Source organism: Imperialibacter sp. EC-SDR9 (assembly GCF_902498805.1).
Taxonomy (GTDB): domain Bacteria; phylum Bacteroidota; class Bacteroidia; order Cytophagales; family Cyclobacteriaceae; genus Imperialibacter.
Map to the genome: position 1 here is coordinate 57672 of NZ_LR701589.1, position 57671 is coordinate 115342.

The 57671-nt window shown below is 48.7% G+C and carries 49 protein-coding genes (2 of these 49 cut by a window edge); 32 read left to right on the forward strand and 17 right to left on the reverse strand.

Annotated features, from left to right (window positions below):
• Positions 1–1550: the 3' portion of a FlgD immunoglobulin-like domain containing protein gene (locus GC130_RS16620; RefSeq protein ID WP_151999466.1), read on the forward strand. 1282 nt of this gene lie to the left of the window's left edge; 1550 of the gene's 2832 nt are visible here — the last part of the coding sequence; its start codon lies off the left edge, out of view; the stop codon is at positions 1548–1550.
• Positions 1551–1919: 369 nt separating this feature from the next.
• Here GC130_RS16620 and GC130_RS28635 read toward each other — a convergent pair whose 3' ends face one another.
• Complete coding sequence (locus tag GC130_RS28635; RefSeq protein ID WP_193217886.1) at positions 1920–2081, reverse strand: hypothetical protein; 162 nt, start codon at positions 2079–2081, stop codon at positions 1920–1922.
• 85 nt (positions 2082–2166) lie between these two features.
• Here GC130_RS28635 and GC130_RS16625 point away from each other — a divergent pair, with 85 nt between their 5' ends.
• The 3 genes from GC130_RS16625 to GC130_RS16635 all read left to right on the forward strand — a co-directional run bounded on the left by GC130_RS16625 (position 2167) and on the right by GC130_RS16635 (position 6635).
• On the forward strand, positions 2167–3120 hold the full coding sequence (locus GC130_RS16625; protein WP_151999467.1) for an L-threonylcarbamoyladenylate synthase: 954 nt from the start codon (positions 2167–2169) through the stop codon (positions 3118–3120).
• Positions 3121–3243: 123 nt separating this feature from the next.
• Complete coding sequence (pgk, locus tag GC130_RS16630) at positions 3244–4428, forward strand: phosphoglycerate kinase (protein WP_151999468.1); 1185 nt, start codon at positions 3244–3246, stop codon at positions 4426–4428.
• Between the two features lie 125 nt (positions 4429–4553).
• Positions 4554–6635 (forward strand): ATP-binding protein, encoded by a 2082-nt coding sequence (locus GC130_RS16635; RefSeq protein WP_151999469.1) that lies wholly within the window; start codon positions 4554–4556, stop codon positions 6633–6635.
• On the opposite strand, the gene GC130_RS16640 is transcribed toward GC130_RS16635, so the two are convergent.
• From GC130_RS16640 to GC130_RS16650, 3 genes are all read right to left on the reverse strand, one after another.
• Positions 6628–8535 (reverse strand): ATP-dependent DNA helicase RecQ, encoded by a 1908-nt coding sequence (locus GC130_RS16640; RefSeq protein WP_151999470.1) that lies wholly within the window; start codon positions 8533–8535, stop codon positions 6628–6630. The two genes, GC130_RS16635 and GC130_RS16640, sit on opposite strands and share 8 nt — an antisense overlap.
• 13 nt (positions 8536–8548) lie before the next feature.
• A complete protein-coding gene (locus GC130_RS16645; RefSeq protein WP_151999471.1) occupies positions 8549–9745 on the reverse strand; it encodes a S41 family peptidase in 1197 nt (398 codons plus the stop codon).
• 235 nt (positions 9746–9980) lie between these two features.
• Positions 9981–10754, reverse strand: a complete 774-nt coding sequence (locus GC130_RS16650) for an enoyl-CoA hydratase/isomerase family protein (RefSeq protein WP_151999472.1) — start codon at positions 10752–10754, stop codon at positions 9981–9983.
• 183 nt (positions 10755–10937) lie between these two features.
• On the opposite strand from GC130_RS16650, the gene GC130_RS16655 reads away from it, so the two are divergent.
• The 12 genes from GC130_RS16655 (at position 10938) to GC130_RS16710 (ending at position 24677) form a co-directional block, all read left to right on the forward strand.
• A complete protein-coding gene (locus GC130_RS16655) occupies positions 10938–11261 on the forward strand; it encodes a PadR family transcriptional regulator (protein ID WP_350128439.1) in 324 nt (107 codons plus the stop codon).
• Positions 11258–13882 carry an ABC transporter permease gene (locus tag GC130_RS16660; protein WP_151999474.1) on the forward strand — a complete coding sequence of 875 codons (2625 nt, stop codon included), beginning with the start codon at positions 11258–11260 and terminating at the stop codon, positions 13880–13882. The genes GC130_RS16655 and GC130_RS16660 overlap by 4 nt, the downstream gene beginning before the upstream one ends.
• A 303-nt stretch (positions 13883–14185) precedes the next feature.
• Positions 14186–15793 (forward strand): DUF1593 domain-containing protein, encoded by a 1608-nt coding sequence (locus GC130_RS16665; RefSeq protein WP_226940527.1) that lies wholly within the window; start codon positions 14186–14188, stop codon positions 15791–15793.
• A 61-nt stretch (positions 15794–15854) separates the two neighbouring features.
• Positions 15855–16409, forward strand: a complete 555-nt coding sequence (locus GC130_RS16670; protein ID WP_151999475.1) for a dihydrofolate reductase family protein — start codon at positions 15855–15857, stop codon at positions 16407–16409.
• Between the two features lie 208 nt (positions 16410–16617).
• The gene (locus GC130_RS16675; protein WP_151999476.1) at positions 16618–17403 is read left to right on the forward strand and encodes a hypothetical protein; all 786 of its coding nucleotides are present in this window, start codon (positions 16618–16620) and stop codon (positions 17401–17403) included.
• On the forward strand, positions 17403–18836 hold the full coding sequence (locus GC130_RS16680) for a TrkH family potassium uptake protein (RefSeq protein WP_151999477.1): 1434 nt from the start codon (positions 17403–17405) through the stop codon (positions 18834–18836). The genes GC130_RS16675 and GC130_RS16680 overlap by 1 nt, the downstream gene beginning before the upstream one ends.
• Before the next feature lie 95 nt (positions 18837–18931).
• A complete protein-coding gene (locus GC130_RS16685; protein WP_151999478.1) occupies positions 18932–19666 on the forward strand; it encodes a hypothetical protein in 735 nt (244 codons plus the stop codon).
• A gap of 213 nt (positions 19667–19879) precedes the next feature.
• Positions 19880–20290: a DUF983 domain-containing protein gene (locus tag GC130_RS16690; protein WP_226940528.1), complete on the forward strand. Its 411-nt coding sequence runs from the start codon at positions 19880–19882 to the stop codon at positions 20288–20290.
• A gap of 99 nt (positions 20291–20389) precedes the next feature.
• Positions 20390–21274 carry an AraC family transcriptional regulator gene (locus GC130_RS16695; RefSeq protein ID WP_151999479.1) on the forward strand — a complete coding sequence of 295 codons (885 nt, stop codon included), beginning with the start codon at positions 20390–20392 and terminating at the stop codon, positions 21272–21274.
• Positions 21275–21497: 223 nt separating this feature from the next.
• Positions 21498–22382 (forward strand): SDR family NAD(P)-dependent oxidoreductase, encoded by an 885-nt coding sequence (locus GC130_RS16700; protein WP_151999480.1) that lies wholly within the window; start codon positions 21498–21500, stop codon positions 22380–22382.
• Between the two features lie 62 nt (positions 22383–22444).
• A complete protein-coding gene (locus tag GC130_RS16705) occupies positions 22445–23368 on the forward strand; it encodes an AraC family transcriptional regulator (RefSeq protein ID WP_151999481.1) in 924 nt (307 codons plus the stop codon).
• A 208-nt stretch (positions 23369–23576) separates the two neighbouring features.
• Complete coding sequence (locus GC130_RS16710; protein WP_151999482.1) at positions 23577–24677, forward strand: two-component regulator propeller domain-containing protein; 1101 nt, start codon at positions 23577–23579, stop codon at positions 24675–24677.
• A gap of 404 nt (positions 24678–25081) precedes the next feature.
• On the opposite strand, the gene GC130_RS16715 is transcribed toward GC130_RS16710, so the two are convergent.
• A complete protein-coding gene (locus GC130_RS16715) occupies positions 25082–26755 on the reverse strand; it encodes a sulfatase (protein WP_151999483.1) in 1674 nt (557 codons plus the stop codon).
• A 1144-nt stretch (positions 26756–27899) separates the two neighbouring features.
• On the opposite strand from GC130_RS16715, the gene GC130_RS16720 reads away from it, so the two are divergent.
• Both GC130_RS16720 and GC130_RS16725 read left to right on the forward strand, forming a co-directional pair.
• On the forward strand, positions 27900–28319 hold the full coding sequence (locus GC130_RS16720; protein WP_151999484.1) for a hypothetical protein: 420 nt from the start codon (positions 27900–27902) through the stop codon (positions 28317–28319).
• Positions 28320–28706: 387 nt separating this feature from the next.
• Positions 28707–29135 carry an EthD family reductase gene (locus GC130_RS16725; protein ID WP_151999485.1) on the forward strand — a complete coding sequence of 143 codons (429 nt, stop codon included), beginning with the start codon at positions 28707–28709 and terminating at the stop codon, positions 29133–29135.
• 285 nt (positions 29136–29420) lie between these two features.
• Here GC130_RS16725 and GC130_RS16730 read toward each other — a convergent pair whose 3' ends face one another.
• The 5 genes from GC130_RS16730 to GC130_RS16750 form a co-directional block, all read right to left on the reverse strand.
• Entirely contained in the window at positions 29421–30806 is a 1386-nt protein-coding gene (locus GC130_RS16730) for an aminotransferase class V-fold PLP-dependent enzyme (protein WP_151999486.1), read from the reverse strand.
• 173 nt (positions 30807–30979) lie between these two features.
• Positions 30980–31582 carry a rhodanese-like domain-containing protein gene (locus tag GC130_RS16735; RefSeq protein ID WP_151999487.1) on the reverse strand — a complete coding sequence of 201 codons (603 nt, stop codon included), beginning with the start codon at positions 31580–31582 and terminating at the stop codon, positions 30980–30982.
• The gene (locus GC130_RS16740; protein ID WP_151999488.1) at positions 31579–32166 is read right to left on the reverse strand and encodes a YeeE/YedE thiosulfate transporter family protein; all 588 of its coding nucleotides are present in this window, start codon (positions 32164–32166) and stop codon (positions 31579–31581) included. Before GC130_RS16740 ends, GC130_RS16735 begins: the two co-directional genes overlap by 4 nt.
• On the reverse strand, positions 32163–32693 hold the full coding sequence (locus GC130_RS16745) for a YeeE/YedE thiosulfate transporter family protein (RefSeq protein WP_151999489.1): 531 nt from the start codon (positions 32691–32693) through the stop codon (positions 32163–32165). Before GC130_RS16745 ends, GC130_RS16740 begins: the two co-directional genes overlap by 4 nt.
• Before the next feature lies 1 nt (position 32694).
• A complete protein-coding gene (locus tag GC130_RS16750; RefSeq protein WP_151999490.1) occupies positions 32695–33582 on the reverse strand; it encodes a sulfurtransferase in 888 nt (295 codons plus the stop codon).
• Positions 33583–34136: 554 nt separating this feature from the next.
• Between GC130_RS16750 and GC130_RS16755 the strand changes: the two genes are divergently transcribed.
• The 12 genes from GC130_RS16755 (at position 34137) to GC130_RS16810 (ending at position 44205) form a co-directional block, all read left to right on the forward strand.
• Positions 34137–35432: a sensor histidine kinase KdpD gene (locus GC130_RS16755; protein ID WP_151999491.1), complete on the forward strand. Its 1296-nt coding sequence runs from the start codon at positions 34137–34139 to the stop codon at positions 35430–35432.
• On the forward strand, positions 35429–36112 hold the full coding sequence (locus GC130_RS16760) for a response regulator transcription factor (RefSeq protein WP_151999492.1): 684 nt from the start codon (positions 35429–35431) through the stop codon (positions 36110–36112). The genes GC130_RS16755 and GC130_RS16760 overlap by 4 nt, the downstream gene beginning before the upstream one ends.
• A 233-nt stretch (positions 36113–36345) precedes the next feature.
• Positions 36346–37608 carry an MFS transporter gene (locus GC130_RS16765; protein ID WP_151999493.1) on the forward strand — a complete coding sequence of 421 codons (1263 nt, stop codon included), beginning with the start codon at positions 36346–36348 and terminating at the stop codon, positions 37606–37608.
• 62 nt (positions 37609–37670) lie between these two features.
• Entirely contained in the window at positions 37671–38630 is a 960-nt protein-coding gene (locus GC130_RS16770) for an alpha/beta hydrolase (RefSeq protein ID WP_151999494.1), read from the forward strand.
• 255 nt (positions 38631–38885) lie between these two features.
• Complete coding sequence (locus GC130_RS16775) at positions 38886–39566, forward strand: cupin domain-containing protein (protein ID WP_151999495.1); 681 nt, start codon at positions 38886–38888, stop codon at positions 39564–39566.
• Between the two features lie 244 nt (positions 39567–39810).
• Positions 39811–40395 carry a Crp/Fnr family transcriptional regulator gene (locus GC130_RS16780; protein WP_151999496.1) on the forward strand — a complete coding sequence of 195 codons (585 nt, stop codon included), beginning with the start codon at positions 39811–39813 and terminating at the stop codon, positions 40393–40395.
• A gap of 103 nt (positions 40396–40498) precedes the next feature.
• Positions 40499–40852 carry a SnoaL-like domain-containing protein gene (locus tag GC130_RS16785; RefSeq protein ID WP_151999497.1) on the forward strand — a complete coding sequence of 118 codons (354 nt, stop codon included), beginning with the start codon at positions 40499–40501 and terminating at the stop codon, positions 40850–40852.
• Positions 40853–40864: 12 nt separating this feature from the next.
• Complete coding sequence (locus tag GC130_RS16790) at positions 40865–41227, forward strand: hypothetical protein (protein ID WP_151999498.1); 363 nt, start codon at positions 40865–40867, stop codon at positions 41225–41227.
• A gap of 48 nt (positions 41228–41275) precedes the next feature.
• The gene (locus tag GC130_RS16795; RefSeq protein WP_151999499.1) at positions 41276–41734 is read left to right on the forward strand and encodes a YHS domain-containing (seleno)protein; all 459 of its coding nucleotides are present in this window, start codon (positions 41276–41278) and stop codon (positions 41732–41734) included.
• 69 nt (positions 41735–41803) lie between these two features.
• Positions 41804–42388, forward strand: coding sequence for a uracil-DNA glycosylase family protein (locus tag GC130_RS16800; RefSeq protein WP_151999500.1), 585 nt, complete (start codon positions 41804–41806; stop codon positions 42386–42388).
• Positions 42378–42848 (forward strand): GNAT family N-acetyltransferase, encoded by a 471-nt coding sequence (locus GC130_RS16805; RefSeq protein ID WP_151999501.1) that lies wholly within the window; start codon positions 42378–42380, stop codon positions 42846–42848. The genes GC130_RS16800 and GC130_RS16805 overlap by 11 nt, the downstream gene beginning before the upstream one ends.
• 88 nt (positions 42849–42936) lie before the next feature.
• Positions 42937–44205, forward strand: coding sequence for a mandelate racemase/muconate lactonizing enzyme family protein (locus GC130_RS16810; RefSeq protein WP_193217887.1), 1269 nt, complete (start codon positions 42937–42939; stop codon positions 44203–44205).
• A gap of 214 nt (positions 44206–44419) precedes the next feature.
• Here GC130_RS16810 and GC130_RS16815 read toward each other — a convergent pair whose 3' ends face one another.
• The 6 genes from GC130_RS16815 to GC130_RS16840 all read right to left on the reverse strand — a co-directional run bounded on the left by GC130_RS16815 (position 44420) and on the right by GC130_RS16840 (position 52168).
• Positions 44420–46060, reverse strand: coding sequence for an N-6 DNA methylase (locus tag GC130_RS16815; protein WP_151999503.1), 1641 nt, complete (start codon positions 46058–46060; stop codon positions 44420–44422).
• Positions 46057–46704, reverse strand: a complete 648-nt coding sequence (locus GC130_RS16820; protein ID WP_151999504.1) for an HNH endonuclease — start codon at positions 46702–46704, stop codon at positions 46057–46059. Before GC130_RS16820 ends, GC130_RS16815 begins: the two co-directional genes overlap by 4 nt.
• Positions 46701–47342, reverse strand: coding sequence for a hypothetical protein (locus GC130_RS16825; RefSeq protein WP_151999505.1), 642 nt, complete (start codon positions 47340–47342; stop codon positions 46701–46703). Before GC130_RS16825 ends, GC130_RS16820 begins: the two co-directional genes overlap by 4 nt.
• A complete protein-coding gene (locus tag GC130_RS16830; protein ID WP_151999506.1) occupies positions 47339–49540 on the reverse strand; it encodes an ATP-binding protein in 2202 nt (733 codons plus the stop codon). Before GC130_RS16830 ends, GC130_RS16825 begins: the two co-directional genes overlap by 4 nt.
• A 221-nt stretch (positions 49541–49761) precedes the next feature.
• Positions 49762–50157 (reverse strand): type II toxin-antitoxin system HigA family antitoxin, encoded by a 396-nt coding sequence (locus tag GC130_RS16835; RefSeq protein WP_151999507.1) that lies wholly within the window; start codon positions 50155–50157, stop codon positions 49762–49764.
• Between the two features lie 526 nt (positions 50158–50683).
• A complete protein-coding gene (locus GC130_RS16840) occupies positions 50684–52168 on the reverse strand; it encodes a GAF domain-containing protein (protein ID WP_151999508.1) in 1485 nt (494 codons plus the stop codon).
• A 271-nt stretch (positions 52169–52439) separates the two neighbouring features.
• On the opposite strand from GC130_RS16840, the gene GC130_RS16845 reads away from it, so the two are divergent.
• Positions 52440–54803, forward strand: a complete 2364-nt coding sequence (locus GC130_RS16845; protein WP_151999509.1) for an ABC transporter permease — start codon at positions 52440–52442, stop codon at positions 54801–54803.
• Here GC130_RS16845 and GC130_RS16850 read toward each other — a convergent pair.
• Positions 54800–56884 (reverse strand): helix-turn-helix domain-containing protein, encoded by a 2085-nt coding sequence (locus GC130_RS16850; protein ID WP_151999510.1) that lies wholly within the window; start codon positions 56882–56884, stop codon positions 54800–54802. The genes GC130_RS16845 and GC130_RS16850 overlap by 4 nt on opposite strands.
• A gap of 250 nt (positions 56885–57134) precedes the next feature.
• Here GC130_RS16850 and GC130_RS16855 point away from each other — a divergent pair, with 250 nt between their 5' ends.
• Positions 57135–57671, forward strand: partial view of an ankyrin repeat domain-containing protein gene (locus GC130_RS16855; protein ID WP_151999511.1) — the 5' portion only. It continues 51 nt past the right edge of the window; the window shows 537 of its 588 coding nt (coding positions 1–537); its start codon is at positions 57135–57137; its stop codon lies beyond the right edge, outside the window.

The following is a 57671-nucleotide window of genomic DNA, read 5'->3' on the forward strand; positions in this document are numbered from 1 at the left end:
TTCGTTCGTCCGACGGCTTTAAAAGCAAGGACAACACCGAGTGGATTGGAGGATACGACCCGGAAAACAATGCCAGCCAGTACCCAAACCACCACGCCGACCAGCATGTACTCGCCTTCTACAGCGCTGATCCGGCAAAAATGCTTTCTGGTCACGACGCCGGCGTGTCGATTACCTGGAGTGGACTGTCGAAAGAAGTCAACTGGCTAAGCCTCAACAATGGCTACCTGACTTCCCAGTTTTTCACCATCGACATCCCCAAATATGAGTACAGCGACCTGATGGTGGGCGGCATGCAGGACAATGGCACTTACCTGAGAAGTGCCCCCGGCGAAAACCCGCCATGGGACCAGGTTTTTTCCGGAGATGGCAGCTATTGCCAAACCACATCAGATGGCACATTTTGGTATGTGTCGGCACAAATGGCGCAAATCTACCGGCTTACGTTCAATACTAAATTCGAACTCACCGGCTATGCCAGGGTAGACCCAACAAATGGGGGGCTTGACAGCGACAATGGCTACCTGTTCGTGAACCCTTTCAGGCTTGACCCGGGCAATAACAATATCATGTTCCTGGCCGGTGGAAACATCATTTGGAGGAACTCAAACCTAAGCCAGATCACTAACGGCTCGCAGGAAAAAACGAGCACTAACTGGCAGCGAATCGAGTCGTCGGTTATCCCCGAAGGGCAAATTACAGCCATGGAGATAAGCACCACGGGAGAAAAATGGCTACTGTATGGTAACAGTACCGGCAGGCTTTTCAAGCTGACTTCAGCAGGAGACACAGCCTTTGATATGGAAGAAATTACAGGTGCTGATTTCCCGCAAGCGTTCATCAGCTCCATTTCCATTGACCCTTCCGATCACCACAATATCATGGTGGTCTTTTCCAACTACGGCATTCCCAGTATCTTCTTTTCAGACGATGGTGGCCTTTCATTCACCGACATAAGTGGTAACCTGGAAGAGCATCCGGATGGAACGGGAAATGGCCCCAGTGTCCGTTGGGGGCAGTTGATCCCCATGCAAGGTGGTGAGCTAATGGCTGCTGTTGGCACCGGGTCGGGGCTTTACGCAACCGAAGCGCTATCGGGAACCGCCACCACCTGGGCCAGAGAAGGCTCCGACGTGGTTGGCTACAGCGTAGTACCTATGCTGAGCTACAATCCGCTTGACGGGCGACTGGCGATTGCCACCCATGGAAATGGCATATTTGAAACTTTTATATCCGATCATTTGGTGATCGAAAGACCGTCGTCTTCTGAGAAATTTATTGTCGGTGCCCCCTACCCCAACCCTTTCACTGATTTGATTAGCATTCCCTTCGAAATACCAAAAAAACAAATTGTGAAATCCATCATTTATAATGCCGCCGGCCAGCAGATCAAAACGCTTGTTTGGGGCACACAGTTTGAAGGGGCCACTACTATGACATGGGATGGAACGAACGTGACGGGCACGGCAGTGGTGGATGGAGTTTACTTTTGCCGGATACAATTGGCCTCTGGTGAACAAAAAACTGTCAGGCTGATACTCAACCACTAAAAAAAAGAAACCCCGGCAGACAAAATCTGCTCGGGGCCCACCATCAACCTTAATTAAACCTTAAAGAACCTAATCAATTGGATCGTTTTCCATTTGATTAATTAACTCAAAGATAGAGCGCAGCAATGATACTATTCAGGCATTAAACCTGGCGATATTATACATGTAAGTTTTGGTACAAAAAACAATACTTGCATGCCTTTCAGGAAGATAACGCATCAGAATAGTGCTATGAAAGCAAAGAACTGATGTAAGTATTTCCTTATTTTCTACAAAATATTGGGCGATTAATCGTAGGTAGCGCTAATTCATACCTTTGAATAGTCAAAAGTCCATCAGGGGTATCTGCAAGATATTCTTTTTTTTATCCTATTTGGAGCTAATCAGCACCAACATAAAGGCGATGACCATAAGCCAAAACTTGTAGGCAGCGATAGCAGGGATAATAACAATACTCAATTCACCCAAAACAAGTAGCAGCACAACGAGTACGGCGATTAGTTTTATGATAGATCTGGTTCTTTGACTCATAGCTTTAAAATATTTTTTGCGTGTAATTTAATACATCACGAAATAAACAGAATAATTGTAGATTCGCAGTATCTGATGAAATTTCATGGCAGAAATAGGGATCGATATAGACAAAGCAAAGTCCTTTCTGGACCAGGGGCAACTGATAGGGCTGCCCACTGAGACCGTCTATGGCCTTGCTGGCAACGCATATAATGAGGCCTCGGTGCTTAAAATATTTCAGGTAAAAAACAGGCCCTCCTTCGATCCCCTTATCGCACACACCGACAGCCTCGAAAAAGTTAAGACGTTTGTTAAGGACATCCCGGATGTAGCGCTTGACCTCGCTGAGGCATTTTGGCCCGGCCCACTTACGCTGCTGCTTCCAAAGAAAAAAAGGATTCCGCTGCTGCTTACCTCCGGATTAAAAACTGTGGCGGTGCGAATCCCCGATCACCCGCTCACTACAGAATTGCTGGAGAAGCTTGATTATCCGCTGGCAGCACCCAGCGCCAATCCATTTGGCTACGTAAGCCCCACCACGGCACACCATGTGCAGGACCAACTTGGGGAAGCCATTCCATACATCCTCGACGGGGGGCCTTGCCGTGTCGGTATTGAGTCAACCATTATCGGGTTCGAAAACAATAAGCCGGTTGTTTATCGCCTGGGTGGTAAGCGAATTGACGAAATAGAAAAGCTCATTGGCACAGTGCGCATAAGAACCAATATGAGTTCCGACCCTGCCGCACCAGGCATGTTAAAAAGCCACTATGCGCCGACAAAAAGGGTAGTTGTTGGCAACCTGGAAGAGCTGATCCCCAAATTAAACCCGCTGAAAGTGGCGGTTATTTCATTTCAGAAAGACTTTCCTGAAGTGCCCGAAAACAACAAGTTTATCCTGTCGAAGGCGGGAAACATTGATGAGGCAGCTGCCAACCTATTTTCAGCCATGCGAAAAATGGATAAAACTGCTGCGAACTGCATTATAGCTGAATACGTGCCGGAAATCGGTTTGGGGAAGGCCATCAATGATCGTTTGAAGCGTGCCCAGGCATAGGGCAAAACGAAAGACCCGGCGAACCTCTTTCAAACTCGCCTAAAAAAAGTAATTTTACAGCTATCATTAGCCCACATTCTCGAGCCAATTTATTTCCCTGGTTTTAAAAATTAAAAACCTTTTATGATAACACTAGATAAGTACAATTTTAAAGGAAAAAGAGCGCTAATACGGGTCGATTTTAATGTGCCCCTCGACAAGTCAAACAATATAACGGACGACAATCGACTAAAGGCAGCCATTCCAACAATCAATAAAATAATAAAGGATGGTGGGTCTGTTGTGCTCATGAGCCATTTGGGTCGCCCAAAGGAAGGCCCTGAAGAAAAATTCTCGTTGAAGCATGTGGTAGCCTACCTGACTGAAGCCCTAGGAACGAAGGTTCAGTTTGCAGATGACTGCATTGGCGAAGCGGCTTTCAAAATGAGTGCCGCTCTGCAACCAGGAGGTGTTTTGTTACTTGAAAACCTGAGGTTTTACAAGCAGGAAGAAAAAGGTGATGCGGAGTTTTCACAAAAGCTGGCTAAGCATGGCGACGTTTATGTAAACGACGCTTTCGGAACTGCTCACCGGGCGCACGCCTCCACTACCATCGTGGCCAACTACATGAAGGACAAGGTGTGTGGCTACGTGATGCAAGCAGAGCTTGATAACGCACAGAAGGTGCTTGAAAATGCCACCAAGCCATTTACGGCCATTATGGGTGGTGCTAAAATTTCCGATAAAATACTGATCATCGAAAGACTGCTCGATACAGTTGATCACCTCATTATTGGCGGTGGCATGTCCTACACGTTCTTCAAGGCCATGGGTGGGCATATTGGCAAGTCACTGGTGGAGGAAGACAAGCTTTCGCTGGCCAAGGAGCTGATTCAGAAAGCCAAAGAAAAAGGTGTTGAGCTTCACTTGCCTATCGATTCGATAATAGCTGATAACTTCAGCAACGACGCCAATACAAAAGTGGCCAACAACCACTCTATACCCGACGGCTGGATGGGTCTTGACATCGGGCCTGAGGCAACGGCCATCTTCTCGAAAGTGGTAGAATCGAGCAAAACTATTCTCTGGAACGGGCCTATGGGCGTATTTGAGATGGAAAAGTTTGCGAACGGAACAAAGAAAATTGCCGATGCCGTTGTAAAAGCAACAGGCAATGGCGCTTTTTCTCTGATTGGCGGAGGCGACTCCGCTGCTGCCGTTAACACATTGGGCTATGGGGACAAGGTAAGTTATGTTTCAACAGGTGGAGGAGCCCTTCTTGAGTTCATGGAAGGCAAAGAACTTCCGGGCGTAAAGGCCCTTCAATAGTGCCACACCCTGAAAATAAATGAAAAAAAGGCGGCTTTAAAGCCGCCTTTTTGTATTTTCGTTTACCACAGACCTTAATTATTTCCTTAAAGTGCTTTAACCTACAAAAAGACTGCTTTATAAAGGTGAAATCACTTGTCCTCTTCTTTATCACTTTCATTGTTTCGGCCAATCTTTGGGCTGACTCTGTTTATTTTCCCTCCGACAAAAGTCGAGACAGCTTGATCAACCTGCTCCAAACCAGTGAAAAAGAGCAGCTTGTGGACGTGCTCAACAAACTTTCACTGTATTACAATATATCCGACCCCTCAAAAGCCAGCGCTTATATACAGCAAGCAAAAAGCTTGGCCGGGGAGCTTGACTACAAAGCAGGTCTGGCCTTCGCAACAAAGGAGGAAGGCATGATGAAGTTAAATAATGGAGAAATCATTCCAGCCCTGACGTTGCTTGAGCAGGCCAGAAATATTAGCGTTGAGATCAATGACTATCGGCTCATTGGCGAATCGTTGCATTGCATTGGTCTTGTCTACTCTGCCTTTGGCTTCCATGAGTACGCTTTGAAATACCTCAATGAGGCCATGGATGTCTACCGCAAGGGAAATGAAAATCAGCTAATAGCCTATTGCTACTACGATGAGGCAGCTGTTCATGTAAAAAACAAAGAGTTCCAAAAGGCGCTCGACAAGGTGCAGGAATGTGATCAATTCAGCCTTAGCAATGGCGTCAAAATTGAGGGCGGTCTCTCCCACATTCTATTGGCCGACATATACGCTGGCCTGCACAAAGACACGCTGGCCCTCGAGAACTACAAGTTGGGGCTGGTGCTGATAGGAAAAGAGAACTTATCACCAAGAATCAACGCAGCCGGACTCAGGGCTTTGGGGAAATTCTATCTGGAAAAAGGTCTTTACAAAGAGGCTAAGAAATCCTTTTTTGAAGCAAAAACCGTCATTGACGAGGGCACCAACGATATTGAAAAGGGAGAAATAATGCTGGACCTGTCCAGTGTTTGCCTGAAACAAAACTACCTGAGAAGTGCGCTTGAGATGATCGACTCTGCGCTCATACAGAGCGAGAAGACCAAGGCCATTGCCCTGCTGACCAGGGTACTCTTCACCAAAGCCGAAATCCTTAAAAAAATGGGGTTGGAAGGGCCTGCCCTAAGGGATATTTCAAGGGCTTACACCCTTCAGGATTCAATTAACTCGGAAGGCTACAAGAATTACATCGCCGATATGGTGGCCTCTTTCGAAATTCAAAAATCCAACCTTAAAATCAAGGCCCTCAACAATCAACTTGAAGCTACACAGGGGGAGTTGGCAAGCACCAGCACCTTGTCACGGTATTACCTTGCCGCTACACTTTTTTTTGTGGCCCTGCTCGCATTCATTGCTTTTGACCAGCTAAAGCTAAAAAAGATCACAAAGAAGCTCTATGCTGTTAACGAACAAGTGAACAACCAAAATATCGAGTTGAAGAGGCTTGATGACGAAAAAAGTGACCTTATTAAGCTGGTGGCACATGATATGCGCAGCCCCGTAAATAATATTGTTTCCATTGCCGGACTGCTGGAGCATGAAGCTACTACTGCCGAAGAGAGAAAAGAATATGTACAGCTGATAGAATCCATCTGTCAGCGAATCAATAGCAGCATTTCAAAATTCCTGGGCAGAAATGAGCACGCTTCGCCAGCCAGCAGGATACCAGAGCTTGAGATGGTGAGCATCAATGATTTGATAGTTGAAACAATGAGCGAGTTTAGCCCAAAAGCTGCGTCGAAGGATATCGAGTTGTTATTTACGCCATCAGACAATAAAAATGAGGTATTAACTGACGGCGACTACATCTCGCAGATACTTTCCAACCTTTTATCCAATGCCATAAAATACTGCCAGTCGGGTGCCACGGTAAGTCTGGAGTTTGCCATGCAGCTAAAGCATTGCGCCATCATCGTGAGAGACAATGGGCCGGGCATTTCTAAAGAGGAACAATTGACTTTGTTTGACAAATACACCACCACCAGCAATAGGGCAACTGGGAACGAGTCGTCCACAGGCCTTGGTTTGTCCATCGCAAAAAAGCTAACGCTGGCACTGGGAGGGGATATTCAGTTGGAAAGTGATATTGGCAGAGGCTGCGAATTTATTGTTAGTATTCCAACAATGGAAAATAGCCACGTGCCTCAGGCAACGGTGTTGGCTAAGTGAGCATCAGCTTGCCTACTTCGTTGTATCGCACCTTTTCTTCATCCAGCAAATGCCTGATCCCGTACATTCTCGCCTCCTTTGTCTTGCCAGAATGCCCCTTCATTAGTTGTTCCAGCGACACCTGATTCTTTCCAATTTCATCCATCAGCTGTGTCAGTAGTTTATTGAAGTCATTTTCCGACTGAAGAATCTTCTTTTGCCTGATGCAATAGTCGCACATCCCGCAGGGGATGTCATTTTCTTCACCAAAGTATTCCTGAATCACCTGTGTTCTGCACCTCACTTCCTGCTGTAGGTATTTTACCATCGCCTCCACCTTACCAATCAACTCTTCTCTTCGCTGCGCCAGGCGTTGTTTGTCGATGGAAAGCTTGGCGGCATCCTGGCGGGGCGTAAGGAACTGCACCTGTGGCGAGTCTTTCATTTTCTCGTACACAAAGGCCCCCTGTGTGTCCAAATACGTCAGCTGCTTTACCACTTCAGCCCTCGTGCAATTGGCAAGTCTGGCAATGTCACTTTCGGAAATTGTCGTCAAATGAGCGAACACCTCACCACCAAAAAGGCGGAGTGCAGCCTTGATCACGGGATCCAAATTGGCATTGGCCACCTGTATTTTATAAAGCTCCTGCTTGTCGACCTGAGCAAACAGCCTCGATGGCTGGTAAAAGCTCTCTGTCAGCTGGATCAGCCCTTCCTCCTCCAGTTTTTTCAGCGCAGCAAAGGCTTCAAACGCATTCAGCTGGTACGTTTTGATGAACTGTTCATAGTCAAAGTCGAACGATACAAACTGTGAACTGCCCACCGCCAGCTTGAAGTAGTTGGCCAGTGCCTGGTATACCTTTTTGAGGTACTCTACCTCCGGCAATGAGCGAAGGGTGCGTTCCTTCAGTTCCCTGACGTCCGCTGCCAGGTAAATCACGACTGCGTAAGCAAGCTTCTCGTCACGGCCTCCCCTGCCCGCTTCCTGATAGTAAGCCTCGAGGCTGTCAGGAATATCGACGTGGATCACCACCCGCACATCGGGCTTGTCGATGCCCATGCCAAAGGCATTGGTAGCCACCATCACCCGCACTTTGTTGTCGATCCAGTGGGTTTGCCGGTTGGCCCGCTCCATGGCGTTCAGCCCCGCATGATAGTAGGAGGCAGATATGCGGTTCGACATGAGCCATTTGGCAAGCTCCTCCGTGCGCTTCCGGCTTCTTACGTACACCACGGCCGACCCCTGCACATTGGTGAGTACCTCCAGCAGCTTCCTGCCTTTGTCTTCTACCTTAAACACCGAGTAGGACAGGTTCTTTCTGGCATAGCTCTTCATAAAAACAGCCGTCGCTTTCATCCTCAGCTTGTCCTGTATGTCCTGCTGCACTTTCAGTGTGGCTGAGGCGGTGAGAGCGATGAGTTTGGCGTCGGATATTTTCTCCCTGAAATCGGCTATTTGCAGGTAGGGAGGCCTAAAGTCGTAGCCCCATTGCGAAATGCAATGCGCCTCATCAATGGCCAATAGCGACACCTTCATTTTGGCTGCCCGCTCAATGAAAATCTCCGTCAGCAGACGCTCCGGCGACACATACAAGAACTTGATGTTACCGTAAATGCAGTTGTCGAGAATGATGTCGATCTCTCTTTTGCTCATGCCTGAGTAGATGGCCTCGGCTTCAATTTCCCGCTTTTGGAGTTGAAACACCTGATCCTTCATCAGGGCAATGAGCGGTGATACCACGATACAGATGCCTTCCATGCACATGGCCGGCACCTGAAAGCAGATAGACTTACCACCGCCTGTGGGCAGGAGCGCCAGTGTGTCCTTGCCGTCGAGCACACTTTGGATGATGTCTTCCTGCAAAGGCCGGAAGGCATCGTATCCCCAGTATTGCTTTAATATGTCGGCTGGCGCTTTCACTTTTCGAAGATACCTATTGCAAAAGCTTAATGGCAGTGAGGATATAAATATCGTTGCTCACCCGCTGGTCGATGGGCAGCTTCGCCATCGACTCACTCACGGACGGCTCCTGCTGCACCAGAAAATCGGGTAACACACCGCTGGCCTGCCACGACCGCCCTACAGGTGAGTACATAGCGCTGCTGATGAACTTGACCCTGTACTGGTTTTCGAGCGTGTAGGTGGTTTCAATTACCCCTTTGCCAAATGTTTTGGTGCCAATGATGGTGGCTCGCTTGTGATCCTGCAAAGCAGAAGCGATGATTTCGGCCGCAGAGGCCGTATTTTTATTGACCAGTACCACCACTTCAAAGTCGAACGGTGCCTCCCGGTCGGCCACAATCGGTGTGGCCTTGTCGCTGCGGGCCACTGTGCGCACAATAATATTATTCTTATTTAAAAATAGATTGGCAATGTTCACCCCTTCGTTCAGCACCCCGCCCGGGTTGTTACGCAAGTCGAGCAGTATTTTCTTTACCCCCTGCTCTTTCAGTTTTTGCAAGTCGGCAGCCAGCTGTTGCGTAAGCCCCTGCGACACATTTTTAATTTCTACAAGGGCCGCTGGCCTCCCCGGAAGTACAGTCACTTTCAGGTCGTTGGAAGGAAAGACGGCTCTTTTCAGCTTTACCTCCATCACGCTGACATCCCGGATGACTTTCAAGGTAGCGTCCGAGTTGGCCGGCCCGTCGAGCAGATCGTTGACGAAGGCCAATGTTTTGCCCTTCAGTGCCTCGCCATTGATGCGCACGATGCGGTCGTACACTTGCAGCTTGCCCACGGCAGGCGAGTCTTCCAGCACCTCTGTTACCGTGAGGCTGCCGTCGTTGGTGTTGAATGTGCTGTTGAAGCCAAGCGACACCTTTACACCCTTGAGTGAGTTCAGAATGTTTTCGTACTCCTCCGGTGTCCAAATCTTCGCCAAGTCGGGGTTCTCTGGCGGAGAGATGTGACGCAGCATCCCCTCAATGGCGGCCCAGTAGAGCGCCTGGTCTGTAACTTCAGCGGAGTAGTAGTTGCCAAGAATCAACTTCCTTACCTCATTGAAAGTCTTTTCCGGGTCAGCAAAGTCGTGAGTGATTGTTACCGGAAAAAGCGGAGCAATGGCGTTTTGGGCCAAACTAACGGAAAAGCTGATGAGAAAGGTAAACAACAGGACTAAAGGACTTTTCATGATGATGCGCTTGAATCTTGAGTAAGAACAAACCTAAAGCTAAGGACGGGAAGGTAGAAGAACCAGCACTAGCCGCTGCAAATAATCAAATAGCAAGCATCAAAAGACAAAACTCAAAGAACAAATAAGCACCAAATACAAAGATGAAAGCCTCAAACGCAGATCAGATTTTGAATATTGCGCTTTGAAGATTGGAATTTATTTGTCTTTTGGCATTTGAGTTTTGGGTATTGCGCTACCAGGTGATCTTCTCTTTGTTCAAAAACGCTGCCATACCTCTCTTGCAGTCTTTGGTCGAGCGGGCAACAGCGTTTTGCTCGGCGGCATACTGCAGGGCGTCAACAATCGACATCTGTTGCACTTCTGCCATCATTTGTTTGGTCATGCCCATCGACTGCTCTGAGTTATTGGCAATCAGTCTGGCCGCCATTTCCTCCACCCTGCCTGCAAGCTTATCGGCGGCGACTACTTCATTTACAATACCCAGCTCCCACGCCTTTTTGGCATCGATCAGCTGGCCAGTGAGCAGTAGCTCCCTTGCCTTTGCATCTCCCAGCTTCCGCACCAGAAACACCATCACAATGGCTGGGATGAAGCCGATCCTGACCTCTGTGTAGCCAAACTGGGCCTCGGGCACAGCGTACACCATATCGCACACTGTTGCCAGCCCACAGCCACCGGCAATCGCAGGGCCCTGCACCTGAGCAATTACTACTTTGGGGATGGTGTAGATCATTTCAAACAACTCCTTCAGGTGGATGCTGTCCTCCAGGTTTTCTTCGTAGGTATTGCTTTGCAATTGTTGGAGGTAGGCGATGTCGGCGCCGGCACAAAAAGAAGTGCCTTCTGCTCTCAGAATGATCACCTTCACTTTGGGATCGTAGGCGGCTTTTTGAAAAGCTTCCTTCAGCTCGGCCACCAATTCATAACTCAGCGCATTTCTCTTCTCAGGTCGATTGAGAGTGATCCACGCCAGGCGCTCACCAGTCTCATATTTTATCAGGTCCATGTTGTTGCTCTTTGCCGTGAATTTAAAGAGTGGATGGAAGGACGCAAGGTATGAGGGGAAAAAATTACCGCTGGCAGCCCGGAAATCGCCTAAATATGGGTTCCTCAATTTTTTTATCTCAAAAACAGAAACATATAATCAAAAGACCCGTATCATATATCATCTCACAAATAGAAAGATATAATGAAAGGCTACTTAGGAGAGTTTGAAGAGCTGGTATTGCTAACCATTGCCAACCTGGGCAAAGAGGCCTATGGGCTGGGCCTTATCAGGGATATTAACGAAAGAACCAGCAGAAACCTCAGCATGGGTGCGATGCATTCGACCCTCACCAGGCTTGAGGAAAAGGGCTATATCACTTCATTTCTTGGGGAACCTACCAACGAGCGGGGTGGCCGCAGAAAGCGATACTTCGAGCTAACCAGCGCCGGCATAACGGCCTTGAGTGAAATGAAAGCGCTGCGGGATGAACTGTGGGCCAACACAAAAGTGAAATTGTCGCTATGAAGAACTCCCAGCACCCCTCCCCTCCCGGTTTTGCCAAAAAAGCTTTTGCATGGTGGGCCAAAACGGCCGACACAGAAGACCTGCTTGGCGATTTGGATGAAGACTTTCTCTACAATGTAACCGAAAAGGGAAAGCTTCATGCCCAACTCATTTACTTCAAACAGGCAGCCTCCCTTGCCTTTTCTTACACACTAAGGAAAAGAAAAGATGCTGCCGCCTATTCTCATTATTACTCAGGAAACTCCCTTGCTATGATCAGGAACTACTTCAAAATCGCCATCAGAAACTTTTCCAAGCAAAAACTTTTCACCAGTATCAACATCATTGGCTTAGCACTTGGCATGTCCATCTGCGTGCTGGCCTTGTCCATTGGCGTGTCCATTTTCAGGTTCGATGAATTTCAAGAAAACAAGGACCGCATCTATCAGGTCAACACCTCGATAGCCGACAAAGAGGATACCAGGCTGTATGCGTCTACCTTCAATGCCACCGCTGATTTTATGAGCGAAAAATACCCGTTCGTTGAAAAGGTGGTAAAAGTCAAAGAGGGATTCAGCCCCGAGGTGCAGCACAAGGGCAACTCTATGCACTTCAATGGCTACTTCGCTGATGCAACATTTTTTGATGTATTTACCTTTCCACTGCTTAGCGGCGATGCGAAAACTGCTTTGACAGAGCCCTTTAGCGTGGTACTGACCAGGTCGACGGCCGAAACGTTGTTCAAAAACGAAAACCCTGTCGGGCAGGTGCTTGAGTCCGACTACGGGCAGCTACACGTAACCGGCGTAATAGACGACCTGAAAGAAACGCATTTTTACTTCCAGTTGCTCACTTCCCACCAAACATTTGAGCAAATAAACAGCCAGGCTCGCCTGAATACTGACTGGGTAAATTTCAGAGACAACTATCTGTACTTACTGCTAAAGCCCGGAACCAACGAAGCCACTTTGAACGAAGCCCTGGCCCAGGCATCTGCGCAAGCCGCCTCCTTTCACCCAAACCAGCAAATAAATCTCCAGGCTACACGGTTGAGCAACGTTATCCCCACGTGGGACATCAGCAATGGCCTGGGTGTGGGCTGGGATTTGCCCAGTTTGCTCTTTTTTATGGCTATTGGCTGCCTCATCCTCTTGCCGGCTATCTTCAACTATACCAATCTGTCTATTGCCCGGGCGCTGAAAAGAGCCAAAGAAATTGGCATAAGAAAGGTGGTAGGTGCAGGTCAGCGGCAGATAAAGATGCAGTTCATCGTTGAAACCATTCTACTGACCTTCCTGGCACTGCTCGGGTCGTTGTTTGTTTTCTACTTCATCAAACCAGAGTTTCTCGACATGGTAATGGCCGCTGAGTCTTTGGACACGTCATTCGGCTTGATGCTGGTGATATCCATAACCGTGCTTGCCTTGGTCATTGGCTTATTGGCTGGAATCTTTCCGGCCCTGTACTTCTCAAGGCTCAATCCGGTGGATACCCTAAAAGGAGAGGTCAGAAACAGGTCGGCCAACGTTTCGGGGATCAAAAAGGGGTTGTTTGTCTTTCAATTCTTCCTGTCGCTGGTCTTCATCATCGGCGTGGCCGCCATCGGCAAGCAGTATGCCTATGTGTTTAGCTATCAACATGGCTTCAGTTCGGACAATGTGCTCGCTGTCCCTTTTCAGGGAATCGACAAGCAAGTGCTGCTCAACGAATTCAAAGCGCACCCCGATGTGAAGTCGGTGACAGCAGCTTCCAACCTGCCCGGCGTTTTTCTGCCAACACAACTCGGGGTGACCCCCAACAAAGTGGACACCCTGCCTGTGAAACAGGTCTTTGTTGGCGACGATTTTGTGGAGCATCTGCATATGAAACTCGCCTGGGGAGAAGGGAGGCTCACTGCCTCCAATCAAAATGAAGAGCAGGTGCTGGTCAATCAGGCATTCATTCAGGCGATGGGCGTTTTCGAAACGAAGAGTGACTCCCTGGCCTTTACATTGGCAGATGGCACCCAGTGTCGGGTGGTTGGTGTTTTGGAAGACTTCAACTTTGAGCCGCTGAACGAGTATATCAGCCCTCTCGTGTTCAGGTACTCACTGGACAACAGCAACTATGCGCTGCTCACTGTCAATTCCGCAGATATCACACGCACGATTGATGGCCTGGATGCCATCTGGATGAGCATCGACCAAAAGTCCTCTTTTGAAGCTACTTTTCTGAACGATGAAATTGAAAAAGCGTACTACTTTATGACGGCGCAGATCAAGATTTTCAGCTACCTGAGCGCCATGGCCATTACCATCTCCTGCCTCGGCTTGTTGGGAATGGTGGCCTACACTACCGAAAACAGAACGAAGGAAATTGCCATCAGAAAAATTATGGGTGCCACCAACAAAAGCCTTTACTACGCCCTGACCAAAGATTTTGTGAGACTGATTGTGATCTCCGCCATGCTGGCCATCCCGTTCTCTTACTTTTTCTACGACTACATCTTCCTTCGCATGCTGCTCAGGTACAGCAGCGGTGTGGGCGTCATTGAAATTGTGGCAAGCGTGCTGTTTCTCTTTTTAATTGGCTTTGCATCGATCTACTGGCAAACCTCGAAGGTTGCAAATACCAATCCCGCAGATAGTTTGCGATATGAATAGGAGTCGCCTTTAAGGCAGGTTTAAGACAAACCCGGTGTGGCGTGGTAGCCAGGTGGTCACGCCACACCGCCAATGCAGTGTTTCTCCAACAGGGCAAGCCTCTGCCTTTACTTTTCAAAGATTGGCTGCCGCCTAAACCATTCAGCTTTAAGATTCAGGCCGTGGGCCCGGGCAAGACAGAAGCTGAATCATTTAGTCAATACCGAATGAAACAATGCCTGCTGCCAGAAACAGATTTGTTAGTATCTTAGGCAAAAGAACGGCTGCGAGGTGCAGTCGGCAACGAAACACCCTTTGCTAACCATGTGCTCAACAACTCAGGCACCAAAAGGCCATTGCCTCCTCCTTTTCATCTTTCTGGGGATTATTATAATGCCGTCCAACCGGCTGGCCGCACAAGTTACCGCAGTGCAGACCAAACCCCGCATCATCATCACCGCCGACCCTGAGCTCGACGACAACAACTCCCTCATCCGCCTGCTGCTCTACAGCAGCGACCTGAAAATTGAAGGCCTTATCTATGCCAGCAGCCAGTTTCACTGGAAGGGCGACGGCAAGGGCACCAAATGGTTTGTGCCCGGCAGGGAATATGATCGCTTCGGCCTCAGCCTGTGCCCCTGCGAGTCGTGGCGCTGGGCAGAGGGAGAGCGCTTCATCCACGACATTGTGGAAGCCTACGAAAAAGCCTACCCCAACCTCAAAATCCATAACAAGCAGTATCCTGCTCCTGATGAGCTGAAATCGAAAATCCGATACGGCAACATCGAGTTTGACGGCGACATTTCCAACGACACGCCCGGCTCCGACCTCATCAGGTCGCTGATCATGGACAATGAGCCTGGGCAGCTCTACATCACCGCCTGGGGCGGGCACAGCACCATTGCCCGTGCACTCAAGTCTATCAAAGAACAATACGAGTTCACGACCGAATGGGGCGCTATTAAACAAAAAATAAGCCGAAAGGTGGTGTTGCTGCCCTCCGGCGACCAGGACGACACCTATGCCACTTACATCAAGCCCAACTGGCCGGAGATAGAGTACCGGCAGTTCAGAGGCGGACCCAACTATGGCTACGGGGCCCAGATCAGGGCATCGGAGGAAAACGCTCCCTACCTCACCCCTGCCTGGATGAAAGAAAATGTATCGGACCGGGGACCGCTCGGAGCGCTTTACAGGGTGTGGGGCGATGGCAAGCAGATGGTGAAGGGCGACGTGGTCGACTATTTCGGCATAGCTGGCCACACCACCGAAGAGCTGAAAAAGATGGGTTATGTGGTGTGGATGCCGGTGCAAGCCAAGGGATCGTGGCTGGGTGAAGGCGACAACCACACCTTTATGAACATGCTGGGCAACGGACTGCGGGCCTATGAAAAAGGCACCTGGGGTGGCTGGGGCGGCCGCTCTCTGGTCAATGCCAATGTGCCGAACGTTTTCGGCATGTCAGCCGATTTAAGCGCCGACGACATGGCGAAGCGACTGAGTGAGCAAAACAATCAGCAGGCCACGGAAGAAATGCCCTATCCCAATTTCTTCCCCCAGGCCCAGCACGACTTTGCCGCCCGTATGAAATGGTCTGTTACTCCGAGCTATGCCAGCGCCAACCATGCGCCGGTGGCATCGATTGAAGGGCCTCTAACGGTGATGGCCGCTCCCGGCCAAAAGGTGCGCCTCCGCGGCACTGCCTTTGACCCTGATGGCAACAAGGTGACTCTGAAATGGTCGCAGCTGCCCGTGGGCACCTACCACGGCAAGGCAGACATTGCGCAGGCCGACTCCCCGAAAGCCGAAGTACTGGTACCCGCTGATGCCCGACCGGGGCAAACCATCCACGTGATTTTTGAAGCGACCGACGATGGCAAGCCAGCCCTCACCCACTACCGGCGGGTGGTGATTACGGTGAGAGGTTCATAAATGAGGACACGAAATGTGCGACCGGGACGCAGCTACAGAAAAGCATTTGAAACATAACAGCATGAGAAAAATAATTGCCGCCATTAATATGACCCTCGACGGGTATTGCGACCACACGGCCATGATAGCCGACGACGAAATACACGAGCACTACAACGACCTGATGCGCCAGGTAGGCGTGATGGTTTACGGCCGCACTACCTACCAGCTAATGGAAAGCTACTGGCCCACCCTGGTGAAAAACCCCAGCGGCAACCAACCCAGCGATGACTTTGCCGTGCTGATGGAGAACGTGCCGAAGCTCCTTTTTTCCCGCACACTCAAAAGCACCACCTGGACCAACACCACGTTGGCAAAGGGAAGCCTCAAAGAAGAACTCCTGGCGCTCAGGCAACAACCCGGCAGGGACATTTATGTGGGCAGCCCCAGCCTGATCGCTGCCTGCACCGAACTTCGCCTTGCTGATGAATACCAGCTGTGTGTGAACCCCGTGATCGCCGGCAAAGGCTTGCACCTTTTCAAAAATATCAGCGACATGGCTAAGCTGACGCTCATCAAAACAAAAACCTTTAAAGCCGGCCCGATAGTGCTTTACTACACGGCGGTGAGGAAATGAAATCCGCTGGCCCGGGTTGTAAACACAACCTCAAGTCACCCTGGCGTAGCTGTCTGTCCGTGCCCGGTTGCCCTAAGTCTCAAGGAGCAAGGGCACAAATCTGCCATGTAAATAAGACAAAAAAGTGAGGTCTTTAGCGTGAAGGATGACTAACTTCGCATGCATTCACATAGTTGCTCGTCAGATTCTATCACTTTAATGGGACACAATGATCAGTAAACTCAGGCACAAGATTTTTATTGGCATACTGCTACTGGCCGTGCTGCTGGCCGCATCAGGCACGATCGTTCTACATCAATTTCTGCTTTTAAACCGATCGGTAACCGCCCTTATCGAAGACAACTATAAAACCATTCAGGCCTGCCAGAACATGCTCGAAGCCCTCGAGCGTGAAGACAGCGGCATACTTTTGCTCTCGCTTGGCAACTGGGAAAAAGGCCGCTACATTATCGATGCTGCCGACAGTGTGTTCGAAGCGTCAATGGCGGTGGCAGCCGGCAATGTCACCGAGCTTCATGAGGACGAACGGGTGGCAGCAGTGAGAGCCGCCTACAATGAATACAAAACCAAGTGGCAAAAGCCTATCGTTGACACCGATAAGGAGGGGAATCTCAACTGGTACGTCACCGATATCAACCCCGATTTTTTGCATGCCAAGGAAGCTGTGTATGCATTGATGAAGCTCAATCAGAACAGCATGTACGACGAGGCTTCGGTGCTCAAGGAACGGTCGTACAGGGCTATCATGCCCGGTATTGTTGCCATCGTGGCCGTGATCGTATTCGCTTTTCTCTTCAACTATTTTTTGAGGCAGTCGTTAATGGCTCCTTTGTATGAGCTCATAGCCGCCACCGAAAAGTACCGGGCCAACATGTCTTCATTCTCGTTTTCTACCAAGAAGACCGACGACGAATTCAGGGAGCTGGAGCAGGGCATTCAGAAGGTGATCAGCAAAGTGCACAAATTTTACGATCAAAAAGCCAAAGTCAACTAATGAGAGGGGAGTCAGTACTTCGCTACCTGGGCTTTATCCTGCTGTTTCAGGGATTTTTCCTGCTGCTATCCTTTATTATTTCGGCGGTGCAGCTGGAAACCTCCACGGTTCCGCTACTATTCAGCCTGATTTCGGCGGTGGTGTTTGGTGCCATGTTCGTGCTGTTTACCCACCCCACCGAGGAAGTAAATTTCTCTGAAGGAATACTCACGGTGGTGCTGGGCTGGGTGGTTACCTGCCTGGTGGGGGCCCTGCCCTATTTGTTGTGGGGGGTAGAGTTTGACCTGGTAAACGCCTGGTTTGAGAGCGTTTCGGGTTTCACCACCACGGGGTCCACCATTCTCAACGATGTTGAGCGCCTGCCCTCCGGACTGCTCTTCTTCAGGTCGTCCACACACTGGATGGGTGGGGTTGGTATCATCATGTTCGTGCTGCTGATACTGCCACAGTCAAGCTCCAAGCTTGTGCTGCTCAACACGGAGCTTTCTTCCCTGTCGCAAACAAACTTCAAACAAAGCAAGCGGCAGGTGCTGCTCGTGCTGGGCTATGTGTATCTGGGCCTTACCGTGTTGCAAACCTTCCTCTTATGGGTAGCCGGCATGAGTCTTTTTGATGCCGTTAATCACGCCTTTGCCACTATTGCTACGGGAGGCTTCTCTACCAAAAATCTCAGCATCGCCCACTTCAACAGCCTGCCCATAGAAGTGATAACCGAAGTTTTCATGGTATTATCGGCGATTCATTTTGGGTTGCTTTTCACCACCATTATGGGGCACAAGCGCAATATTTTTACCTCCGAGATAACCCGGGCCTTCCTGCTGGTGGTGGCAATCGGCATCACCATCGTGGCGCTTAAGCTATACGCCGACGGCCTCTACCCTTTGGGTACGTCCTTTCGCCACGCCGCCTTTCAGGTGATCTCCCTGGGCACTACTACAGGGTTTGCCACAGTTGATACCGCTCACTGGCCCCCGCTGGCAATGATGGTGCTGATGTATTTCACCATTCAGTGCGGCATGGTGGGGTCCACATCGGGAGGGCTTAAGTTCGACAGGGTTTACATATTTTTTAAGGCGCTGAAGACGCAGATATTGCAGATTCTTCACCCCAGACTGGTAAGGGTGGCTAAGGTTGACGGTCAGAGGATACCGGTGGAGATTATTGAGCACACACAGGTTTTTATTGTGATGTATATCCTTATTTTCTTTGTAACAACCGTGGTGCTGAGTGCCTACAACATCGATTTACTCACTGCCTTCTCCGCCTCCATCGCCACTATCGGCAACGTGGGGCCCGGGTTTGAGGGAGTGAGCTCCCTGGGCAACTTTTCGGGCCTCCCCGATGGCGCAAAGGTGCTGCTGTCGGTAAACATGCTTTTCGGCCGCCTTGAGATATTCAATATTCTTGCCCTGATCTATTTCACAAGGTATTAACCCCGTGAGTCGGGTAAGTGGCGGCGTCGGCATTTATGCGACAATCGTCTTCGTTTGAGTGTCGGCAGAAAGGCAGAACCTAACGCTGAACATAAATGAAAAAGTCAATCATCTCCAAAGTTGTTGCTGCCATATTATTGCTGGCCATCGACTTCCCCGACCAGGCATTTTGCCAGGACGCCACCATTGACAATTACTTTTTGGCGATTGGAGGAAGGGATGCCTGGGCACAGGTCAGGTCAGTGCAAAAGAAAGAAAGCGGGGCTTATTTCAGGAATTCGGCCTGGGTCGACGTTGTATCTAACACCTATTTTCAGGAGCCGGATTTGTATTGCTACGTGTCAAGGTATGCATCATTCAATAAAGGCTACGTGTTTGACAGCAAAGCTGGTTATGAGCTGATGCTTGATAAAACCATACAAAAAATGCCTGAAAACGAAGTCGAATCCCGAAAGCAAAGGACGATGTTCGCCTCCTATCCAAACCTGATTCTCGAGGCGCTGGAGGTTAAATTTTTGGAGGAGAGAGATCACGGCGGCGGTAAGTACCTGGTGTATCAGATAACCTCAAAGGAAGGCTGGGAGGCAGAGTACTACTTTGATCCGAAGTCTTATCTGTTGAAGTTCATCAGAGTAGCTCCCACTGACAATTTCATTTGCTTCTATGACTACAAAGAAATTGATGGCCTGTTGTGGCCTACAAGAATCATTGGCACTGAGCAAATAGACAACCCCGTCAGCGAAAGGAATCTTTTAGAAGTGAAAATCAATGAAAAAATAGACCCGACTTCTTTTTCAAAGAAATACCTGGAATTGCTTAAAATCAACTAGCACCCATCGTTGCTAACGGGAGTGGATCGTGAGGCACGAACTACTGCACCAGACCGGGAGTGAGCGGCAACAGCCCTCCCGTACACCATCAGACTCCAACCCCGCACCGCAACATCCCTGGGTGAGAATCCTCAATTAGTACCACACAATAGATAAATCGTGTTATCAGGCGTGTCGGCTAAAGCAGTTCCTTTGTTGAAACAAAACGCCGTTATGAAACCCGATAGCTCATTATTCAAAAGCATTGTAGCTGCCAAATGTCCCCGGTGCCGGGAGGGAAGAATGTTCCCGGCGGGCACCCTGTATCACCCCACAAAGTTTGCTAAAATGAACGAAAGCTGCTCGTGTTGCGGGCAGTCGTTTGAGCCCGAACCAGGCTACTACTTTGGAGCCATGTTTGTCAGCTACGGCTTAAATACCATCTACTTCGTTGCAGCCTGGCTGATCCTCGATGGTTTGCTCGACGAAGTCACTACACCCATTATGTTTGCCACACTGGCTGGGGTCACCCTGGCGCTACTGCCCCTTACGTTCAGGTGGTCGAGGTCGATGTGGATCAGCATTTTTGTGCGGTACCAGGGGAACAAAGCTGCGAGCTCTCCTTCCACAGCCACTCATCCGTAACGAAGTAGTGGCGGCAAATGGCAAGCTTGATCGCATCGTTTCTTCTTGTGCCAATAAGTGATAAATTCAGGCACAGGATCAGGAGAAACGCTGTTGTTGATGACGAAAAAAAGTGAAACGTTGCGGGTACTGCTGGAGGCCTTCAGCCAAAAAGCGAAGGATCACTCATTTTATATCGAAAGATTGGTGACCCACACGGCCAATCACAAGTTCTTAACCCAGCCGCATAACCACGATTTTTACCTGCTGCTTTATGTGGACGAAGGCGGGGGTGAGCATACCATTGATTTCAAAACTTACCCCATATCACCGGGAAGCTTTTTCCTGATGACGCCCGGCCAGGTGCATTCCTGGAACATGAAAGAAGGTACCAATGGGTATATCATCTTCTTCCTGCCCTCCTTCTATCAAATGCAGGCGCAGGAAAGCAACCTGCTCACGTTTCCTTTTTTTCATTCCCTCAATGCCAATCCCCTTGTTATCCTTAACCACAGTCAGAAAGTAGTGGTGGACTTTGTGCTCAATCAGATGGCCGAAGAATTTATAGCTAATCCAGAAACAGACCTGCGCATTCTCAGGAGCTACCTGGAAATTGTGCTGTTAAAGATCAGCACCAACTTTCCCACGCAGGGAGAAGAGGACTTCGCCAATAACGTTACCTTCAGGCTCCGAAAGCTGGAACAACTTATCGAAACGCATTTTGTTGACCTCAAACAGCCCCGGCAGTATGCCGATTTGATGAACCTGTCACCCTCCTACCTCAATGCCATTTGCAAACAACAGTTGGGCAAGACCCTGACCGACATGATTTCTGAGAGGATTATTCTCGAAGCGAAACGACTTTTTTCATTCTCTGATCTGAATGTTGGTGAAGTTTCTGATAAACTCAATTTCTCCGATTCCTCTTATTTTATCCGGTTCTTCCGCAAGCACGCCGGGCTCACACCCGAGCAGTTCAAAGATGCCGTAGCCGGAGCGAACTGATTGAAGCCACAACGCCGCTTGCTCATTGTGGCCATGAGGAATTGTGAGCAAATATCATGGCACGGCTGCACCGTAGCGCCGGGCTAAAAACGTCCAGTACTTACACAGCAATTATTATCTCTTACCGCTTTATCCTCAATTTCACTACAAACTCCCGCAATGTGGCTACATGCGACAAGTTGTAGTGCCTGACATTTGCTGGTGTATTCTAAACACCAAAAAAATGACACAAGCAAATGAAAAATCAGGTGCCAACACAGCACCTGCCAGCGAAAGCAATAAAGTTTGGTTCATCACCGGCACCTCCCGGGGTTTCGGCCGTGTATGGACTGAGGCAGCGCTCAAGCGTGGCGACAAGGTGGCTGCGACAGCACGTAACCTGGCCAGTGTCGCCGATTTCAAAGAAAAGTATGGAGAAAATGTGCTCACGCTGGAGCTCGACGTCACCAAACCGGAGCAGGTGACCACTGCCCTGGAAAAGGCCCATGCACACTTTGGAAGGTTGGACATTGTTTTCAATAATGCCGGGTATCCGTTGATTGGCACCATTGAAGAGGCCAGCGCCGAAGATATCCGGGCACTCTACGAAACCAATGTGCTGGGCCCTGTTGCTGTTATCCAGGCCGCCTTGCCCTTGTTGCGTAAGCAAGGCCACGGACACATACTGGGAACCTCCAGCAACCTCGGTCATGTTACTTATCCGGTTATTGGCTACTACTGCTCTTCCAAATGGGCGTTTGAAGCCATATACGAAAGCTTGGCGCAGGAAGTCAGGGCATTTGGCATCAAAGTGACGATCATTGAACCCGGTGCTTATGCCACTGAGTTTGGCGGCCCAGAGTCATCAAAGGTCGCCGCTGGGCTTGACATATATGCTGATTTCAAGGCAAAATTTGTGGAAGGCCTGCAAACCATAGAAAGAGGTGATCCGGAGGCCACGCCGGAAGCACTTTTCAAAGCGGTAGATGCAGCAAATCCGCCACTGCGCTTCCATCTTGGCAGTCACAATTTGCCCGAGGTACGTGCGGCCTATGAAGAGCGTTTGAAAACGTGGGAAGAATGGGATGCTGTTTCCAGTGCTGCCCAGGGAGCGCCAGTAGAAAACTAGTAAGTATATGCTGGCCGACGTTAAAGAGCGTCGGTCGGCATAACCATTAATTATCTGTAAGTATGAAAAATGAAACGGTGGGTCATCAGCAATTTAAATCAATCTCCGACACTCACAGGGCTTTTGGCCTGCCGAAGCCTTCACACCCGTTGATCAGCCTGATCAACGGCGCCAATACACCCGGAGGCATTCACCCTCCTTCCGGCTCCCATGTGCTGAGCTTATACAAGATATCATATAAGCCCAGGCTTGGAGGCAAAATAAAATACGGTCAGCACCATTATGATTTTGACGAAGGGGGGCTGCTGTTCGCTTCTCCCAACCAGGTAATCGGCGCCAGCGACGATGGAAGTACCGCCGACTGCTCGTTGTACACACTACTGATACACCCTGACTTTTTCCTGGGCCATCCAATTGCTAAGAAGATCAGGCAATATGGTTTCTTTTCCTATACAACAAACGAAACGCTGCACCTTTCCGAGGAGGAAAAAGAAACGATCCTTTCCCTTTTCAGGATGATAGAAATGGAGCTGAGCAGCCGCATTGATGATTTCAGCCAGGACGTGGTGATTTCCCAAATAGAACTTTTGTTGAGTTTCGCCAACCGCTTTTACCGGCGCCAGTTCATTACCAGGAAAGCAGCCAATCACGACCTGCTCGAGAAACTGGAAGAGCTGTTGGACCATTATTTCGACAACCAGGATTCCCCCACTCAGGGACTGCCATCCGTCCAGTTCTTAGCAGATCAGCTGAATCTTTCTCCCAGCTACCTGAGCGACATGCTAAGGGCCCTTACGGGGCAAAATGCACGGCAGCATATCCACTTCAAGCTCATGGAGAAAGCGAAGGAGCTACTATCAACCACCAGTCTCACTGTTTCCGAGGTCGCCTACCAGCTTGGCTTTGAGCATTCGCAGTCCTTCAGCAAATTCTTCAAGACCAAAGCAAAGCTGTCGCCGCTGGAGTTCAGACAGTCGTTTAATTAATTCAATGTGAGTTCGATATAAAAATGTGGCAAAACATCACCAAAGGGCGTCATCGACATGACGTCGTTGTGGCGACGTTGGCTGAAACTCTACCCATTTGTCACCAAAACTTTTACATTCTTTTTACAATCCGTTTATAGCGCCCGGGGTTCACTTCCCGTAGTTTAGTCAATATCCATTCAAGAGGGCTGACGATAAGAGACAAAAAATGAAAACACCCACTCCTATTTACCTGGTGCTCCTGGCATTTGTTTTTTGCAGCTCCTGTAAAGAACAAACCAAAACAGACCTACCCAAAGAAACGCCCCCAGTGGTCGAAGCCAAATCTGTAGCCGCCTACGCCGGACCTAACAGCATCACCCGGGCGGTCATTCAAGACCAAAAGGGCGATATCTGGATGGCTACCTGGGAGGGCGTGTTCCGCTACGACGCCAGCCTGCCGGACAGGCAGGGCACCGCTTTCACCAACATGACCACCGGCATCAGCGATGCCCGCTTCTTTTCCGCTTTGGAAGACAGCAAAGGCCACCTATGGTTCGGTACGATTGGCTCGGGTGTTTATCGGTATGATGGCGTCAACTTTCGAAATTTCACCACCAAAGACGGCCTGCCTAACAATGAAGTAACCTGGATATATGAAGACAAAGCCGGTCATATCTGGTTCGGTGTCAACGGAGGCGCCAGCCGCTACGACGCCCGCCTGCCGAACGGGCAGGGCACGTCGTTTCGGAATTACCTGATCGAAGGCGACATGATGGTGGAAGACACCACAGGCAAAACCGTTCCGGATTTTACCCGCCCGCCCATGGAGGTAAACGCCATTATTGAAGACCGCTCAGGCAAGCTGTGGTTCGCCACCCGGGGCCGCACGTTCATGTACGACGGAAAAACGTTCACTGCTCTCCTGCATGCAGACCAGCCTTTTACCAATGTGCGTACGGTCATCGAAGACAGCAAGGGGCAACTCTGGTTCGGAGGGAACGATGGTATGTGGCGGTACAGCAACAACACACTGACACAAATCTCGAAGGATTTTTGTGGTTACATCTACGAAGACAGCAGGGGCAATATCTGGACCAGCTCCGAAACAGGTAAGGGTTGGGCCCTGTCCCGCTACGATGCCATGACATTGGCTGGACTAAACCCAACGCCCGTGGTGATCGACCCATGGAAGGGGGGAAACCCAGGCTTGGTCTTTGGAATTTTGGAGGCCAACGACGGAAGCATTTGGTTTGGCAGCACGGATGGCGTGTATCGCTACGATGGAGCGAACCTCACAGATTTTAAGGGGAAAGAGGGGCAGAAATAAAGAGTTGGGCGGATGCGAGCCACTCCTCCCCGGCGTCTCTGCGTCTCTGCGAGAAAAAAGGCTTCACGCAAAGACCTCAAAGATTGGAAACGCAATGGGCGCAAAGTATTCCGCCGCCCTGGGTCGTGTCTCACGAACCAGCGTGCCGCGGCATAGTGCTTAACTACTTAGTGAGAAAAATTGCACGCCAAGCCGCAGATCGGGCAAACCCGATCCCGATGGCTGCTGATCTTTGTGAGGCTGTTAAAGACAGTTGATCTTTGTAAAGCTGGAGCCAGCTCTTCTTTCTTTGCGCCTCTGCGTCTCTGCGAGAAAAAAGGCTTCACGCAGAGATCGCTAAGCACTCGTCCTTGACCAGTATATGAGGAAAGGTCTGGCGCCGGATGCAAATGTCCCTTCAACAACTATTTCGATTCCGCCTCTTTCGCCCGCATCTCCTGAAGCATTTTCCCAATCTCTTCCCTTGAATATTTCCAGTATTCAATCACAGGATTCTCCTTTACTTTCTCATGATACTCTTCGATGAACATCTGATTGAGGGAATCACTGTCCTGATACTGGGAGCGAAGTTGATCCAGTTGCTGATGCAGCTCGGTCTTTACTTCAGCATAAGCCGGATCGTTGTACACATTCTGCATTTCCTGGGGGTCCTTTTCCAGGTCGAACAATTCCCACTTATCTATATCGTAATAATAATGGATCAGCTTGTACTTGCTGGTGGTGATGCCGTAGTGGCGCATCACATTGTGCTCCGACGGATGCTCGTAATAGTGGTAGTAGTGCGCTTGCCTCCAGTCGCTGGGCGTTTCCCCCTTCAGAATCGGCAGCAGGCTCGCTCCCTGCATATCGGCTGGTATCTGTGCCTCGGCAATATCGATCAGCGTTTCTCCAAAATCGAGATTAGACACTAGCTGATTACTCACCGAACCCGCCTTCACCACGTCGGGCCAGCTAATCAGCAATGGCGTGCGCAGCGACTCCCTGTACATCCATCGCTTGTCAAACCAACCATGCTCGCCCAGGTAGAATCCCTGGTCCGATGTATAAATCACGATGGTGTTCTCCTCCAGTCCGTTGGTTTTCAGGTAATCCAGCAACCGGCCCACACTTTTGTCCACAGCGGAAACACAAGCCAGATAGTCACGCATATACCGCTGGTATTTGAACCTCACCAGGTCATCGCCCGTCGGGTTCTTTTGCTTAAAGTCTTCGTAGATAGGTCCATACACCGCATTCCATTTTTCCTTTTGCGCCTCGGTCATGGCCGCCGGGGCATTTTCCATCATCTTCAGGTCTGTTTCCATCTTCATGGTTTTGGCGATCGTCATGTTGTTGAGCGATGCCGCCTCCCGGTCGCCGGAGTAATCGTCGAACAGGCTTTCCGGCTCAGGAAATGTCACATCTTCGTACATGCCTAGTTCGTTGGGGCCAGGCTCCCAGTTGCGGTGAGGGGCCTTGTGCCACATCATGACCATAAAAGGATCTTCCTCTTCCCTGGCAGAGTCAAGCCACTGTAATGTTTTGTCGGTGATGATGTCCGTCGCATACCCTTCCACCTCGTATTGCCCGTCCTTGTTAATGAACTGCGGATTGTAGTAGCGCCCCTGATCGGGCAGGATATCGTAGTAATCAAACCCAGTGGGTACGCCGCCCAGGTGTAGCTTACCAATCGTGGCCGTTTTATAACCGGCCTGCTGCAGCACCTTGGCGAAGCTTTCCTGACTAAAATCAAATTTGGAACCAATGGTATTGTCGATAAACCCGTTGAGGTGGCTGTACTTTCCGGTAAGAATGGTCGCCCTGGAGGGCCCGCAAATGGAGTTGGTGACCAGGCAATTATTGAACAACATACCTTGCCGGGCTATCCTGTCAATATTTGGCGTGGGTGCCAGCTCAGCCAATGCGCCCCCATAAGCGCTAATGGCCTGATAGGCGTGGTCATCGCTCATAATGAAAATGATATTAGGCCTTTTTTTAACCGCCTCGGCTTGTTTGGTCTCCGGCTGGCAACCAATGAGCATAGGGAGAAATGCCAGTAAGAGATAGGCAAGGTGGGCAAATAGTCGTTTTGATTTCATAGGTGTATCAATGGTTGGTTCAATAATGCCGAAAGTCACTGCGACCCGGTAGTGACTGTTACGCAACTCAAGGTAATGAAAAAATGGCATTGTTCATTTCCTTAGATAGTTGGCAGACGGAGCGGCGCAGCACCCGCCTGCTGCCGCAAACGTAGCTTTGGACGTGCGCCAGAGGTAGATGGAAGTGAATCTTGCCGTAGATCGAAATGCATCTTGCTGTAGTTGGAGATGCATCTTGCTGTAGTTCGAAATGGATCTTGCTGTCGATGGACCTCTATCTAGCCGAAGACCGACATGCAACTAGCGGGAGATGGAGTTCAATCTAGCCGTAGATGGAGTTGAATCTAGCGCTGGATCGGGAGCAATCTAGCGCTAGATGGGGATGGATCTAGCGCTAGATTTGGAACGGTCTTGCGCTAGATTAACCTGCCCCGTGCGCAAGCAGTATCTGGAAGCAGGGCAAGAGTTAATTGACACCAGCGCAACATGCAGGGTTGGCCTGCCGCAACATGTAGCCAGCCGTTGCGCCACACCCACCTGCCTTAGGCGCAGAAACTTCTAACTTTCATTCGTGAAACCGGGAGGATTCACGTGTGAAACTGGCAAGTTTCACGCACATCGGTCAAAACTTTTGGCGGCAAAGGTGGCTTCTTCCACCGCAACAGCTTCCTTCCCGTAGCGCAACAATTGGGTTCGCTCTTGCGCCAAAGCAGCCAAATTGTAGCGCAAGAAGTGGCATGGCGCATAGGCTACACTGTACCCATAATGACTCAAGCATTCCCCGCTAGTCCGAGCAGCAAAACCAATCAATAGCAGCGAACGCTGGTGCGAGCGTTTGGCTCGTATCCCACCAAACTTCTCCATATGGAAACAAACAATTTAAAACGTTGCGAATGACAAAGCATCAATTGCTGGTTTCATTATTGTGGGATACTGGTCTAAATAAAGTTTGATTAAACAGGGTTTTATCATTCAGGCCACTTGGGTGCCGCTTGGAAAGTCCATCCCAATTAAATTTATAATAAACCGTAGCTATGAGGAACTGGGGTGATAGCACTTTCTACTCCCTGCTCACCATAATCTGGTCGATGTGCGAAAGGGAACTTAACAACAGAATGAGTTAAACAACTTTAACTATTACCCTATGAGAGAGTTGATGTTAATCCTCCACTTTATTGGGCTTACAATGGGTTTGGGAACAAGTTTTGCCCATGCTTTTTTAAGCATTGCCACTGCAAAGATGTCGGCAGATGAAGCAACAAAATTTCGCATGCATTCGATGGTCTTGGGTAGAATGGGCCATATCGGACTAGGGCTGCTCATTATTTCAGGTTTGTATTTAATCACCCCCTATTGGGCAATATTACCTTCATCTCCATTATTGATTCTCAAATTGGTGCTGGTAGTTATCCTTCTAGTGTTGCTAACACTGATTAGTTCGTTAACTAAGAAGGCAATGAAAGGTGACGCAGAACTTCAATTAAAGAAAATGGAGCTATTTGGTAAAATGACTTTACTGTGCGGTCTGGCTATCGTCATTCTGGCTGTATATATTTTTCACTAACAAGCATTGCTCGTCCAACATCTGCTTCCTTGGTTCGTGTCCCACTTACCATCATCAGCAATTACCAGGAGTGGCCCGTGAGACACGAGCCACTGCAATGGTTATGATATTTTTCACGTAAATTTCACTCCTCATGCCGCAAGCGTCCGCTTATGGCTTGGCTCTTTTCGGCGTCTCGCCGGGGATGAGCGAAAGAGCGGGAGCGGGACGCTCAGATTGGACAAGTCCAAGCGGACGCTTGAACCAGAGAGGGGAGGTAGTGTTTTGGCTTGTGCCCCCTGGCTAGTGTCTCACGAATTAATATCAGCATTTACCAGATGTGGCACGTGAGCCACGGCGGTAGTTATGGTATTTTTCACGTAAATTTCACTACTAAAAAACTCACCTATGAAAATTAAACTCGTCCTGTCGGTATTGCTTCTGTTCGCATGTGTGGCCGCATTTAGTCAGGAAAAGCAGCCTGGTAAAGCCAAAAAAGAAAAACAGACTGTTGTAGAAAAAGGGCTCATCAAGGTGTCGATCATGTACCCATTTGAAGAAGGAAAGACCTTTGACATCGACTACTACGAAACCAAACACATGCCCATGGTAGCGGGGTATTTGGGGTCAAATTTGGTGAAATACACCATCGAAAAAGGCATGGCCAGCGGCATTCCCAACACACCCTTGCCGTACATGGCCATCGGCACGTTCTATGTAAAAGACCTGAGCGAATACCAGGCGGCCATCGGCCCAAACATAGCCACCATAAGGGCAGATTTCTCTAACTACACGAACGTTGCGCCTGTTATTCTGGTGAGTGAGGTGGTGAGGTAAGGCCATCACGTCAGTGATTTGCTTCAGACACGCTTCCCTGTTCCCTCTGCGGAAAATATTACTTCTCAATTGAGTTGCTGTGGATTTCGAGGCTTTCTGCGACGGAAGCCGTAGATTCCTCTGGTCGCTGAACGTTGGATCACGCCCCTGGCAATTCGCTGCCTCCCGACGGTATGGCTTCGTCGAGAGGTCAGTGCAAGGCAGCCCCCTTCTCCTTAAAGGAGAGGGGAAAGAAATGCGCAGCATTTCAAGGGGCGCCCGGCTTAGGGATGAGGTTCAGCCCCATCAACAGGAAATCCCACTCACCGCCTCCACTCCTTCCACAATCAGCCTCACCTCCTCGTCCGTCATCGTGGGATGCAGAGAAATCCGCACCCAACCCGGTTTGGCAGAGGTATCGCCCTGGTCGATCTGGTCGGTGATTTGTTTTGATTGGCTTTGATCGATGCCCAGCAGATAGTGCCCATAGGTGCCAGCACAGGAGCAGCCACCCCTGCACTGGATGCCAAAGTGGTCGTTGAGCAGCTGCACGGTGGTGTTGAAGTGCTGGCCTTCCACATAAAATGAAACGATGGGCATGCGTTTGCTATGCTGCTGTGCCAAAATGCGCACGCCGGGAATGCCGGACAAACCCTCCCACAAAATAGCCAGCAGTTCCTCCTCCCGGAGTGCCATGCGGTCGACCCCCATCTGCTCCTTTAGCTCAATACAAAGCGCTGCCTTGATCGTTTGCAAAATAGGCGGCGTGCCACCGTCCTCCCTGGCCTCAATGTCTTCCACATACTTCCTGCCACCCCAGGGGTTCGTCCAGTCGACCGTGCCACCACCGCTGTTGTCGGGCACCTCGTTCTGGTAGAGGTTTTTGTTAAACACCAGCACCCCCGATGAGCCGGGCCCTCCCAGGAACTTGTGCGGAGAAAAGTAAACAGCATCCAGATCGCTACCATCACCCGGGTGCATGTCGATAGCTACGTACGGCGCCGAGCAGGCAAAGTCGACAAAGCAATAGCCTTGGTGCCGGTGCATCACCCTGGCAATATCGTGGTACGGTGTGCTGATGCCCGTCACGTTGGAGCAGGCTGTAATGGCGGCAATCTTCAGTGGCCGGGCATCGTAGCGGGCCACTGCTTCTTCAAACAAGGAGGCCTCTACCTCTCCCCTGTCGTTGGGTGGCACCACTACCACATCGGCAATAGTTTCGAGCCAGCTAGTCTGGTTGGAGTGATGCTCCATATGGGTGATAAAAACAACAGGCCTTTCTTCCTCTGTCAGGTGGACATACTTTTTGAACTGCTCAGGCACCCGCAGGCCCAGGATGCGCTGGAGCTTGTTCACCACGTCGGTCATGCCTGACCCCGAAGCAATGAGTACATCGTCGACCGAAGCGTTCACGTGGCTTTTGATGGTCTGCCTGGCCTGGTGGTAAGCCCGGGAGATAAACGCCCCGGAGTGGCTGGTGTCGGTGTGGGTATTGGCCATCAGCGGCATGATCTCCTGGAGTAGCTTGCCTTCAATGGGCCAGTAGCAGCGCCCGCTGGCCGTCCAGTCGGCATACAGCATACGGATGGAGGCATGCCTGGCCGTGGCTATTTGCTGGTCAATGCCGATAATATTCTTCCTGTAGGAAGCGAAGTAGGCTTCCAGGTCGAGTGTTTGTTGATGTTTTTCCATGATTAACTTTTATCCCGCAAGCGGCCGCTAGGCCGCAGGCTTATGGGTGCACTCTTTTCGGCGTCTAGCCGGTTGCCTGATAATACCATTTGACTGCTGAAAAAGAGGGACGCTCAAGTAAGATAGGTTCAAGCCTACCCGGCCGGGTGCACCCTTGAACCATTGAGCAATAGTCAGCAGCCTTTTCTCATCAGCTTGCCTTCCCTTTTCACTACGGGCCAGGAAGCTTTGCTTAAATCCTTGCTGTAGTAAGCAAGCCCGGTACTGTCCTTTTCAAACTCTGCCTGCCCGCCGTAAAAACGGGTAAGGGCCTCTACTTTCTCAGCCATCACCGAGTCTTCGTCACGAATGTCCAATGGAAGCGTTGGATAGAGCAAATGATTGTACCAGTCGTGCACGCCGCCATATAGAATGGATGATCGCTTTTTAACAGCCGGAGGTAGCGAGATCCAGAGATGGCGGGTGAGCAGGTCGTCTGCAGAATAAAACACATAGCTAACACCGGGTTCCAGCCCATTCGTCTGCATTTCATTCAACGACATGTTTACCGCCGTTGGCAGGTGAAATTCTTCGTACAGGTCGGGCTCTCTGAGGTCGATGAGCACCAAAGGCTCCCTGTCTTTGATCTGCTCTGCCAGCGTCAGCACCGACACAAACCTCGGCTCCTGGCTCACGCTCTTCGGACCATTGGGAAAGGCCAGCGCCACCACTAAAGACGCCACCGCCAGCAAAAGAGCCATGGCCGCCAGCTTCTGATTGAATGTTAGTTTCGTCATTGGGCTGAGTACTTCTTTTCAAGTTTCTCCGATGCCCAAAAGCCTGCCAACGCCATGGTTACGAGCAAAAAGACCATGACACCTTCCGGGATGCCAAAGTAGCCGTCCATGGTCACCTGGCCCAGTGGCCCGGCGGTATAGAAACCTTCCAGCCAGGGGTACAGCTCGCCAAACAAAAAGATGCCAAACAGTAGCCCGGCTACGTTGACCAACCCGTCCAGGCTGCCGGTAGAAGACGCCACGCAGGAGGTGCCCGGGCAGTAGCCGCCAACAATAAAGCCCACACCAAACACCAGTCCGCCGATAAGCTGCGGCCAGACAAAGGTCGGCGTCAGGTAGATCATATCGGCTTGCAGCAGCCCGGCCCAGCTAAGCCAGAACACGCCCAGCATGGCCGTGATGATAGCAGTGAACATCATTTTGAAGACGGTCATGTCACGGAAGTAAAACTGCCCTGCCAGCTTTTTGGCGCTGCCGAGCCCGGCACGTTCCAGAAAAAAACCGAAGGCCACGCCAGTGATGAGCGCAAAAGCCAGACTGGCCTCCTCTCCTATCCATCCAAATTCGTAAAAGGGTCCGTTCATGCCCAAAGTCGTTTAACGGCGCCCGCCATGGCATAGGCACCTGCGAATAATGCAATCATAAAAATCCAGCTCCCCACGTTCATCAGGGCACCACCGGTGAGGGCCTGTCCGCTGGTGCAGCCCCTGGCCAGTTTGGTACCAAAGGCCATGATGATGCCACCCAGGAAGGCATAAAAGAACCGGCTGTTATTCGACAGCAACGCCCCTTTTTCTACCTTAAACTTGAACCGATGGGCCAGCTTGCCAGAAATAAACCCGCCGATGAGCACACCCAGCACTTCAAATACCAGCCAGTCTTTCAAGGGGCTCACGGTGCCGTCGCCGAGGTAGCCCATATAAAAAGTGCTGGCTTCGGCATGGGAGGCCGACACGGATTTTACGCCAGTGGCTACTACCGACGTCATGGCGCCGGAGGCGCCAATACCACGCCCCATGACGACAAACGCTGCCAATAGCACCAGGCCGAGGCCTATCCCGCAGACGTAAGGATTCCAATACGGCTGCGGCACCTTTGGTTGTTTTGACATATCAGTCGATTTCTATCGGGAGTTTTTCATCGGGACCCCACTCATGAAAGGAGCCGTCGTAGATTTTGATATCAGTGTACCCAAGCAGTTTGGCCGACGTGTAAACGACCGTCAGCTGCATACCAATGTGGCAGTAGAGCACCAGCTGCTTGTCTTTGGACAGCCCCTGTGCCGCAAAAATGCCGCCCAGGTCTTCCAGCGACTTGAACTCGTAGGCACCTGTGCTGGTCTTTTCATAAAGGCTTGTATAGGGGATGGTTTTGGCACCGGGTATCCTGCCCTTTCTGGCCCCGTGGGTAGGCTCGATGCCATTGTAAAACACGGCCGCCCGACAGTCGACGATATTGGTATTGGCATCTTTGATACTTTTCAGCACGTAGGCCTGGTCGGCCACAAGCCCCGGGTTGGGCTTAATGCTAAAAGCTCCTTTAGCGGGGGATGGTGTTTCGGCAGACAGAGCTCCTCCACCGTCTTTCCAGGCCTTTAAGCCTCCATTCAGTATATAGGTTTTGCTGGCATGGCCGAGGTAATCGAAGGTGAAGTAGAGCCGGGTCACCATCGGAATCCAGTTTTCACCTGTGTAAATCACCACGTCTGTTGACGAGCTAACTCCTTTGCCTTCCAGGGTGTTTTTTAGTGTGGCGTCCGGCGGAAGGTCAAAAACATGGGGGTCGTTATCGACGGTGTACTCATCCCCCGCAATGAAAACAGCGCCGGGGATATGCTCTTGCTTGTAGTTGTTTTCTTGCCCTATGTGCAGAATCACGAGGTTGTCTTGTTTCATTCTGTTTTTCAGCCAATTGGCATCCACAAGGATATTAGCCCTCTGGGCAAACAATTGACCCGATAGCAGTAAAAGGGGAAGTCCGATTAATTTGAGTTTATGCATGACTTTGAGTTTTTCATGCAGTTTAGGGCTTCACCTATTCTGTTTGGGTTAACGAAGCGTTAAACTCACTTAAGCAAAAGTTAAAAGTGTTAAAGAAAGGTTAAAAAGGGGCCCCGGTGATTAAAATTAACTAAATTTTGAGGGTAAATGTGTGAAATTTGGGCACGGACAACAGTACCACACAAGCTGATGGGCTCAAGCCTAAACATCAATATTAACTACGCAACTTTAACCAATGTGAGCGCCCACCGGGAGGGTTGGAGGGAAAATGGCGGGAAGCCTGAGCGCCTTTGGCCTGAGCGCTTATTTTCCCAAAGATTTTTCGGTCGCTGCGGCGAACCGACGCCGAAGCGGGTTACTTTTGATCGTTTGGAAAAGTAACAAAAAGAAAAGCTGGCGAAGCCAGCCTTTCGATGAATGACTTTGCAACCAACAGATGATCTTCTTTTTATTTCGGAACGTCATCCTAACGACCAAGATTGCTTCAGTCGTCTGCCATTTTTGATACAATTAGTAATTACAACGCTCCGTCGCAATGACGACACAATAATAAAATGAAACTATCAAAGTACACCTTCATCCTCCTCTTCCTCGTGGTCGTCACCTCGCTGGGGATGCTGCTGTACAACCAATACCGCATTCTTGAGCAGGACATCGAAACCAACAAGAACGTTATGAGCATGGCGGTGCCCGATATCCTCTCCGACCTCTACGACAACTCCATGTACAACGACGAGTTGAGAAATTTGGTCGCTCAAATCAGAGGCACCGACTCCTTTGTATTTACCAACACCTCTGCGCTCACCGATCCTCTCCAGCTAAAGCTGAAAACAGAGATCGACAAGGTGCTGGCGCTTAATTATCCCAACTTCGAATACAGGGTAGACGGCTACACATCAAGCGAATATGGCTGCATGATCCACCGTGGCAACTGGCCCGAGCAGCCTCAAGCGAAAATTGTGATGGCAGCCCAAAATCACCTTTGCTTTTGTATGATTTATCCCAAAAAGCTCGACATCGCCATGACCTACACCAACAAAGGAGCGGCCGTGCTGGGAGAGTCGGCCGATATCATCCGTACAAGTCTCGTTCTCATTGTCGTCGTACTGGGTGCCTTTGGCTACACCATTTACACCATCAACAAGCAAAAGAAGCTGTCCGACCTCAAGCGGGACTTCATCAATAACCTTACCCACGAATTCAAAACGCCTATCTTCTCCATCTCCCTCGCTGCAAAATCACTGAAAGAAAAGGAGGAAGTAAAGACCTCAGAAAAGATGACCTCTTATGTGAACCTCATCGGCGCAGAGAGCAAGCGGCTGCAAACCCAGGTCGACAAAATCCTCCAAATGGCCCTGCTCGACTCAGGCAACCTGCATCTCGAAAAGAAGACGCTTGACCTGCACGAGCTGATCCGCCAGGTGGCCGACAGCTTTGCCATGATCATTGCAGAAAACAAGGGAGAGATCAGGCTGCACCTGCATGCCACCCGCCACCTGATCACCGCCGACGAAACACATATCAAGAACGTGTTGTACAACCTGATCGACAATGCGCAAAAGTACACCAGCGGAGCCCCGGAGATTGAGATCACTACATCCGACACCCAGGAAAATGGGATCCTGCTGGTGGTAAAAGACCATGGCATCGGCATAGACGAGCCCGTGCAGAAGTACATCTTCGACCAGTTTTACCGGGCCCAGCAGGGCGACATTCACACTGTGAAGGGTTTTGGGCTAGGCCTGAGTTATGCCAAGCGCATCGTGGAATTCCATAAAGGCACGATCAGCCTCAAGAGCCAGCCGGGCGCTGGCAGCGAATTCAGCATCTTTTTACCCCAGGTATCATGAGCAGCATCTTACTGGTAGAGGACGACAACAGCCTGGGGTATATCCTGAAAGAGTACCTTCAGATGCACGACTTTGAAGTGGAGTGGACAAAAGACGGCGAAGAAGGATTGCAAGCATTCCAGCCGGGTAAGTTCGACATCTGCATCCTGGACGTGATGATGCCCAAAATGGACGGCTTTGCCCTGGCAGATAAACTAAAGGCGCTTGATGCCACCATCCCCCTGATCTTTCTTACTGCCAAGTCGATGAAGATCGACAAAATGAAAGGCTTCAAAGCCGGTGCCGACGACTATATTGTGAAGCCAGTAGACGAAGAGGAGCTGATCATGCGCATACAAGCCGTGCTGCGCCGCAGCGGCAAGGGCAGCTCAGGCACCACCACCGACAGCTACCAGATTGGCAGCTACACCTATCACCTGAAAAACCGGCAGCTACTCCGCAACGGAGAAACCATTCACCTCACCAAAAAGGAGGCCCGGGTGCTACAGTTACTTTGCGAATCCATGGGCGAGCTGGTGGAAAGCGATAAAATCCTCCGGGAGGTATGGGGCGAAAACACCTACTTCACCCGCCGCAGCATGGACGTATACATTTCCAAACTCCGCAAATACCTCAGCACCGACGACACTGTAAAGATTCAGAATATGCACGGGAGCGGGTATATTTTGGAGGAGGAGTGAATACTGCTCAACAACTACCCTATCCACCACCACGTCATGTCGATGGCGAGGAACGAGCGAGCCGACGTGGAACGACATCCCCGTGATGTTGGCACTGACTCCGCTTGTGCCAGAAACAGACGCTGTGCCGTAACCGCCATTTTATTTCTATATTTAAGTACGGGCAAGGTGCCTGCTCACAGAATACAGACCACCCACCCTAGCCCTGGATTGAATTTTACCTACTTATTTTTATGCCTAAAGAAACCCAGAACAAGTGGTTTGTACTCGCCGTACTGACCGCCGTTTACACCTTTAGCTTTATCGATCGGCAAATCCTGGTGATCCTGGCAGAACCCATCAAGGCGGATTTGAACCTGAGCGACACGCAGCTGGGCCTCCTCACAGGCCTGGCATTTGCAGCTTTGTATATTACCCTGGGCCTGCCCATTGCCCGGTTGGCCGACAAGGGGAACCGAAAGAATGTAGTAGCAGTGAGCCTGACCGTTTGGTCGTTCATGACGGCCATATCAGGGTCGGCCACCAGCTTCATTCACCTGTTTTTGGCCCGGATTGGTGTTGGCGTTGGCGAGGCGGGAGGAAGCCCTCCTTCTCACTCGATGATATCAGATATATTTCCTCCGAAAAAACGAGCTACCGCCCTTTCCATTTACTCATCAGGCATCTACATAGGTATGTTCCTCGGATTTGCCATCGGTGGCGTATTAGCCAAAAGCTTTGGTTGGCGGGTCGTGTTTTACTCGATTGGCATACCGGGTATCCTCCTTGCTGTTTTTCTGTACTTTTTTATAAAAGAACCGATAAAGGGCCAGTTTGACACTGCCGGAGCGAAAAACGAAGCCTCGACACTTCCCGAGGTGCTCAAGGTTTTATTCAGCAGCAAAGCCTTTATTCTTACTTCTTTGGGAACTGGCTTTCTGGTATTCGGACAATATGGAATGGGCAATTTCATGCCGTCCTTTCTGCAAAGAGTACACGGCATGGACATACGTGCCGCAGGGTACGTGCTGGGCATCACCTATGGCTTAGCTGGTGGAATTGGCTCGCTGGCTGGTGGTTACCTCTCCGACAGGATGGGTGCAAAAGATAAACGGTGGTATATCTGGGTGCCTATGACATGCCTTCTTATCAGTATCCTTCCTTTTAGCCTTACCGTGTTTTCAGACAATGTTCAATTGGTGGTAGTCATGTTTTTTCTAAACGTTGCTCTGGGTTCAACCTTCCTGGGCCCGGCCATTGCCGTCACCCATAGCCTGGTGGACGCCCGCATGCGTGCTTTCGCTTCTTCTGTTTTATTCCTGATCATGAACTTTATTGGCCTGGGCCTTGGCCCTCTGGTTGTTGGCTATTTGAGCGACGTATTGACTCCTGCATTTGGGGACTTAAGCTTAAGGTGGGCATTTTGTGCTATATTCATTTCCGCATCCATAGCGGTGGTTTTCTATGGCTTAGGAGCGAAAAACTATATCAAAGACCTCCAAAGGATGCAAGAGTAGCAAATCGTTAACAATGAAATTACTCCCAGCTTCTGGCCTGAAACAAACCCGACCGCTTCAGTATGAAAAAAGTGCTTAAAAGAGTCCTCTACATTGTTCTTTCCCTGATAGTTGTCGTTTTTATGGCAGCCTTGATTCTGGCTTACATTCCACTGAAGCCGAAGAGCAGCCACAAAGCAATTACACCAGAAGAGGCTGCTGAGCTGCGGCAGAGTTTTTCCGAGCCACACCATGAGTTCACTACCACCGATGGGGAAACGCTCTTCATGCGCCGTTGGAACCCGGACAGCGGAGAAACTACGAAAAAGGACATGGCGGTGCTGATATTTCATGGCGTTACTGCTCACAGTGGTGCCTACAAAATGGCCGGAGTGCCACTGGCAACGGCGGGCTACACTACTTTTGGTCTGGACTACCGTGGACACGGCCTGTCGGGCGGAAACCGGGCCGACTACCCGAGCAAAGAGCGCCGAATTGCCGACTTAGTTGAAGCAGTTGACTACGTCAAAAGTCTGGGCTATTCCAAAGTAGTCGTTTTTGGCCATAGCCTTGGTGTGGCGTCTGCCATCATGGTGGCCAAAGCCGTGCCTGAGGAGATTGCCGGATTGATATTGCTCTCTGGTGCTTATGAAGGCAAAAAGGGCGTAACCGCACCACCGTCACTTTATGAGAAAGCTAAAATTTTTTCGAGTGCTTTGTTCCGCCCTTCGCTGCAGGTGGTGGAATATTACCGGGAGGGGATGACGGGACTGGACGACCCCCTGTTCAATTTTAAGTATACCCTTCGGTTTTTGAGCATGCTCGACGTGACAGAACTCCGGCTTCCAAAAGATCTGAATATCCCTGTGCTGGTGGGCGTGGGTGATCAAGATGAGCTGTTTGAGGTGGCGCAGGTAAAGGCATTGTACGACGAAGTGCCGGGTGACAAAAAGGAGTTTGTGGTCTTGAAAGACACCTACCACGCCCGGTTTCCCGATGAAAGCTGGCAGGAGTTGATTGGCTGGCTGAATAAGAGTTTTTGAGGTGTATTGCCGCAGCGGCATTTGCAGACTGAGCGCTATCAGCAATCCAATTAGGTACACTCAATAATATACGCAAACAGGCGATTGCTCAGAGGTGAATAAAACATAAGCTCCTTACTGTGACCAAATTAGAGCCATGCTCTTTTGAATTTATTCGAGTCAATAATTATATTCATAGGCTGTTAAAGAGTTCAGGCCCAGCTCCATTCACCACAAAATCCTGAAAACAATTTCTCGAACCTGACCAAAAACAAAATGAAAAAACAAACCACAATCAGCTGCCTGTTTTGTTTGGCATTATTGTTCGATTCGTGCACCAGCACCAACAAAGAGGGTAATGCTCCCGAGCAGAAGAAAGAAACCTTTTCCTTAAATAAACTAGTGCCGGAAGAGAAAACTGCTCCCGATTCAATTATTAAAGCTTTGAATGCGATGCACCACCAGCTCAAAGTGCTTGAACGCAGGACAGTACCCGGGCCATTTACTGCCCCCGCAATGAAACACTATGCTGAATACGCTATAGATGTTAATGACTTACCAGTTATCAATCCAGGGCCGGGCGAATATGTGCATGTGATGGAAGGTCAGCGGGCTGGCTATCAAAATCTTACCATCGGAATAACGGAGACGTTTCCTGGTGGAGCGCCTCCGATGCACTCACATGAGGGCGAAGAATCCCATGTGTTGCTAGAGGGCGAAATTTTGTATGCTTTAGGAGACACTGTTTTTACTATGAAAGCGCCATACATGGTCAATATCCAGGCCGGCGTACCTCATGCTTTCAAAAATATCGGGGATAAAACAGCCAACCTTGTAGTGATATTTCCAACTAATATCTGGAAGTACGACGTGCTCGACTACTTTCCGTTTGACTCCGACACAGTGAATGTGAGTGCGAGATTCACCGATTTCAAAAATAAACTGGCCGGTAACTAACTCAGAAAGTCGTTTAATATTCCGACGGAGCACCTATTCTCAGCCATGTGACTCCGTTGGCGGCCTAGCCGATGGAATCAGTTGACATTCCAAAAATTGCCTGCCAGCAGACATATTGTGAATTAGAAGCAAAGACTTTGCTCCAATCCAGCTGAGATCAAATAAATTGTTGGCCAAATCGTGGTTATGCGCAAGCCAATGTGGGGGGCATACCACCGTCACATTTGATGAATCACCCTGAATAATGAGCAACACACAACTTCTGCAGTATGTTCGCAGCTTTGTTTCCCTCACCGACGAGGAGGCCGAGCAGTTTGCAGCTCCTTTTGAAGAGGTTCATGTAAAAAAACGGCAATTCGTTGTTCAGCCGAATTTCACCAACAAGCACCGGGCTTTTGTAGTAAAGGGCGCCTTCAGAAGCTATGCCATCCACGACGGGCAGGAACACACCCTTCAGTTTGCCATCGAAAACTGGTGGGTGTCGGATTTCAACAGTTACATCTACCAGCATCCGGCAACTCTTTTCATCGTGGCCCTGGAAGACAGTGTCCTTCTTCAAATTGAACACGCTAAAGAGCAGGAATTGAAAAAGGCCAATCATAAATTTGAGACCTTCTTCAGAATAATGGCCGAGAAGGGGCTGGCGTTTGAGCACAGGAGGATCATCTTCAACCTTTGCCACTCTGCCGAAGCCCGTTACGAAAATTTCATCCTGAACTTCCCCAATTTCATTCAGCGGGTGCCGCAATACGCCCTCGCTTCTTATCTGGGTATGACCACCGAATTTCTGTCACGAATCCGCAACAAAAAAGCGCACAGGAGAAGTTGAACTACATCAACCTTTTTTCTTGATCTGCTTCATTTTTACTGCCTTTTGATCGCCGCACTTTTGTGCTGTCAATTTTGACAAATGATCTAAAAAAGGAAAGAAAATGGAACAATCGCTGAACGAAATCTTCTCGGCTAAAAACGAGATGGTGAAGAAAGGGCAGATCGTGGAGGCAACCGAAAAGTACTTTGCCCCCAATGCCAAAACCATCGACTTCGATGGGACTGTAACAAACGAAAAATCAGAAATGCTTGCCAAAATGAAGGGGTTTGCCGACGCCATTGCCAGGGTAAATGGCATTCAGCTGCACAATGCCTCTCTCAATGGCGACACCTCTTTTGCCGAATTCACTTTCGACTTCGACATGAAAGACGGAAGCAAAATCCTATGGCATGAAATCCTCAAAACTTCCTGGAAAAATGGCCAGATCGTGGAGGAACAGTATTTCAAAGCTTAAACGACGCTAACGATGAAATTTGTAACCAAAAGAATCCACGCTTACCTGGACTATCCTGTGGCGGTGGCATTGATGGCTCTGCCTTTTGTACTTGGGCTGGGTAGGTCGCATACGTTCGCTCTACAGCTCTCCGTGGCCACAGGGGTCGCTGCCTTTGTTCTCACGCTGCTTACTGACCACCACCTCGGCGTGATGCGGGTGATTCCCTACCGGGTTCACCTCATCGTAGACGCCCTGGTTGGAGCGACGTTCGTGCTGGCTCCCTTTGTCCTCTCCTTCAAAGGACTAGACACCTATTACTACCTGATCAACGGCGTGGCTGTGTTAGCAGTAGTAAGTATGCACAAACCCGAAGCGGTCAGTTCAAAGTCATAATCAGGAACTATCATTTAAACATTTTAAAACCATACAAACAGACAAACAATGAAAACATTTTCATTCATACTAGCAGCATTGCTTATTTCAACCATCGGCTTTTCACAGGACATCAAAGCCAGTTACAATATTGACGACAGCAAAATCGCTTTGCAAGGCTACAGCCCCGTGTCGTACCTTGATTTAGGGATTGCCCAAAAGGGCCAGAAGGAGTTCAAGGCTACCCACGACGGTGTGGCTTTCTACTTCACTGACGCTAAACAGAAAAAGGCCTTTGACGCCAACCCTGAGAGGTATTTGCCACAATACGGAGGCTACTGTGCCTTTGGTGTGTCCGTTGGAGCAAAATTCAGGGTTGATCCTAATAAATTTGTTGTGAAAGACGGAAAATACTACTTATTTCTTTACAACATGGAAGTAGATGCCCAGCAACTGTGGCTGGAAGGCAATCACCACCAGTTGACCTCGAAAGCCGACGCTAACTGGAAAAAGCTGAGTAAAGAATAGTTGCCAACAAGCAGTCAACTTCACGCCACCTGTAGCACAGTGCCTCAGGTGGCTTTATACCATTAGGAGATGGACAAGCTTCTCAACGAGATCAGACATTGCAGTGTGTGCAAAGAGCATTTGCCGTATGCACCCAGGCCCATCATTCAGGCCAGCCGGGCAGCCAAAGTGGTGGTGATAGGGCAGGCCCCGGGACTCAAAGTGCAGCAAAGTGGCATTCCGTGGGACGATGCCAGCGGCGACAACCTGAGAAGCTGGCTGGGAATAGACCGGGAAACTTTCTACAATGACAAGCTGCTGACACTTATGCCCATGGGTTTTTGCTATCCTGGCACCGGAAAAAGTGGCGACCTGCCTCCAAGGCCGGAATGTGCGCCGTTGTGGCATCAACCAGTGATCGCCTCAATGCCGGAAGTACAACTCACACTGCTGATCGGGCAATATGCCCAGCCCCACTATTTGAAAGAAAGATGCATGAGCACTTTAACTGAGACAGTGAAGAACTATCAAGCCTATCTGCCGGAATACTTACCCCTTCCCCATCCATCGCCCCGCAACAATATATGGCAAAAGAAAAACAGCTGGTTTCGGGAAGAGGTGCTCCCCACCCTTCAATCCATCATATTACCCTTGTTAGAAAAAGATGACTATTGAGTTCAGGCAGCTTTCTGAGGTAAGCACCTCAGCCATTTTGGCGTTGATGAACAACCCCCTTGTGCGGCGTCAGATGCCCCTGCTGACCGACTACTTTGACGAAGCCGCCTGCGCTGCCTTCGTAGCAGCCAAAACCCGGCTATGGAACGAACATGGCTACGGTCCGTGGGCATTTGTGATAGACAATGAATTTGCCGGCTGGGGTGGCTTGCAGCCTGAGGGCGGCGAAGCCGACCTGGCCCTGGTGTTGCACCCCGACTACTGGGGCCTTGGAAAAAAGCTTCACCAGAAAATCATTGGCCGGGCCTTTACAGAAATGGGGCTGGAGTCCGTCACCGTGCTGTTTCCCCCCAGTCGAACCAGGGTGAAAGGCCTGCTGCGTCTCGGCTTCACAGAAGACAGCGAGGTGTATATAGGCCAGCATCGCTTCATCAGGTACCGGCTCCGAAGGTCTGACTAAGGGAATGATAGACATCGTTTCGTCAGGTAGTTTGTCGATAAGTGAGATAATTCCCTATTTTTATCAAACGCCCAAACACTACCTACTCATGAAGAGAAGAACCTTTGTCCGAAACGTAGCACTGGCCACGCCCGCACTGGCCTTTATGCCCTACCTCGATCTGTTTTCCAACCCACTAAAGGGGAAAGTAAAAATAACCGACGTGCAATGTGTGCTCGTTAAAATCGGCTTTCGGGTAAGTCCGCTCGTCAAGATCAGCACCAACGTGGGGCTGGTGGGTATTGGCGAATGCCACCACGACGAAACCGGGTATGGCGCCAAAGACATCATCCAAAATGTTTGCAAGCCTATCCTGATGGATCAGGATCCGCTGGACCTTGAATACCTCGTGTTCAAAATGAGCACCCGCACCTCGTACTATGGCGGCAACCATGGCCTGGCCACCCACGCCATCACTGGGGTGGAATTCGCTATGTGGGATCTGATCGGCAAGATCACCGAACAGCCGGTGCACAAAATACTTGGTGGCGGCAGTCATGTGAAGGAAGTGAGGGCCTATGCCTCATCGGGTCCTCAGGACATGCTGAGCAAGGAGTCCTGCGCAGAATTTGCTGAACTAATGAAAAGCCAGGGATGGACCGCTTGCAAAACCAATATTTTGAGAGACCAGGAGTGGAACAAGCTTGACAACCGCCGGCTGTCCAACGTGGAGGCCGACCGGAATGGAACAGGCTACGCCAACATGAGAGAAGCTCTCGGGCTCGAATTTGATATTGCCGTTCACTGCCACTGGGAGTTTGATTTCGACAGCGCACTAAGGCTGGCCAATGCAGTAGCACCTATACGTCCCATCTGGATGGAAGACCCTCTTCCCATTGCCTACAACGAACAGTGGGTCAAGCTGACGGAAAAGTCGCCCGTTCCCATCCTCACCGGCGAAAACCTGTATACCCGGGACGACTTCAGGCCCTTTATTGTCAACCAGGGAGTCAACCTGATTGAGATCGACGTGTCCATGGCGGGAGGCCTGCTGGAAGCCAAGAAAATCGCTGACATGGCAGAGACGTACTATATCCCAGTATGTACCCACAATGTAGCCGGCCCTATTGCCACCATTGCGTCAGCCAATTTTGCTGCTTCAGTGCGGGAGTTTGTGGCCCACGAAGCGTTTATCTTCCATCCGAAGAACAAGGCAGGCAATGGCATCAACGGTGACCCTGATGTGCTTGGTTACGATAAGGACGTCATTAAAAACGGCCACATCCAGCTCAGCGAGCGGCCTGGTTTTGGGTTTGAGCTTAACGAGAAGCTTGTTAAAGAGAAGTATTTGGTAGAAGGCGAAAATTGGTGGAAATAGGCGGGCAGGCAAAGCTTCGGTCTTACAGCCTCTTCCTTCATATGGCTCGTGGACAGTTCGAAACAACGGGTGATGGGTGCAACGATGTGGGCATGGAGGGCGATGGTGAGGATGTGGATAGGCGATATCTCTGGTTACCGACGGGGATCGCAGTCAGCATTTCTGCTACTGGCTGCTTAGCTGCTTTGACAAGCGAGGCTCCGACTAGGTCGTTCTATACTGCCTCAACTGTTGCTCCTATTTCCAGCCCTTGAAACTTGGTTCGCCTATTAAAAAGGGCTATTCTCATTTCTCTAAGTTCTTGAATCACCTCGTTTTGGACACCTGGAAGTAAAATAGGATCGGTAAAGTTTAGAATCTCATCAAGGGTTGCCCCTATACTAAAAAGATGTTCTAATTCATCGTACTGCTCCTGATTGATCAAAGGATTATATGGTATTAATAAGCTCTTGAATTCTGTAGGAATCAATTCTAAAACTCCGCCTCCATAAAACCTTCCCTCAAGCTCCGCTAAAATCAAAGTAAGCGAATTGTAAAAAGAAAAAACAAGGTTTTGAGCACAGTACTCTTTTTTGCAGACGACTCGATAAAAAGAATCTGTAACCAGTACATTGGCGTCATTCAGAAAAATTCTTGGATACCAGTGACTCCTTTTGCAAAATATGGCATGTGAACTCCAAATACTCGGAACATGATACCAGTGAGTTCTTTTCGTCATTTTGTACCTTTTATGGAGGTTGTCACTCTCGCCTTCCTCTACAAACTCTTGAGCACCTTTTGGAAGCTGTTCCTTTGGCACATTACTGAGGCAAACGAGATTGACAGACTTATCTTGGCTTCTTAACTGTTGAAAAGATTCGTTTGTAATTGTAATTGTATTATGAATAATATTACTCTTCTGCAAAATCGGCTTTATGTAAGCAGCATCTAAATTATACCTACGCAGTTCAGACAGCTTTCGAATAAAAAAACTATTAGCAGCGGTCACTATTCCCACTTCAGCTTTTTGACAATAATGCTTAATAGGCAATAGGCTCAAATCAGCTGAAACAGTGTCAATTGTATTCAATTGTTCGTCGCTAAGAATATAATTCGTCCATTTGTCAAGTCTCTCTCTGTGAACGTTAAAATTCATCTCAGTGTAGTTTGGTATGGTTAGGTCACTGAGCTTGTCTACTTGATAGAAACTCACGCCCTGTTCATCCTCAATATCGTGAGATTTTATACCTATAATAGCGACAACATCCTGTTCCGCATTTTCAAATATCAATTCGTTGAATGCGAATATTTCCACCCTATCAAAACTATCTAGTATCAAATTTCTTAATCCGCTAGTATATTTAACTTGTAATAACTCTGAAGGTAAGACAAAACACATCACTCCATCCCAATTTAAATTCTCAATTGCCCTGATCAGAAACGCTGGCCAAATATTTTTCACTTCACCTGAGATATTCGGTTGACAAATCTCCTTACATATTTCAATCTGATCGTCGGTTAAATACTCTTTACTGATATACGGAGGATTTCCAATTATTAGCGAATAGGTTTTCCGGAACTCAAATTGCAAAAAATCTTGAGCTAGGCCATTGATCTGTTCATCAGGTAAAAAGTTGCGCAACTTACCAGTAGACTTGTCTAATTCGCAATTGTCAATTTCGACCAAATCCACCTTAACATCCCTATCGCTAATGTGGGGAAGTAACGACTGAATGAACTCACCATCACCACAGCTCGGCTCCAACACAGTCAATGGACCAATTTTAGGTAAATAGTTGAGAAAAATATGATCAACAAGAAAAGTAGAAAGCACTTTTGGTGTATAGTATGAACCTATTTGCTTCTTGTTATTCATTTTTCAATGTCTTCAGCTTTGTATGGTCGAATACTTTCCTTTTGCACCAAAAGTGAAACTGCCTTTGAAAGCATATCTACACTTTTTTGATAAAGAAACTCTTTTAATTCAATCGACAGTTCACTTCCAGAGATTCTGCGTGATAATAATTGCAGATGCTTCACCTCCTTTTCAAGTCTGTTCAATAGAAATTTAGAACGCCTTTCAAGAATTAATTGGGGTCTATTGAGGTACAGCTTTTCAACTAAGTATTTTGCGGCGACAGATTGCCCATTTATGATCCAATCCTCACGGACAACGAATAATTTGTTATAATCCATCTTTGAAGGCTCCGGATAATAGACAAGTGGGATAGATGGATTTGAAGGTGGATCATTTGGCCAATCATTACCTTTGAAGCAGTTACATATTGAACATGCATAATAGAGGTTATTAAAGTCATCAATCAAGTGCCTAAACCTGGCGATTGATTTTGGACGGTAATGCTCAACATGAAAATTACGTGTCCCACCAAAATTATTTTCATGGATCGCACAGTATACGCATTGAAATCTCCCCTCGTCAGCAAGTTGAGGCTTCCAATCTTGATAGCTGCCACTTGTTGGTGGTGTGGTTGATTCTTTAGGTATTCGAAACCATTTCATTTACGAAGCTTTTCTTCTATTTCTTGTTGAACCGCCTTTATAGCATCAAGAGTGTTATCAACATCATCTAAAAAAGTACTACGGTCGCTAATCGCAGTTAAGTGAGGGATTGACAAATCCATCTGCAAAGCCTTCATTTCAGTAACAAGTTTATTAGAAGCATGGCCGGAGGCTATTTTTTCTGCTATTTGAGCTAACCTGGACAATTTCTCTCCGTTGGCTTTAAAGTAGTTTTCGCCTGATTTCAAAATGGTATTTAAGTAATTGTCGATATCTTCATCGAACTTACTCCGGCGTAACACAAGATTGAAAGCTTTGATTGAACTTTGTAAATCAGGCGTTCTCTCATAGTTAGTTATGGAAAACAGCGGCATGTCTGGTAAAGAATGGCGTATGAATTCTGCCACTTCATGTCCATAGTGCGCAACATTTCTTCCATCAACTTCCTGTTCATTTAGCCTTTCATCTAATATTAATGCAGACACCTCATTCTCCAGTATCCATTGGACATACGACTCAAAATCAAAAAACGGTTGACGGTCAATTACATTCCAAGATGTATCTTTAATGTTTCTTTCTACTTTTCTTCGAAAGCTTGTTCTCTGCGAATTTTTGTCGTCAATAATTGCCAGTGTCATTCTTCTGTATTTCTAGGTATCCATACTTTAAATAGTGCTCCTTTCAATTGGTCATCTTTTTCAACCGAAACCTCTCCCTTAAGTTCTTCTGCAGTGGATTTTACTATTGTAAGCCCCAAGCCAGTTCCTGTTTGTCGTCCTCTTGAGCCGACTTTGGTAGAAAACAATGGTCGCCAAATTTTAGATATGTACTCACTAGCAACACCAGGCCCGGAATCAGCTACAGATATAACAAGTCCTCTTATGTCGTGCCGATGTTCACTATAAAGATCAACCCTGATTTTTCGCTTCCGATCGGAGTTCGGAACAGCGGTAAACGAATTTGTAATTAAATTCAAAATTATAGATTCGATGTCCATTGTATACGTATGAGCATAGATATTTGACAGGTTTTGCTCCACTTCAATGTTTAGGGCATCTAATGCAGGTTTTATTTGCTCGATAGTATTACTAATAATTTCCTTAATTTTTCGATTACGTTTTACTCGTTTCTCACGTTCAATCCGACCAAGTGCAAATGCGCCCCAGCCTGCTATAAATTTCGCTTGATTATTCGCCTCCTTTAATTCATCAATTGCAAGATCTATCTCAGGCTCTAACTCTTGCAAATAAGCTAAAGCATTTGCGGAAGCATCTTTAAAGGTATTTATTGCGCTTTCCGTTTCATGACCAAAGACAGCTGACGAAATACCTAACGTAGCTAGCGCTCCTAATGTCCTTTTTTCATCAAGCAGTTCTTCGAATGCCTGCTCTGCTCTCTCTTTGATTTCAACAATTCGATTAATACTATTCGTCAACGAACTTCCTTTATAATCCTTCTTTTCATTGATATACTTCTCTAAAGCAGCTAAGTCAGATTGCAACGAGTTTAGAGTGTCGGTAATAAATTCAATAGAGCTCGACTTTGATTTGTCTCTAGGCTTTCCCCCCTGGTCTTCCTTGCTCACTAAGTCATAGCGATACTCCTCCAATAACCTCACAGAGCCAAGTACCACTGCTCTTAAATCCATAAAACTTTCATTTTCAACAAGACCTTCTCTTGCGGCGCTATCCTTCAAATCTTCGTTATTGTCTCGTGATATAAATACAGACCCAACTATCTGATTGGGTGTTATTTTATACGTTGGTCTACTTACACCAGCAGGATCTTTAGCTTTCCTTTCAGCAAGGCCCAACCAATCCTGTCCCATTTGTGCATTAAATCCGTACGGCTTAACAGCGATGTTATCCCGGTAAATCTTTACTCCTGAATTTTGCTCCAAAAATGAGCGTAAATCGGTCATTGAAAAGTCTGTTCCACTTAGAAGTGATGATTTCCTCGGGAAAAAGGACAATTGCAAATTAAATGGGCCACACTTCAAATAATTTTCGAATTTTATACCTGTGCGAGTGTTGAATTGCTGAATATCAAAAATTTCTGTCTTGTTCAGTTTAGGATTTATCTTGTTTTTGAATTCGTAAATAAGTTCCTTTTTTCCATCAAAATGGAGTGTTAGATCAATTTCAGCCACATCATAAATCGCAGTCTTCACTGGTCTGGAAAACGAGGGGTCAATATCATTCTTAAGAAGAATTTCAAAATTTATTCCACTTGCAAACAATGGTGTAAAGAACGATAATTCTCGGTATAAGTCGGAAATGTTTTCCTCGGTCCAATCGTGTCTAAGATTTGTTATTTTTAACTCTGTACCTGACGTAGAGTTATATTGATCTTTCGGAATATTAAGTTCAGCCGATTCGATGACTTTTAACTTTATATCACTCACACTTTTGTTATCCGTGTCAAATTCATCCCAGTTGACAAGCAATCCCTGTATCCTATCAAATTTGGATTTGGTAATGAGGGACATCTGCGCCCCTAGCCGGTCGGCAGCAATTCGCCCAATTCCTTTTTCGCCAGCTTTTCTCCTACCTTGTTGGCTTCGCTTTTTAACCCTCTTCTCGGAAAAACCAATAGTTAGCCAATTTGCATCAATTTCAAGCTCCGTCATTCCAAAGCCGTTGTCGGCAACTCTAACATAAGGTTCAGGAGTCTTACAAAAGATTTCTACTTCAACCTTAGATGCGTCTGCATCATAACTGTTTTTTATTAATTCAATAAGAGCTGTTGTATGATCTTTGATGCTCTCCCTCCCCAACTGTAATATTAGTCGTGCGTCTATCTTGAAATTTTTCTGTGAGCTATTCGTGTGATCCAAAATTTTGCCTTTAGTTATATAAATGGCGTACTGTGTAAATCTATTGATTTTGAGGGACGAATCAAGGCCTCTTCAAAAGGTAGACAGTTCGATCAATCGTGGTCATGCAGCATTTTTAATTGACATTCCCAGGCTTAATCACGAAAAAATTCCCAAAAACTCTAAACATGCAGGCTAAATATAACAAGAAGTGTAGATAAAAACATACCCTTTTACCCGACTTAATATCTCGATACCGGACGATAAAAAGCGTCCTGCCGGACTTTGAACCTTTCGGCTGGCATACTGACGATGACTTTTGAAAGTCCTTTCTTATAGCTGAGGATGTCGGAAAGATGGCCTTCTGAAATCCCCAGCATTCTGGCTACCTGCGTTTGCCGGAGGTTGTTTTCCTTCATTAGGTACTTCAACAATTGTATAGGGTCGGCACCTCTGTCGGATGCATGTTCTTCGTCGTAGATTTCGATAAGCAACGTTACGGTGTCGATAAGGTCGAAGGATTCGTCAGAGGTATTCTTTGAATACCGGGCAGTCATTTCCTCAAGGTCATTGCCATACGATTTGTATCGCTTGTCGTTTCTTATGACGGTGAATTTCTGCTTGTAAGCCAATCCCAAATCCAAATCTTTTTTGCTGTAACGGTCACTTTTGGAGCAACCAATTGTTTTTTCTCTTTGTAAGATGACTTTTCTCTCTTTAAAGCCGCATTCATTGCCTTTTCAGCTCTTAATGCGTCCTTTACTGCCTCTGTCATATTGATAAATATACCAATTTCTCTTGGCTTCGGATACCCCTGACAGCTGAATACCACAAAAAAAGCAGCCTCTCAGCCGCCTTTCTCCTTTCCTGTGCTAAACCCACCGTTACATGACCTCAATCTGCTCCTGCGCCTGGTCGGCGGTGCTGGTGGGTGTGGGCGACAAAGATGAGCTGTTTTGAGGTGGAGCAGGTACGGGCACTGTACGACGAGGTGCCCGGAAACAAAAAGGAGTTTGTGGTGCTGAAAGGTGCCTACCATGCGAAGTTTCCCGATGACAGCTGGCGTTCGTCCCGATCTTTGCAGGGTTGCCATAGCAAGCGCTTAGCCCAAAAAATGGGTCTGAGACTCGGAGGAAAACTAATAGGCGAGGCCGGCAGCTTCCTTCACGACTCTGAGGGCACCCACCCGCTCAGCTGGTCTCTGTCGATAACTGCGCCTGTGTCAACGATTTCATTGATCTTTTTCACCACATCATCCAGCTCCACCACCGACGCTTTCAAAAGACCAACCATTTCCTTCTCCTTTGTATCACTCTCTTCGATCAGGTTAACGAGACCCAGAATTCTGCAGATCGGCCCTCTTAACTGATGGGAGTTGATGTAAGCATACTCCGCCAACTGCTGGTTCTGCGTTTCAAGCTCCTGCGTCCTCTCGCTGATCCGCTCCTCCAGGCTTTGATTGAGTCTGCTCACTTCCTTCTTATGCTTCCGAATTCTCGCTTCATAGTCTCTTCGCTGGATCGACCTGATCACCAGCGGCACAATGTCCGACAGAGCTTTCGCAAAAAGCAAATCCTCCGGTAGCCAGTGGCGATGCTCCTGATGCTCGAAGCAAATCACACCTCCCAGTTTTCCATCGAGGAAATAAGGTGCATCCATCATTGACAGGATGTTGTGGGGCTTCAAATAGTTGTCCTTAAATTCGAACGTCTTAGGGTCAACTTCCGCATCATCCGCCGGAATGATTTCTTCGTCGAGCAGTGCCTCAAAGTAGCGTGGAAAATCTTCGCCGTGCAGCTCTGCCCCTTTTTCATAATCTTGCTCTTTCAGTTTGTACAGCAGCAGGCATTTTATTTTGTTGCTCGTTCGGTCATAATGCCAAATGCTCACCCTGTGCGCCTCAAGACTAACGGCGCCTGTTTTGGTAATGTCCCGCAGTGCCTCCTCCAGCGTACCGAAGCTGATGCTCCTGCTTTTTGAAATGTCGAGCAGGGTATGCCAGTGTTTTTCAAGGCTGTTGTTGCGGTCAACAATTTCTTTCACCCTGGCTGCCAGTGCCTCCTGACTTACCTCCAGCTTATTATTCCTATCGGTAATCGTCGTTAGCAGGTGCTGGCGGATCCTGTGGAATAGCTGGATGAAGACGAAGATCACGACCGCCAGCCCGAGGTGAGCCACGAGGGCTCCATACACATTGCCAGCTTTTGGCACCGCCAGGTTATCGTGGACAAAAGCGAAAACAACGAAAGTGGTAAGTGAAATGCCTGCCCACACAAATGCGTTCTTCTGGTTAACAAGCGTGAAGGCCATCAGCGGCAACAGCCCAAGCCATGGTGCAATGAGTGACAGCAGCCCGCCGGAAAAATACATCCCGACGCAAAACGATATCCAAAAACAAAAAATGGTAGTTTGTATGGCCAGGTGAAGACCTGTTTTTAACCGGAGCAAAAAAAGGGTACTTAAAAGCAGCACCACCGGCAGCAGAAAGGCAATTCTCGGCGTGTAGAAGCTCAGGTAGGGATGAAGTACAAAACAAACCTGGCAAAAGAGAACCTCCACAAGCGCAAAGCTGATCATCAGTCGGGCCCTTGCAAACCCCTCCTCATCAAGGTCAAATCCATCCAGGAAAAAAAAGTGAAAGCGCTTCATGTAACTAACAGCCAAGTCGTTACTAAAAATAGCGAAAAGATTAACGTTTCGGGTTTAAATTGGACATTTTTAATAGAAAGGCAATCTCGGTGCTTCGGGCGGTAAAAATACCGTATCGGCAAAGCAACTATCCTTGTCATTCTGTATACTGACAGGCAGGGCGAAAAGTGGCCGCCTCCAACCAAAATGTTTATAATTGACTCTGCTTATTGTTCAGTTTTCAAACAACGGGACTTGCCTTGTTGAAGCAACTTCCGCAATCACCATTTTCATGCATAACCTAACCGCCTACCTTCGCTTCCTTTCCCGCCATAAAACCCTCAGTTTTATCAATGTGTTTGGCCTGGCTATCGGCTTTGCTGCCTGTATTTTCATCGGCTTGTACATCGCCGAAGAGCTTAGCTACGAACAGTACCACGAAAAGCTTGACCGTATCTATGTGGTCACCTCGCAGATCAACTCCGGCGAGTCGGTCACCAAGGTGTCTACGGCACCGGGAGCGCTGACACCTATGCTGAAACAGGATTTCCCAGAAGTGGAGGAGGCAGTGCGAACAACCAGCATGACTGTTCGGTCAGTCAAGTACGGCTCCAACATCTTTCAGGAGAATGATATTCTCCAAGCCGATCCGGAAATCTTCCACGTACTTACCTTTCCTCTCATTGAAGGAGACCCCGGCACCGCCCTCACAGCTCCCAATAGCATCGTGCTGACAAAAACCCTGGCTGAGAAGTACTTTGGCGCAGAGCAGCCCATGGGCAAAGTGCTTACTATCAATGAGCAGCCCCACCAGGTAACAGGGCTCATACACGACATTCCGACAGCTACCGACCTTAAATTTACCGCCCTGGTGTCAATGGACAGCCAGGCGGAGAAAGGTTGGTTCGACTTTGAATACCATACTTACGTGCTGCTCAAAGAACAGTACCTCCAATCTGATCCGGCGCTTATTTCCTTCAAAGAACGAATGGTGAGCAATGCTGAAAAAACCCTTAACGACCTGCTGGATGAAGCTGACCTTACTATCCATATGCCAGTAGAGCCTTTCAGCGGCGTCCACTTCCGGGAGCCGACGTACGATGACACCCCCAAGGGCAATATGGCCTTCATTTATATCATTGCTTCCGTAGCGCTGCTTATGATGGTGATCGGCAGCATCAATTTCATCAACTTTTCGCTGGTACAATCTCTCGAACGAGGCCGGGAAGTGGGCATCCGTAAGATTGTTGGTGCCCGTTTTCCACAGCTGGTGTTTAAGTACCTCAGCGAGTCTGTGCTCATCGCCCTGATGGCTTTTCTTATTGCCATGATAATTGTTGTGCTAGCCATGCCCCTGTTTAATGAAATTACCGGTAAAAGCTTCGAAGCCATCCGGTTATTCAATCTTACCTTCCTCTCCGTCTCATTTGCTACAGTGGTAGTGGTCGGTGTGCTTGCGGGAAGCTTTCCCGCTTTTTTCACTTCCTCTATTCAACCTCTGCAGGCACTAAGGGGGAAAATCACCGGCATCCGGGGTCAATGGTTCCGGAAGCTGTCGATACTCGCACAGTTTGCCATTGCCATGGGACTGATCATTTGCACGTTGCTGATCCACCAGCAAATGCGTTTCATGAGCAACTACGACATGGGTTTCCGTAAAGAGAACGTGGTAGTGATCGACACACCTGACGATTCGCTGGCGGCAGGAAGTCTGAATGTGTTCAAGCAGATTTTGTTACAAAACAGTGCCATAGAAAAGGTGTCGAGCACCGGCTATGGCGCTATCCCTGACGAAGAACCCCGAAAAGGCACATTGGGCGTAAAACCCAATGGCGAGAGCAGGCTGGTGAATGTGTTCACGGTTGATGCTGACTACCTTTCGACACTGGACGTAGCACTGCTCGAAGGGCGAAACTTTGATGCCGCCCGGCCTGGAGATAAACATACCACCGCCATTGTGAATACAGCATTCGCTCAACTTTGGGGCTGGGACGATCCCCTCAGCGAGCAGGTGCATGCCGATGGCTCTGTAAAGGTGATCGGGGTAATGAAAGACTTCTATTTTCAGTCGCTGCACGTAGGCTTAGAACCCACCATCATCATGTTCGGCGACGACGTTACCGTGCATATGCTGGTGCGGTTCAGGGCAGACTATCCGGTGGCTGATCAAATGCCTTTGTTGGAGCAAGAGTGGAAAAATCTTTTTCCGAACGACCCTTTTAGCGCCCATTTCCTGGATCAATCCCTGGCCGCTCAGTACGATCAGGAAGACAGAGCGCTTACGCTGTTCACTTCCTTCAGCGTACTCACCATCATGGTGTCGTGCCTTGGACTTTTTGGCCTCTGCTCACTCACCATTTCACAAAGGAAAAAGGAAGTGGGGGTGCGAAAAATTATCGGCGCCAGCTACGGATCTATCGTTAGGTTGTTTTCAAAAGAATACCTGCTGCTGATCGGAGTTTCGTTTGTGGTGATCGCTCCGGCTTGCTTCTGGCTGATCACCCAATGGTTGCAGTCTTTTGCGCTGAGGGATGGCATTAGTCCATGGGTGTTTGTGGCAGCTTGCCTGGGAGTGCTTGTGCTTGGGGTAGCCACTGTGGTGCTGAGCATTGGCAAAACGTGGAATACTAATCCGGCTAGGCTCATTAGGGACTAGAGGGTGATCGGCAGCAGTCCCTTTTCTTCCAGCGAGGCTTTGATCTCCTCGTGGTCCTTCCAAAACTTCGCTTTTACTGCGCCAAATGCTTTTTGAAATTCTGGCCGATCTTTAATCGGTTCAAACATGGGATCCATATCCAGCATCAGCACCCAAATGTAGAAGTTGTCCTGTTTTGAAAACAAGGTCACCTCCTCGATGGCCTTTGGCCAATCTTTCAAATAGGCAAAGTATGCAGCCTGGTTCACATGCATGTAAATCGTGGGATCGTCGTCGGCATACCGCTTAAAGCGACTGATGAATTGCCGGGCCTCATCACTGAACCCCATTTTTTCATATACGGCCCCAATCTTAAGGTTGGCGTGGGTGTACAAGTCGAGATGAAGGCTGTCCTTTAAGTGAATAAATTTACTATAGTAACGGTAAGAGTTTTCGTAGTCCCTCAGCACAAAACAGGTGTTACCCAACTCCTGTAAGAACATCACATTGTTGGGGTCACTTTCCAGCTCTTTCATCAGAAAGTCTTTTGCCCCAGCAAAGCTTCTGGTTTTGGCTAACCGGGTGAATACTTTTACCATCTTTGCAATAGTGTTGTCGGGCTCATACGCTAGGGCATTGTCGATGTAAAAAAGTGCTTCTTCCACGAACCCTGCCTGCACCAACGCATTACTTATCTGCAGGTAGTTGTAACTCTGAGTGGTGGAGTCCGCCGCAATGTCCACTCTCGCCTTCATCAGGGCATACTCCAGGTACTTGCCTGTGTCGGGCTGTCGGGAAAAATAATATTCAGAAAGGAAGTGCAGAACAACACCCGAGTTGGGATTGTACTCCAGCGCCTTTTCCAGGTAAGGCACTGCCTGCTCGTTCTTTTCTTCATAAATGTAGGCCAGGGCCTTTGCCACAAGGCTCTCCGCCAGTGTCGGGTCGAGAGCAAACGCCCGTTCCGAGCTCTGGCTTATTTCTTCACTATATAGCTTGTCCGATCGATAGATGTCCAGGTAAAAATACACCATGGTGAGATCGGCATAGGCCAGGGCAAATTGATCGTCGATATCAATAGCATTTTTATAATAGGGAATCGACGCCTTCAGGCTTTCGCCCGTGCTTTGATAGAATAGCTCCGTTCCTTTCAGGTAAAAATCATAGGCTGCCAGGCTCTCTGTCGGCCGTTTTCCAATTCTTTCTTCCTCTTCCGGTGTAATGAACACCTGTATCTCCTCGGCGATGTTTTTAGCTACTTCTTCCTGCAATTCAAAAATATCTTTCGCCTCCCTCCTGTACTGCTTGGCCCAAAGGTGGCGGTCGGTGGCTGCTTCAATCAACTGGATGTTTAACAATATTTTATCACCAATTTTCTGCCCGCTTCCTTCTACGAAATAGCTTACGTTTAATTCCTTCGCCATTTCGGGAATTGACTTGCTCGTGTTGCGGTACTTTTCAGAAGATGTGCGGCTGATCACCCTGACGTCACGCATCTTTTGCAGGTTAGTCAGGGTCGACTCCATCAGCCCATTAATAAGGTAAACGTTGGTGGAGTCGTTGCTTTCGTTTTTGAAGGGCAGCACGGCTATCGATTTATCGAGCGCAGGCTGCGCTGGCTCCGAGGCTTTTGGGGGATAAAAAAACCACCATACAGTGGCTCCGACAACAAGAAAAGCCGCTACTGCTAACAACGGAATCTTGAGCGATTTTCCTTTTTCAGGAACGGCTGCACTCAACGGTTCATGATGATCTCTTTTGCCCACCTCCCCGGGCGGATAGCCATAATACTCACGAAAACATTTGATGAAATAAGACGTGCTGCCAAAGCCCACTTTGTACGACACCTCGGACACGTTCATCGAAGTTTGCCTGAGCAGCTCCATGCCTTTCTTAAGCCTTTCCTGGCGAATAAACTGGCTGGCGGAAAGCCTGGTCAGTTTGCTGATCTTGCGCAGCAGGTTCGAACGGCTCATGTTCACCTCACTGGCCAGCTCCGATACACCGAAGTTTTCATCAGAAAGGTTGTCGCCGATGATTACTGTAAGTTGAGTCAAAAAATCATTTCCCTCCGTCAGACCGGTTGGGCTTTGGTTCTCCATTATCAGGCAGCTAAAAGTTGTGCAAGCTCTACAAAAATGGTGATTCCAAGTGGAAGTCACAAACGTTCTGAAATGAGTAATGCAAGCGTGCTTTCAAGCAGGTTTGCGTCATAATTTATATCAAATCGTCATAATTTTCATCTCATGGCCAAACTTTATGGTTTCGGCTGCAATCGTGTTTAGTGCTGCGCCAAGCCTTGACGGAACTTTGCCTCAAACAAAATTTCTCAGAAACTAAACTTGAAGAATTATGAAAACGATGATGAAAAACACAATGAAAACAATGACACGTCTGGCGCTCGTAGCAGCCCTTTTAGTAACAGTTGCCTGTTCAGACAAAAAAGTGAAAAGCGAATCTACCAGCGAAAGCTCAGCAGTTGCTGCACCGGATGTTGACATTCACACGGCTGTGATCTCGGGAAACATCGAAGCAGTAAAGCAGCATATCGCTGCCAGCTCCAACCTGAATGAGAAAGACCCATTCGGAGGCTCCAGCCCGCTGATATCAGCAGCAGTGTTCGGCAAGCCCGAAGCAGCCAAACTTCTTATCGATGCAGGTGCTGACATCAATTTCCAAAACAATGATGGTTCGACAGCGCTGATCTCAGCTGCGTTTTTCTGTCGCCCCGAAATCGTGCAAATGCTGCTCGATAAAGGTGCCGACAAATCCATCAAAAACAAGTATGGTGCTACCGCCTACGACGGCGTGTCGGTCCCTTATGCCGACGTAAAGGGCAGCTACGAAATGATGGCCACCATGCTTGCTCCTATGGGCCTGAAGCTCGAC

Coding starts and splice junctions, on each gene's coding strand:
- GC130_RS16695 (WP_151999479.1), top strand. CDS start 20,390: ATGACGAAAAAAAGTGAAACGTTGCGGGTACTGCTGGAGGCCTTCAGC.
- GC130_RS16810 (WP_193217887.1), top strand. CDS start 42,937: ATGAAGAGAAGAACCTTTGTCCGAAACGTAGCACTGGCCACGCCCGCA.
- GC130_RS16670 (WP_151999475.1), top strand. CDS start 15,855: ATGAGAAAAATAATTGCCGCCATTAATATGACCCTCGACGGGTATTGC.
- pgk (WP_151999468.1), top strand. CDS start 3,244: ATGATAACACTAGATAAGTACAATTTTAAAGGAAAAAGAGCGCTAATA.
- GC130_RS16715 (WP_151999483.1), bottom strand. CDS start 26,755: ATGAAATCAAAACGACTATTTGCCCACCTTGCCTATCTCTTACTGGCA.
- GC130_RS16820 (WP_151999504.1), bottom strand. CDS start 46,704: ATGAAATGGTTTCGAATACCTAAAGAATCAACCACACCACCAACAAGT.
- GC130_RS16690 (WP_226940528.1), top strand. CDS start 19,880: ATGAAACCCGATAGCTCATTATTCAAAAGCATTGTAGCTGCCAAATGT.
- GC130_RS16720 (WP_151999484.1), top strand. CDS start 27,900: ATGAGAGAGTTGATGTTAATCCTCCACTTTATTGGGCTTACAATGGGT.
- GC130_RS16725 (WP_151999485.1), top strand. CDS start 28,707: ATGAAAATTAAACTCGTCCTGTCGGTATTGCTTCTGTTCGCATGTGTG.
- GC130_RS16825 (WP_151999505.1), bottom strand. CDS start 47,342: ATGACACTGGCAATTATTGACGACAAAAATTCGCAGAGAACAAGCTTT.
- GC130_RS16840 (WP_151999508.1), bottom strand. CDS start 52,168: ATGAAGCGCTTTCACTTTTTTTTCCTGGATGGATTTGACCTTGATGAG.
- GC130_RS16785 (WP_151999497.1), top strand. CDS start 40,499: ATGGAACAATCGCTGAACGAAATCTTCTCGGCTAAAAACGAGATGGTG.
- GC130_RS16845 (WP_151999509.1), top strand. CDS start 52,440: ATGCATAACCTAACCGCCTACCTTCGCTTCCTTTCCCGCCATAAAACC.
- GC130_RS16645 (WP_151999471.1), bottom strand. CDS start 9,745: ATGAAAAGTCCTTTAGTCCTGTTGTTTACCTTTCTCATCAGCTTTTCC.
- GC130_RS16780 (WP_151999496.1), top strand. CDS start 39,811: ATGAGCAACACACAACTTCTGCAGTATGTTCGCAGCTTTGTTTCCCTC.
- GC130_RS16675 (WP_151999476.1), top strand. CDS start 16,618: ATGATCAGTAAACTCAGGCACAAGATTTTTATTGGCATACTGCTACTG.
- GC130_RS16745 (WP_151999489.1), bottom strand. CDS start 32,693: ATGTCAAAACAACCAAAGGTGCCGCAGCCGTATTGGAATCCTTACGTC.
- GC130_RS16710 (WP_151999482.1), top strand. CDS start 23,577: ATGAAAACACCCACTCCTATTTACCTGGTGCTCCTGGCATTTGTTTTT.
- GC130_RS16800 (WP_151999500.1), top strand. CDS start 41,804: ATGGACAAGCTTCTCAACGAGATCAGACATTGCAGTGTGTGCAAAGAG.
- GC130_RS16625 (WP_151999467.1), top strand. CDS start 2,167: ATGGCAGAAATAGGGATCGATATAGACAAAGCAAAGTCCTTTCTGGAC.
- GC130_RS16750 (WP_151999490.1), bottom strand. CDS start 33,582: ATGCATAAACTCAAATTAATCGGACTTCCCCTTTTACTGCTATCGGGT.
- GC130_RS16815 (WP_151999503.1), bottom strand. CDS start 46,060: ATGAATAACAAGAAGCAAATAGGTTCATACTATACACCAAAAGTGCTT.
- GC130_RS16755 (WP_151999491.1), top strand. CDS start 34,137: ATGAAACTATCAAAGTACACCTTCATCCTCCTCTTCCTCGTGGTCGTC.
- GC130_RS16740 (WP_151999488.1), bottom strand. CDS start 32,166: ATGAACGGACCCTTTTACGAATTTGGATGGATAGGAGAGGAGGCCAGT.
- GC130_RS16655 (WP_350128439.1), top strand. CDS start 10,938: ATGAAAGGCTACTTAGGAGAGTTTGAAGAGCTGGTATTGCTAACCATT.
- GC130_RS16685 (WP_151999478.1), top strand. CDS start 18,932: ATGAAAAAGTCAATCATCTCCAAAGTTGTTGCTGCCATATTATTGCTG.
- GC130_RS16660 (WP_151999474.1), top strand. CDS start 11,258: ATGAAGAACTCCCAGCACCCCTCCCCTCCCGGTTTTGCCAAAAAAGCT.
- GC130_RS16795 (WP_151999499.1), top strand. CDS start 41,276: ATGAAAACATTTTCATTCATACTAGCAGCATTGCTTATTTCAACCATC.
- GC130_RS16730 (WP_151999486.1), bottom strand. CDS start 30,806: ATGGAAAAACATCAACAAACACTCGACCTGGAAGCCTACTTCGCTTCC.
- GC130_RS16650 (WP_151999472.1), bottom strand. CDS start 10,754: ATGGACCTGATAAAATATGAGACTGGTGAGCGCCTGGCGTGGATCACT.
- GC130_RS16680 (WP_151999477.1), top strand. CDS start 17,403: ATGAGAGGGGAGTCAGTACTTCGCTACCTGGGCTTTATCCTGCTGTTT.
- GC130_RS16735 (WP_151999487.1), bottom strand. CDS start 31,582: ATGACGAAACTAACATTCAATCAGAAGCTGGCGGCCATGGCTCTTTTG.
- GC130_RS16850 (WP_151999510.1), bottom strand. CDS start 56,884: ATGGAGAACCAAAGCCCAACCGGTCTGACGGAGGGAAATGATTTTTTG.
- GC130_RS16665 (WP_226940527.1), top strand. CDS start 14,186: ATGTGCTCAACAACTCAGGCACCAAAAGGCCATTGCCTCCTCCTTTTC.
- GC130_RS28635 (WP_193217886.1), bottom strand. CDS start 2,081: ATGAGTCAAAGAACCAGATCTATCATAAAACTAATCGCCGTACTCGTT.
- GC130_RS16805 (WP_151999501.1), top strand. CDS start 42,378: ATGACTATTGAGTTCAGGCAGCTTTCTGAGGTAAGCACCTCAGCCATT.
- GC130_RS16790 (WP_151999498.1), top strand. CDS start 40,865: ATGAAATTTGTAACCAAAAGAATCCACGCTTACCTGGACTATCCTGTG.
- GC130_RS16760 (WP_151999492.1), top strand. CDS start 35,429: ATGAGCAGCATCTTACTGGTAGAGGACGACAACAGCCTGGGGTATATC.
- GC130_RS16770 (WP_151999494.1), top strand. CDS start 37,671: ATGAAAAAAGTGCTTAAAAGAGTCCTCTACATTGTTCTTTCCCTGATA.
- GC130_RS16705 (WP_151999481.1), top strand. CDS start 22,445: ATGAAAAATGAAACGGTGGGTCATCAGCAATTTAAATCAATCTCCGAC.
- GC130_RS16700 (WP_151999480.1), top strand. CDS start 21,498: ATGACACAAGCAAATGAAAAATCAGGTGCCAACACAGCACCTGCCAGC.
- GC130_RS16765 (WP_151999493.1), top strand. CDS start 36,346: ATGCCTAAAGAAACCCAGAACAAGTGGTTTGTACTCGCCGTACTGACC.
- GC130_RS16775 (WP_151999495.1), top strand. CDS start 38,886: ATGAAAAAACAAACCACAATCAGCTGCCTGTTTTGTTTGGCATTATTG.